Origin of the sequence: Volucribacter psittacicida, assembly GCF_004339025.1 — a bacterium.
GTDB lineage: Bacteria > Pseudomonadota > Gammaproteobacteria > Enterobacterales > Pasteurellaceae > Volucribacter > Volucribacter psittacicida.
Genome location: NZ_SMFT01000007.1, coordinates 1 through 57,671, shown reverse-complemented (window position 1 = coordinate 57,671; position 57,671 = coordinate 1). Strand labels below are relative to the sequence as shown.

Genomic DNA, 57,671 nt, shown 5'->3' with positions numbered 1-57,671 from the left:
AATCTCGCCTCGGCTCACCTCTCGCTGATAGCGTTGGCGAAATTTTTCTTGATCAAAGACTGAAGTAAGATCTTGCAATGACTGATCCAACATATTCACCGCACTAAAAATTTCCACATCTTGGCTATCTGCTTGTGCAAAAAATAATTGTCGCCGCTGGCTATCCTTAACTAAGGAAATTAAAAATTTTTTCATTTTTGACCGCTCTTTTTAAACATTATAGTCGTTTCAATTTAAAATGAGACAAGGCAACACGCCGAAGACAGTACAAATAGTACGGCGAGGCGTGCCAACGCTGTATCATTTTAAAGTGGGACGGCTATATGCTGATTTTTTCCATAATACGGGATATTTATAATAATAAATGATTGAAATAATTAACCTTACCACACTCGCCCCAAGCAACGCATAGGCAACGCCCAATAATTGGTAAGATTGGAAAAGATAAAACAAGCCACAAAATACCAAGATAGATAGCATTTGTCGCAATAACAAGGCAGGTTGCTTACCTAGGATCAACATATTTTGCGACAATAACCAACCTAATCCCGCAATAATGGCATTTAGCATAAACCATAATAATAAAGGGGCAACTTCAAGATAGCTTTCGCCAAAAAAGAATTTAATCACAGGTGCAGCCAATAATGGCACAACCACAATTACCCCTATCGTCAATACTAAGATAACCGCTAATACGGTTTTTAAACGATTGACTTGGTTAAGTAAGCCCGAATAATAATAATCCGCTAAGCTATTGATAAATCTCGTTATTAACGCATCAAAAGCAAGGCATACTGCATAAAGCCCCAGCACATAATGATTCATCAAAAGGGCAATCATAAATTTGTCTAAATTGACTACCGTTGCCCCAAATAATTGGAAAAGATTTTGTTTAACCCAAGTGGTAAGAAAAAATTTCGCTTGGATTTTATCAAGTTGCTGATGCTGTTGCTGAAATTTACGCGCAATATGAGCTAAATAATACAGGCAAAACAGGGCTTGTAACAAAGCAACGAAGGTCAATAACCCCAACACCACGTCCAATGCCTGTTGTCCCCAAATAACATAACAAAGCCCATAACATAACACCGAAAGAAAAGGCTGTTGCAAAACCAACAAGCGATACACCGCCATATTGGCGTCAATTTTACTTTTTTCCAATGTGATATTAAAAATCGCCGTTAGCCCAACATTGAGGATAAATAAAAAGGCAAAGGGCTGAAACTCGGTAAAAGATAAGCCAATATAACTCGCCAACAAGCCATAAAGCAAAAATGCAATAATGTAACCTTGCCAATATTGATATTGTCGCTGCCGCATACTGAGGGTTAAGGCAAAGCCCACGCCCCCTGTGCCTAAAGTGGCGAGATAAGTGGTGCTGGTAACAAAGAGTAATAAAGTTCCTCTGTCCTCAACGGATAATAACCGAGCCAGCAAAAAGGAACTTGCCATAATCAGCAAGCTACTTAATAAGGTGGTACTAATCAGTTGGATAAGAGGACGTTCAATCTTCATAACGCTGACAATACTCTATGCCTTTTGTCCATTGCTGATAATAAGCAATATTCTTACCATAAGAATTATCACAAATTTGATTAGGAATCCCCAATAAGCAAGAAAAAATATGCCCATGCAAACGGCTAGTTATCACTAAATCATATTGGCTAAAAATCCGTTGGCAACGTTGAATAATCCTTTGGCTATAAGCATACCAAAAATGATTAATCTGATTTTTTAGCCAAGCCCATTGCCATTTATTGGCTAACTTCGCCAATTTACTGCATAATTTTTCCAGCTGATGATCACGAGCTAACAAAATATCTTGCCAATCCTTAATATCAGCGTTGTTGCCTAAATGTTGTTGTAAACGCTCCTCTAGCTGGCTTGCCTCAATATCTTTACGCAAAAAATATAAAATTTTTCTATTTTGCACCGCACTTTCCGCTTGCTGAGGCTGAATTGGCAATAAGCCATAAAGTTGATGTGCCAAATCTGGGCAAAGTTGCACCTTGTGGGAAAAGGATTGCATCAGTTGATAAGTGTTAAAATCCCTTGCAAATAAATGACAATCCTGATGTTGCGCAAAAATAGCAGCGGACTGTTCCCTTGCGGTTTGATCGCTAAAATAGGCGGTTTGTGGCAACACAATAATACGATGCTCAGGAAAGGTTTTTACCAATAATTCTCGCATTTGTTGCAAAGCAGGATAAAGATCACCAAAGTTGCCACCGCCATGGCATAAAATGGTGGTGCTAGGTTTAATCTGCCGTTTAACTTCTTCAATATCAAAGGTTTGCCAACAACGTCTAAGACGAATATTAATCTGATAATCTTGGAAAAATTGTTCTGTGCCAGCATAAATTAATAAATCCCCCACATTGAGATGTAAGGGATAATCAAAATAAAAAACCTGCTGTTTATCTTCAATCAAATCAGCAATTTTGCTTAATTGCTGTTTTAATTCAATCAATACGTTATTCATAAATGTTCACATTTAGCCATAAGGTTAAATCGCGTATCATAGCGATTATTTATTAAACTCACAAGAAAATAGTACGGCAAAGTGTATCAACAGATTATTGTTTCAAAGTGTAACGGCGATATTTGCTTTTTGGGCAGAAAATGGAAATAATAAGCAAAAATTTTTGAGTGAATCATACAATGTTTGAGCTAACGAAACTGCTTAGTGCTATTATTCTACCGCCCTTTAGTCTTATCTTAATGGCAATATTTGCTCTCTTATTATACAAATTAAAATATCCCAAATGGGCTTGTGCCTTTGCCAGTACCGCATTGCTAATGTTTTATATATTAAGCCTACCCTATACAGCAGAAAAATTAAGCGATAGCCTTATTAGCGAAGAAATTCCAAGCCAACAAGATTATCAACAAGCCCAAGCCATTGTGGTTTTAGGTGGCGGATTAAGGGATAGCAAAGAATTATTTGCCAGTATTACCTTGCCAGCCCTGAGCTTAGAACGCCTGCGTTATGCTGCCTATTTACACCAAGTTACCCAGTTGCCCATTTTGGTTACTGGCTCTGCCCCTAATGGCAATTCTGAGGCAAAAGTGATGGCACAAGAATTACAAACCTTTTTCCATACCCCAGTAAAATGGCAAGAAAATAAGGCAATGAACACCAAACAAAATGCCTTATTTACCGCTCAGCTTTTATTACCTGAACATATCCATAAGATTATTTTAGTTACCCACGAATGGCATATTCAACGAGCAAAATGGCTATTTGAGAAACAGGGCTTTGAAGTATTACCTGCCCCAGTAGGACACGGCAAAATCCCCGCCAGCTATGGCTTATCCTATATGCACTTTATCCCTCAAGCCAGTGCCTTAAACACCAATACCCAATTATTAAAAGAATGGTTGGGGTATTGGAAAGAGAAATGGGGGAAGTAATTTCCCCCAAATGAGATATTGTAAGTATCACAGAATTAAAATGGAATATCATCCCAATCATAGCAATCATAAGTTATATCTTCTTTTAGATTACTAATATGTAAATCCATTACTTCGCTAACTGACTGAAGTGAAAGTTTAGAAGAGTTAAATATTGAATAAACCTCATTTTTATCTGAAAGCTTCCCCCAATTCCATTTATCTTTAAATTTTTCTATAAGCTCTATTGACCAAGGTAAGGCTTTATTCCTAGAAAGCCACCACCAATTCCATTTATCTTTAAATTTTTCTATAAGCTCTATTGACCAAGGTAAGGCTTCACTCCCAAGAAGCGGCTTCCAATCCCATTTATCTTCAAATGTTTCTATAAGCTCTATTGACCAAGGTAAGGCTTTATTCCCAGCAAGCCCCTGACAATCCCAATTCCATTTATCTTCAAATTTCTCAATGAATTCTATTGACCAAGGTAAGGCTTCATTACCAGAAAGCCTCTTCCAATCCCATTTATCTTGATATTTTTCAATAAACGCTATTGACCAAGGTAAGGCTTCATTACTAGAAAGCCACTCCCAATCCCATTTATCTTGATATTTTTCAAAAAACGCTATTGACCAAGGTAAAGCTTTATTCTCAGAAAGATTCCACCAATCCCATTTATCTTTAAATTTCTCAATTAATTCTATTGACCAAGGTAAGGCTTTATTCTCAGAAAGATTCCACCAATCCCATTTATCTTTAAATTTCTCAATTAATTCTATTGACCAAGGTAAGGATTTATTCCAAGAAAGTCTCTTCCAATCCCATTTATCCTCAAATTTTTCAAAAAACGCTATTGACCAAGGTAAGGCTTCTTTCCTAGAAAACTCATCCCAATCCCATTTATCTTTAAATTTCTCAATTAATTCTATTGACCAAGGTAAAGACTTATTCTTAGAAAGCATTCTATAATTCCATTTATCTTCAAATCTTTCAAAAAATTCTATTGACCAAGGTAAGGCTTTATTCCTAGAAAGCCCCCTAAAATCCCATTTATCTTTAAATTTCTCAATTAATTCTATTGACCAAGGTAAGGCTTTGTTCTCAGAAAGCCCCCTAAAATCCCATTTATCTTTAAATTTCTCAATTAATTCTATTGACCAAGGTAAGGCTTTATTCCAAGAAAGCCACCTCCAACCCCATTGTGCTTGATATTTCTCAATAAGCTCTTCTGTCCAAGGAATATTTTCTAAACAAGAAAGTAACTTAAAAGCCTCTTCTGCTTTTATCGCTTTTAAAATAGCCACCAATCGCCTTTCATTGGTTTCCTCAATAAGATTAAACACAGTGCTGATTTGTTTACTGGCTTTAACAATGGCGGTTTGCTTTGGGTTATATAATATAATATCCTTAGTCATTTTTACCTCTAACCTATCTATTTAGTCTGTTAATACAGAATAATCTTAATCCTCTGATGAACTATTAATCAAATTCTCTAAACGCTGTTGCCATTCAACGAATTGTTTTTCTAAACTTTGCCGATGTTGATTAAGATAACTTTCCCAATCACTTTCTAAATAACCAATGTTATTTAACAATACAACAACGGGTTCAGAATTTAACGCTCTTAACACTTTAAGAGTTTGTTCAATTTTATACCGCAATTCCGAAATGCTTGAACGCAAAATATCAATGGCTTTTAAGGTTGATGATTTGGTTTGGCTGAAATTACCTGATTTTAGCCGTTGATAAATGGTTTTCACTTGTTCAAGATCGTTGCTGTCATAAGCCTCTTTTAATTGAATAAAAATCTCATTTGCCTGTTGTTTTAATTGTTCTGGCACTTTATCAGGGTGGCAAAGATTACAACTTTTACGAAAGATTTGTTTAAGTTCTTTTTCCTGTTGCTCATTGAGATGATTAACCTTTGTTTGTTTTATTTCCTCATAGTCTGAGGTATATTCCTGATAGGTTTGTTCCGCTTGCTCCGCTTCTTGTTCCTTTTGTTCAATCTCTTCTTCTGTTTCTGCTGTTGGTTGGTTATCTTGTTGCTGGCGAGCTTTTTCTGCTTGAAGACGGAAAAATTGTTTTTTAATCGCTAGAATTTGCTCGGTAATATCCCCAAGAATTTCATATTGCTTACGATTAAATAACAAGATATTACGCTCTAAATCCGCTTGTTCATTGGTTAAAGATTCAAGACGAAGCTCAAGGATTTTAAGCTCAAATTGCAATTCGGCACTTTCATAATCTTCACTAACCACAATGGCAGAAAAGCGTTTTAAATATTCACTAATTTGTTCAATGGCTTGTTGATATTTACCTGTCCCAAGAGATTGCAATATGTTATTGAGTTTATAAGGCTCGGCAGCGGGTTTAAGTTTTTGAATTTGTGCAGTAACATCTTCAATTTCATCTAATAAAATAAGATTTTTGATCATTTCTAAACGGCGGCGTACCGCATCAGAAGAAATTTGAATACTATTAGCTGTACTATTAGTCGCTATCAATTTAGCAAAAATATCTAAATAATCGCTGACCACAACAGGGGCATCTTCAATTACTGTGATATTTTCTTCGTTAGATCTCGCTTGGTGTGTCCAATTATATGAACCTGTTATCACGATTTTTTGATCAATAATGCAAAATTTATGGTGCATTTTGCTATATTTTTGTGGCTCAATAAAATGCACATTCGCTTTGAGATTTTTCAAATAGTTAAAATTTAATCTACCTACACCTCGATTAATCTCATCATCAATAAGAACGAGATTAATGGCAATTCCTTGCGATGCTTTTTGGCATACGGCATTAAAAATCTCGTGATCCGTAAACCAAGCCACCGCAACATTGATTTCTTTTTCTGCAAGTTCAATATATTGTAGGATTACTTTATGAATATTTTCAAAATATGCTTTAACTTTCAAGCTAGAACCTCTATATCCTAAATTAAATGGTTATATCGAATAAAATAACGTTATTTTACAAAGTGGATAGAGATTGTACAAGGCTAGCCAATGGCAATTTGATAGGGAAATAATGGTTTTGTATTGATGTTATATTTAAAGTGCGGTCAGTTTTTCAATTATTTTCCAAAATATAGATATTTCCGATCTTTTCCCCTTTAAAAGTCCCTGCGTAAAACTTAGAACCATAGAGGTATTTCTGCTAATTCAGAGGACAGAAAATTGATAACAGAATATAATATTAATCTTCAATATCAATAAATTAGCGTTCCATTATTCTTTTTTTATCCCCTGAATAGCAAAGAAATAGATCTCAACAATGTACGAAATACATTTGTGAAATCGGAGAAAACACAGTGAAAAATAATCCTAAAACTCACCGCACTTTCCCCAAATAAGCCCAATCTAATTATCCCTTGATTTTCTCACCACCATCAAACTGAACAACAGCCCCAATAACAAACCAACCGCCGCTCCTATTGCAATATTTTTTATCATAGTTTGCTTTAAGCTAGAACCTTGCAAACTTGGCGATTGTAAATAGCGGTAGCTAACGAGCTTATCATCAAGGGGTTGTACCGATAGCATAATTTGCAATTTGCCTTTCCAGCTCTCTGCTAAATTATTATCTGCGGCTAATTTTACTTGCTGAAATAATACCTTCCATTTATGCACTAAATCGGCATAAAGTTCTTGTTTCGCCTGTTGGTTGGCTTTTTGCAGCATACCTTGCATTAATTCTATGGCTAAAATGGAATTATTAATGGGGCTGGTAAAAGTAAGTTGCATAGATTGCGATTGCGGACTAAGCCGAAAAGCCTGTGCAAATTGCTCAACCTGTTGGGTGAGTTCAATATCGTTATAATGTGCAAGATTTTGCACTAAGGTTTGTTCTTGCAAATAGCCTTTGAGCAACTCTGGCGAGCTTAGCTGTTTAATAAATTCTTGATAAACCATATCGCTCACTTGTTGATCGGTCATTTTGCTTTCGTCATTGACTAAGCGATAGGTGGTAAACAAGGAAAAATAATTGTTTAAGTCGCTCACACGAGGCGGTTCTAAGGTGGTTGTAAACACCTTATGCTGTGGCTGAATATAAGCCAAATAAGCCCCTACTGCACTTCCTATAAGTAACATAAATATCATACTCAATATTCTTAAATGCCAAACCTTTGGCTTAACTTGTGCTGTCATTGTTTTTCCTTTTTTAAATATTTTGATAATTTTTACGCCGTAATGCACGCCGTTTCAGACGACGTAACCAGCGAGTTACTCGCCAAGCATGCATAATACTGTATGAATAGAGGAAAAATAAACCTATAAAGAGAATAAACATAATCCATTCATTGATGTAATACACTTCCCCTAAAATGCCAAATCCTGCACAAAGTGCGGAAAATAAGGTTATTACTAAAAAGGCTTGTCGATGGGTTAAGCCTGCTCTTACCATTAAATGATGAATATGTAAGCGATCAGGGCGGAATGGGCTTTTGCCCTTGCGTAAACGGCGGAAAATAATGGCAACCATATCAATCAGCGGAATCGCGATAACCCATAATGCGGTAACCGGGTTCATCGGGTGTCCTTGCCCTTGAGTGCTGAGCAATAAAATCCAAATCATGGTAAAGCCAATTAAGGTGCTACCTGAGTCGCCCATAAAGACTTTTTTCGCTTGCCCAAACACATTGAGATTAAACAAGGCATAGGGCAAGATCGCTAAAATCAAGGCAAAACACCAAAATGCCAGATCTTGCTGATTATCTCTTAACATTAAAATCCCAATGGCGGCAAAGGATACGCTGGATAAACCGCTTAATAGTCCGTCAATGCCGTCAATCATATTAAAAGCATTAATCACTGCAATGGTAACAAATATGGTAATCACAATGCCAATAAAGCCAAGTTGTACTTGAAAAGGCCCAATAACCTGTCCAAGATTATTGAGATAAATATCGCCAAAATACACCATTATAATGGCAAGCAAGGCTTGAATGCTGGCTCGCAATAAGGGGCTAATATCAAAGCGATCATCTAACACACCAATGACCAATAACACTAGTACGCAAAATAAATAAAGGTAAGGTAAGCGTGTTTGATCCCAAGCCAAAAGATAAAAACATAAATTGCCCATAAACAATGCTAAGCCACCTATCAGTGGTATTGCCCCCTGATGACGCTTACGATAATTGGGTTTATCTACTAACCCCCATTTAATGGCGAGGGGTCTTACTAACATAATGGTTAAAAATGAACAGAGAAAGGTCAATAATAAATTCAACCACATAAATTCTGCCTTAAGCTCGCTAAAGATTGGCAAAGAATACCATTAAAAGCCTATAAAACTCTAATATTTTTATAAAATTTCCGCAAAATTTACCTGATTTTGCAGTACAATATTGGTTATTTGATTGAATCTAAATTAGGAAAATTTATGAACCATTCTGAACAATTATTTCAACGTGCTCAACAAGTTATTCCCGGCGGTGTTAACTCCCCTGTGCGTGCCTTTACTGGCGTAGGCGGTACGCCTGTTTTTATGCAAAAAGCCAAAGGGGCATATATTACCGATTCTGACGGCAATGATTATATTGATTATGTAGGATCTTGGGGACCAATGGTATTAGGGCATAATCACCCTGCCATTATTCAAGCGGTAAAAAGTGCGGTGGAAAATGGCTTAAGTTTTGGCGCCCCTACTGAATTAGAAATTCAATTAGCGGAATTAGTGTGTGAATTAATCCCATCAATGGAAATGGTAAGAATGGTTAGCTCAGGCACAGAAGCAACCATGTCCGCCATTCGTTTAGCTCGTGGCTATACCCAACGTGATAAAATCATTAAATTTGAAGGCTGTTACCATGGGCATGCCGATTCTCTGCTCGTAAAAGCAGGTTCTGGTGCATTGACCCTAGGGCAACCTAACTCACCTGGTGTCCCAGCGGATTTTGCTAAGCACACCCTCACTTGTAGCTATAATGATTTGGCTTCAGTAAAACAAGCCTTTGAGCAATACCCTGATGAAATCGCTTGCGTGATTGTGGAACCTGTAGCAGGTAATATGAATTGTGTGTTACCACAACCTGACTTTTTACCCGGCTTAAGACAGCTCTGCGATCAATATGGCGCAGTATTTATTATTGATGAAGTGATGACAGGCTTTCGGGTGGCATTAGGTGGGGCACAAGCCCATTACAAGGTTACCCCTGATTTAACCACATTAGGTAAAATCATCGGTGGCGGAATGCCAGTGGGAGCTTTCGGTGGTAAAAAAGAAATTATGTCGCATATTGCCCCATTAGGCGGTGTTTATCAAGCAGGTACATTATCAGGCAACCCCATTGCCATGTCGGCAGGCTTAGCTTGTTTAACAGAACTGAAAAAAGCAGGCAACCAAGAAAAACTCGCCCAACTCACTGAAAAACTCGCTATCGGATTAAAACAGCTTGCAGATAAACATCAAATTCCTTTTAGCGTAAATTATGTAGGGGGTATGTTTGGTCTTTTCTTTACCGATAAAGCCCAAATCACCAGTTATGCTGATGTAATGCGTTGCGACAGCGAACGCTTTAAACAATTTTTCCACGCCATGCTCGCACAAGGCATTTACCTTGCCCCTTCCGCCTTTGAGGCAGGTTTTATGTCCTTAGCTCATACGGAACAAGATATTGAAAAAACACTAGCGGCGGCGGATAAGGTGTTTGCGATATTATAGAATAATAGCTGTTATATAATCCCTCCCATACTGCGTGACACGCCTTACTGTGCTCTTTGTACCGTTTCGGCGTGTCGCCTTGTTTTATTTTGAAACGACTAACAAATCCAGAAACCCCTAATAGAATGATTAATTTATATCCAAAGGGGATTAAGGATGATAAAATGCCTTTGTATTTTATTAGAATAGAACTATAGTTTTTATGTCAAAAAGAATTCAGACTTTTGGTTATACGCTAAGCTAGGAGGAATAAAATGCTATCATTAAAAACAATATTAATTAGTGTTATTATCATGGTTCCTATTATTCTTTGGTATATTAAAAGTTTAGAAAAGACGGAAAAATTTTACATAGAAGCTATCAAAAATGCAAAAGACTTAGAAACAAAAAGAATATTTATGGACGCGCTTAGCAAAATAAGGCGTAATCTAAGAAAAATGAAGGGACAAAACTAACACTCAAACCGCTATAAAAGGCGGTTTTTTATTTGTGATCGTATGGTCGCTTCAAAATAAAGCGACCATAAAAAGCTGAAATACGATAGAGATAATAATGTTAATGACTAATTTGAAGTTATACTTACTATCCATTTAATTTTTACCACTCACAAAAAGTTTTATGAGGAATTAGTAAATACCTGTAAAAATAGTCATTTCAATTTAAAAATACCAACAAATCTCACCGCACTTTTTTATTCGCAAAGGAAAGATTCCAACTAGAACAACTCTTCCATTTGACTCTCTCCCTCTGTGGGCATCAGGCTTTCAATTTGATAACCACGTTCAGGCGTATATGTTTTTGTCGGCTCGGTGCCTGAAATAAAGTATTCAGTGATACCGCCATCAGTGGCAAGCAAACCAGAATGGGGATCAATACGACGTTCAACAATCTTGTTAGGGATTGGTAATTTACGCTCAGGAATATCCTTTAGAGCGGTTTTCATATAAGCAATCCAAGCTGGCATTGCGCTGGTGCCGCCAGATTCTCCTCGTCCCAACACCAATTTATTATCATCAAAGCCGATATATACTGCAGTGGCAAGATTTGCACCAAACCCCGCATACCAAGCCACTTTATTGTTATTGGTCGTACCTGTTTTCCCCCCAATATCACGCCGTTTAAAATCTTTTGCCATACGCGCGCTGGTACCACGCCAACTTTGTCCAGCTTCGCCAAAAACCGCTGAGGTTAATGCACTTCGCATTAAAAAGGCAAGTTCGCCACTGATAACTCTTGGGGCATAAATCACTTGATCATTTTCACTTTTCGCTTGTGCCATAAGGTTTAATACGTTGTCATCTAACACCTTATTATCCTGTGCCAATTCAGGCAAGTCCGGGACAGCTTGTTGTTGATCTTCAGCATATTCATCGGTGACTTGATGATCTTGGGCTAAGGCTTGGCTATTTTGCAATTCCACATTAAAGGCATCAAGTTTTTGCGTTTCGCCATAAATTACGGGGATATTGTCGCAGGTTGGACAAGCAATTTTTGGGTTAGCCACAAAAATGTCATTGCCGTTATTATCCACAATTTTATCAATTAAATAAGGATCAATTAAAAATCCGCCATTATCAAAGACAGCATAAGCTCGTGCCATTTCTAAAGGCGTAAAAGACGCCGCCCCTAAAGCGAGGGCTTCACTGGCATAATATTGATCCCGTTGAAAACCAAAACGTTGTAGATAATCTGCCACATAATCCACGCCAGCCATTTGAATGGCTCGTACCGCAATCATATTTTTTGATAAACCAAGTCCAACCCGCAAACGCAAAGGCCCATCAAAACGATTTGGAGAGTTTTTGGGGCTCCATACCGCTTGCCCGGGTTTATGAATAATAATCGGAGAATCAAGCAAAATTGTCGAAAGGGATAAGCCACGATCTAGAGCGGCTGCATACACAAAAGGTTTGATTGATGATCCCACTTGCACTAAAGACTGTGTTGCTCGGTTAAATTTACTCAATTCAAAACTAAAACCGCCCACAATCGCTTCAATCGCACCATTATCACTGTTAATTGAAACCAAGCCTGAGTTTGCTTCTGGAATTTGTGCGAGCAACCAATCGCCATTATCTGTTTGTCTAATCCAAATTTGTTCGCCTGTCTTAATAGGCATTGTTCGCCCTGTCCAACGCATAGCACTGGCTGGTAATGACATTTTATCGCCATTAGCTAATAATAATTCAGCCTGATTTTTATTCACTGCAAGCACAGCAGCAGGCACTAATGGATTGGCATTAGGTAAGCGTTTTAAAAAGCCAATAATGCGATCATTATCCCAAACGTCTTCCCCTTGTTTCCACAAAGGCGCCCCACCACGATAGCCATGACGCATATCATAATTAATCAGGTTATCTCGCAAGGCTTTTTGTGCGGCTGCCTGATCTTGCGATTGTACAGTGGTATAAACCTTATAACCTTTAGTATAAGCATTTTCTTCGCCATAACGTCTTACCATTTCTTGGCGTACCATTTCGGTAACATAATCGGCTCTAAAATCAAGTTGCGAGCCATGATAAGACGCCACAATCGGCTGTTTAATGGTGTCTTCATATTGTTGTTGGCTTATCATTTTTTGATCTAACATTCGTGCCAACACAATATTACGCCGTTCTTCCGCACGTTTTACTGAATATAAAGGGTTCATTGTTGAAGGGGCTTTTGGCAAGCCTGCAATCATCGCCATTTCAGATAAACTCAGCTGATCCAAATCTTTGCCGAAATAGGTTCTTGCCGCTGCCACCACGCCGTAAGAACGGTAACCTAAGTAAATTTTATTTAAATAAAGCTCTAAAATTTCATCTTTACTCAGGGTATTCTCAATTTCAATGGCTAAAATCGCTTCTTTGACTTTACGCATAAAAGTGCGTTCTGGGGTAAGGAAAAAATTACGTGCAAGTTGCTGAGTTATGGTACTTGCCCCTTGCGATGCCCCTCTATTTTCAAGCGCCACTTTTAACGCCCTTGCAATCCCAATCGGATCTAAGCCATGATGTTCATAAAAACGGCTATCTTCCGTAGCAAGTACAGCATCAATCAAGGGTTGAGGTATATCCGCCAATTTCACAGGAATACGCCGTTGCTCCCCTACTTCACCGATTAATTTATTATCCGCTGTAAATATTTGCATAGGTTGTTGCAATTCAACGGTTTTTAATGATTGCACATCAGGTAAATCTGATTTTACTTGTACATAAAGAATACCAACCGCCACACAACCCAAAATCATCAAGGTTAATAGGGTACTAAATATTAATTTTACGATCCTCATCGCGAAATTCTCTCTCAATTAGTGCATAAAGATAAAAATTGATTAACTATACCATTTAATCGCAATTTTATGAATGTTATCTGTATGGACAACAATCTAACGAAAATGATAAATCAAATTAAACAAAAATTTTGCCTGTTTCCACAATCTCCGCTTCCGCTTAATGTAGGGATATGGCAAGATCAAGCCCTTGAATTGCTATGGTTCGATCAACAACAAATCCCCCGCGTAGAAAGATTACCTCTTCATTCAATGTCATCAGCTCGGCAATATCTTAATAAACAAGCCAGAATGACCAAAATACAATGGGTTACCGCCATATTACCACAGCATACTTGGTCAAAGCGTTTGATTTTACCACATTTACTTAGCTCACAAGAATGTGAACAACAATGCCACTATACTTTACAAAAAGAATTTCCTTTAGCTTATGAACATATTTGGTTTGATTATCGTTACCAGCCAATACAAGCGGAACAAAATCCTCAAGCGAGCCAGCTTGATATTGTGGCAATTCATCAACAGTCCGCCCAACAACATATCCGACAATTTTTACCAATAAAAATCAATGTATTAGATCATCTAGCTTATGTCCTATTGCGTGCTTTTTATTACCTTTGCCCTGAATTACAACATAACAATGAAGTATTATGGTTATACCAAGATCATCAAACCACCATTGCAATCCAAGATAAACCACAGCAATGCCAACTATTGCAAAAAACATCTGAAAATTTGACCGCACTTATTGATCAATACCAACAATATTATGCCCCCAATATCAAGCATTATGTGTTGTACCGTACTGCCAATCTTTCAAGCCCATTAAGCAAGCAATATGATTGGCAATTACTTGATAATCACTTACCGCTTATTCCGCTAGGCTGTGCTTTATGGGGAAATGGTTCCGCAATGAGCACCAAAAAAGGAAATTACCAAAATGTCAATGAAACAAGAAGTTAATCTACTCCCTTGGCGACTTTATGCGCATCGCCAAAAATGTCATCAAATGCTATTCACTTTGCTCGCCATAATGCTTGCTACGGGGATATATCATCAAATCATTAGCACTAAACATAAACAAAACCAGCTTCAGTATCATCAATTACAACGCCAACAACAGCATATTGAACAACAGCTGGCAAAAAGTCAGCAACAGTTACATCAACTTCGGCAACAAGCCAATCCTCAATCATTTAGCGTCATTCCTGTTCAGCAACTTGAACAAATCCTCTCAACCATTCAGCAATTTCCCTTAAGCCAAGGCGAATTGACACGACTTTTATTAGAACATAATGCCCAACAACTGACCTTGATCTTGCAAGGACACACATCTCATCAAGAATTTAATGCCATTGAACAACAATTACATCAACAATTATGGCTACAACATCTGGAATTAACGGATTTTATTACGCACCCCGATCAATCGGTGCAATTTGAACTCTCGCTACAAATAACTCACGAGGAAACGAATGGGAATTAATCTGCGCCATTATTTTGATCAACCCCAAAATCCTTTTGGCAAATGGCTCGCCTTACCATTATGGCAACGCTATCTTCCCTTACTCATTATGTTATTACCCATTATCTATTTGATAACAAAGCCATTTTTGCAATATCAGCATACCTTAATCACACAACAAAACCAGGTAGAACAATTACAACAACAATTTATTTATCAGCAAAAACTGTTACATCACTTACGCCAGCAACAAACGCCCACTATGGGACTAGAAAAAGGTAAAGATCTCAGCTTAGCGAATCAAAAAATTCAACAGCTTAGTCAACAATATCAACTACATATTCAACATCAACGCTGGCTATTCGCTCCCCAAGCCAGCTTACAATTACAACTAACAGGGCATTACTCACAATTAGCCCCCTTTTTGTTTCACTTATTGCAAGATCATGCCATACAACTTATTAGCCTAGAAATTCAACAACAAAGCGAAAAAAGTCCACAAAGTTCAATTATCAGTGAAATCCAATTACGCCTACAAAGGAAATAATATGTTTAAAGCACGCTTTTTACTTCTCATTCTGCCATTAAGCCTATTCGCTCAGGCTTTCTCCGATCCCTTTAATAACACAGGATCAGCCACGCCGCCCCCTCATAATTTGGCACATCTAAATTGTCATAAACAACAAAGGATTATTGCCGAGCATATCCCATTTGTAGATATACGCTTTGTGGGAATGATACAACGTGGAGAAAATAGGCTTATATTATTTAGTGAACCTACACAACAGGTATTTCAAGCCAAACAAGGGGATTTTATTAGTCAACAACGGCTACAAATTCAACAAATTTCAGCTCAACACATTCAGTTATTTGATTGGCAACAAAGCCTAAGCTGTGAACAACCTAAAACACTTTTCATTCATTTTTAGGGGGTAAAAATGCCAGTATGGATTTTCGTTAATCTCAAACCCATAATACAAAAAAGCATCATAAAGTGCGGTCTATTTTTCAGTATTTTTTTGCTGTCCTCTATCGGGCTGGCACAAAATACAAACCATTCCTCGTCTCTCGGTCAACAACCTTTTTCAATTCAACTCAAACAAGCGCCCTTAGTGGCAACATTACAACGCCTTGCCTATGATTACCAAACTAATTTAGTGATTGACGATGAATTAACAGGCACAATTTCCCTACAATTACAACAAACCCATTTCCCTGAATTATTAACGGCTATTGCACAAATTAAAAACCTTTCCTTATGGCAAGAAAATCAGGTTTATTATCTCTCTCGCCAAATAAATTACACACCCTTACCCCAAGATCCTATTATTGCACCAGATTTGATAACGTCCTCTTCTTCGCAACAACAGACCGAAGCCATTAAATTACATTTCGCCAAAGCCTCAGAGGTGGTAAAGTCCCTTACGCCTCAAATTGGCTCCTTGCTTTCACCACAAGGAAGTTTATCCTTTGATCCCCGTAGCAACCTTATCTTATTGCAAGATGAAAAAGCCACCATCAAAAATATCAAAAAGCTGATCCAAGCTATGGACAAGCCCATTGAACAAATCGCCATTGAAGCAAGGATTGTTACCATCAGCGATGAAAGCCTTAAAGAACTCGGTGTACGCTGGGGAATATTTAATCCAACAGAACAAGCTCATCGTTTTACAGGACAATTAGAAGCCAATAATTTTAGCCAATTAACCGATCAATTAAATGTCAATTTCGCCACCCTCAATCCTTCCGCCTCAATGGCATTACAATTAGCAAAAATTAACGGTCGATTATTAGATTTAGAATTAACCGCACTTGAACGAGAAAACAATGTGGAAATTATTGCTAGCCCCCGTTTAATTACCACCAATAAACAAATGGCAAATATCAAGCAAGGGACAGAAATTCCCTATGTAATTTTTGATCACAAAAACAATCATCATTCCATTGAATTTAAAGAAGCCGTATTGGGGCTTGAAGTTACCCCACAAATCAGCCGAGATAATCATATCTTGCTGGATTTAGTGGTTACACAAAACTCAGCAGGTAATCCCATTGTGGCAGGAACAGGTAACGCAGTGAGCATTGATAAACAAGAAATTCGTACTCAAGTCTTTGCCCAAGATGGCGAAACCATCGTATTAGGGGGGATTTTTCATAATAGTATTGCCAAACAAGTGGATAAAGTGCCATTACTCGGTGATCTCCCCTTAATCAAACGCTTATTTTCCAAGGAAATGGAACGGCAACAACGGCGAGAATTAGTGATTTTTGTTACACCCCATATTTTAACCACCGCCCAATAAATCGCATTTTTTGTTGCGCAAAATAAAAAGCGAAAAAAGCCACTATGCGAGGTTGAAAAATAGGGGCATTTATTGAGATAATACGCCCCATCTCAAAATTTGTTAAAATTCGAGGTTTGGCTGATCTTAAATAATATTGCCATAAATTAGCGATATAATGATTTAAGATTAATGAATAATTAGATATTGAATAAAAAGAACATCACAATGGCTGAAAAACGTAATATTTTTCTTATTGGTCCTATGGGTGCAGGTAAAAGCACCATTGGACGTCAACTTGCCCAGCAATTAAATATGGAATTTATCGACTCTGATCAAGAAATTGAGCAACGTGCTGGTGCTGATATTAGCTGGATTTTTGACCTTGAAGGTGAAGAAGGTTTCCGTAAACGTGAAGAACGTGTCATTAATGAACTTACCCAAAAACAAGGCTTAGTGCTTTCTACGGGCGGTGGTGCAGTATTATCAAAGGATACCCGCAACCATCTCTCAGCACGCGGCATTGTTATCTATTTACAAACAACCGTTGAAAAACAATTTCAACGTACTCAGCGTGATAAAAAACGCCCTTTACTGCAAGATGTTGAAGATCCGCGTGCCGTATTGGAAGAATTAGCCAAAATTCGCAATCCATTATACGAAGAAATCGCCGATTTTACCCTGCCAACCGATGAACAAAGTGCAAAAGTAATGGCAAATCAAATCGTGGATTTAATCGAAAATTTCCACCCTTAAGCCATTAATCTCCAATAACAAAAGGAAACTCTTATGTTGTGCGTGAATGTTGAATTAAAAGATCGTGGATACCCTATTCATATTGGGGAAAACTTGTTGTCTGATACACAAGTTTATCCATTAAAAGCAGGGCAAAAAGTCATGATTGTTAGTAATCCGACTGTCGCCGCATATTATCTTGCCAGCGTTACCGCAACATTAGAGAAAATAGGTTGTCACGTTGATCATGTCTTAATCCCTGATGGCGAACAATATAAAAATCTGGACTCGCTCAATATTATTTTTACTGCTTTATTAGCAGGTAATCATGGTAGAGATACCACCTTGATTGCCTTAGGAGGCGGTGTCATTGGCGATGTAGCTGGTTTTGCTGCTGCCAGTTATCAACGTGGCATTCCTTTTATTCAAATTCCTACCACCCTACTTGCACAAGTGGACTCTTCCGTTGGCGGAAAAACCGCTGTCAATCATAAACTCGGTAAAAATATGATTGGCGCGTTCTATCAACCCATTGCTGTAATTATTGATACCCTAACTCTCAATACTCTACCTAAACGGGAAGTGAATGCCGGTCTCGCCGAAGTCATTAAATATGGAGCGATTTTAGATATTGATTTTTTCCAATGGCTAGAACAGCATATTGATCAACTGGTTGCATTACAAAATAATGCCTTGCAACATTGTATTGCTCGTTGTTGCCAAATTAAGGCGGATGTTGTCGCACGTGATGAAACAGAACAAGGGGATCGAGCCTTATTAAATTTAGGACATACCTTTGGACACGCTATTGAAGCCCATTTAGGTTATGGTAACTGGTTACACGGCGAGGCAGTGGCAGCAGGAATGATGATGGCTGCTGTATTCTCCCAAAAATTAGGCGATATTTCATCACAAGATGTGGCTCGCCTTGAAACATTGCTTGCTCGAGCGAATTTGCCAACCCAATCGCCAGATGGTATGGAGGCACAAGACTACCTCCCTCTTATGATGCGTGACAAAAAAGTCCTCGCTGGCAAACTACGCCTTGTGTTACTTAAACAACTTGGTCAGGCTTATGTGGCAAAAGATGCTAATAAAGAATTAGTGCTAGAAACAATCCATTGTTGTAGCCCACAAAACTAAATTATCTTACCTTTCCTATGACCAAAGCTGTATCCCCACCTGCACTAAAATCACGTTCATTCCTCAAATGGGCAGGGGGGAAATATCGCCTTACCGAACAAATTAGCCAATTATTGCCCAAACGAAAAAGCTGTTTAATTGAACCCTTTGTCGGCGCAGGTTCAGTTTTTCTCAATAGCAATTTTAAACAATATATTTTGGCAGATGTTAATCCTGACTTAATTAACTTATTCAACATTGTGAAACAAGATGTTGAGCAATATATTACTGATTGCAAACCAATTTTTTTTCACCCTGAGGCAAATACCGCTAGCTATTATTATTTGAAACGGGACAAATTTAACCAAACACAGGATATTTACCAACGAGCCATTTTATTTTTATACCTTAACCGTTTTGGCTTTAATGGTTTATGCCGATATAACTCACAAAATAAATTTAATGTCCCTTTTGGTGCTTACAAAACTCATTATTTTCCAGAACGAGAGCTACGTTTTTTTGCCCAAAAAGCCCAAAGTGCGGTATTTATTTGCAAAGATTTTCGTGAAACTTTCCAACTTGCAGATAAAGATTCTGTCATTTATTGCGATCCACCTTATGCCCCACTGGAGCAAGCCAGCAATTTTACCCATTATTCAGAAAAAGAATTTACCCTACATAATCAACGCGAATTAGCAGATTTAGCCAAAAAAACCGTTATTCAACATAATATTCCTGTGATTATTTCCAATCACGATACGGCATTCACTCGAGAAATCTATCAAGGCGCAAAAATAAAAAAAATTAAAGTACAACGCTCCATCAGCCATACCGCCCAAAAACGTATAAAAGTCAATGAGCTTATTGCGGTGTTTAAATCGCCTGTGAATTTATCTTCGCAAAAATAAGACAAAAATAAACCGCTCTTGGCGGTTTATTATCGTTATTTCCCCTTTAAAATAGCAGAAAGCAATACAAATACAACGCTTTATCATTTAAAAACGAGATGACTATATTGCTCATTGATGCAAAATTACTCCTTAATTTGCTGTAACCCAAAATGCAAATAAGTTCTTGAGGTGGCAATACGTCCTCTTGGCGTACGTTGTAAAAATCCCTGTTGAATTAAGTAAGGTTCTAACACATCTTCAATGGTATCCCGTTCCTCGCCAATAGCTGCTGCCAGATTATCCAAGCCCACAGGGCCACCACTAAAACGCTCAATTAAGGTTAATAATAATTTGCGATCCATAAAATCAAAACCAGCCTCATCAACTTCAAGCATAGCTAAAGCAGACTGCGCCACTTGTTGAGAAATAACACTATTATTTTTAACATCAGCATAATCTCGCACACGTCTTAATAAACGATTCGCAATTCTTGGCGTACCTCGTGAACGGCGAGCCACTTCCTGCGAGGCATCAGAGGATATTTGCAAATTTAAACATTTTGCACTACGGCTTACAATCGAAGTTAAATCCTCAATGGAATAAAACTCAAGACGTTGAACAATACCAAAACGATCACGCAATGGTGAAGTTAATGAACCCGCTCTTGTGGTTGCCCCAATCAAGGTAAATGGTGGCAAATCTAATTTAATAGAACGTGCTGCTGGACCTTCGCCAATCATAATATCAAGCTGATAATCCTCCATCGCAGGATAAAGCACCTCCTCAATGGCTGGCGATAAGCGATGAATTTCATCAATAAATAACACATCATAAGGCTCAAGATTAGTCAGCATTGCCGCCAAATCCCCCGCCTTTTCCAAAACGGGGCCAGACGTCGTGCGAATATTCACGCTCATTTCATTTGCCACAATATTGGCTAATGTGGTTTTTCCCAATCCCGGCGGGCCAAAAATTAACAAATGATCTAAGGCATCTTGTCTTAACTTTGCCGCCTCAATAAAAATTTTCATTTGCTCACACACCTGCGGTTGCCCAACATAATCTTCTAATAGTTTGGGACGAATCGCACGATCAATATATTCTTCATCAAGTTTTGCCGAAGGACTAATAATTCTATCTGCTTCTATCATAATTTTTATTCTATTTTAAACTTATAAAGCGGTTTTTAAGGCTAGACGAATTAACTGCTCACTATTCAGATCCGGTTTATTCACTTTTTTCACCATTTTTTCGGCTTCGGCAGGTTTATATCCCAAAGCGACTAAAGCTGAAATCGCCTCATCACATGGCTTATCATCAAGGGAAAAATCCATACTCGGGCTTGGTAAATGGCTACTTTGCACAAAAAATTCTGTTTTTTGTTGCTTAAACTTACCTTTTAACTCCACCAACAAACGCTCTGCCGTTTTTTTACCAACACCTGGGATTTTCACTAACTTGGATAGCTCCTCTCGCTCAATGGCATAAATAAATTCATCAACGGACATCGCGGATAATATAGCTAAAGCCAGTTTAGGCCCAACCCCATTGGTTTTGATTAATTCACGAAATAAAGTGCGGTCTGTTTTTTGTGCAAATCCAAATAATAAATGGGCATCTTCACGCACTACTAAATGCGTAAATAATGTGGCTTGCTGCCCCAGTTCGGGTAGGCTATAAAAACTCGTCATCGGCAATAATAATTCATACCCCACCCCTTGTACGTCAAGCAACACCTCAGGCGGCTGTTTTTCTAGCAAAATCCCTTGTAAACGACCTATCATACATTTCCCCAATTTATCGGCATAATGGGCTATATGATAAATAAAAACTGTATAAATAGCCAGATATTTTATTGTCGTTTAAATTTGAAATAAAGTAAGATAATACGCTGAAAATAATATACAAATAACACTACAAGGTGTGTACCAATGAAGTATTATCCCAAAACAGAATTGAGATAATTTTTGTAATTAAAGCAAAGTGGATTTTAATAAAGTTTTTTATCTAAAGTAAAAATCCTGTCAAGCTGACAGGATTTTGCCAAGAAAAGCGTAAATTAAGTTTACTTAATTTTACCAAAAATACATAAAATTACTTATTATAATACCAATTCACCCATAAAAATAACAGGATACCAATACTGGCAGTGATGCCCCCCACCATACCAATTTGCCCTAAGCCGAGATGTTGCATAACCTGATTACCCACTAATGCTCCAGCTCCTATGCCGATATTGTAAATCCCTGAATAAATGGACATTGCCACATCAGTGGCATCGGGGGCAAGTTGTAACACTCTGACTTGTAAACTTAAGCCTATACCAGAAATGCCAATCCCCCACAGAAAAATGAGAATAAACATCGCAAAACTATGATGACTTAATGGCAATAACAGCAATAATGAAACAACTAATAAGCCTAATAACAACAATAAAAATTTATTGGGGCTAAAACGATAGCAACGGTTAAAAATAAGGCTAGCGGTAATGCCTGATAAACCAAACACCAGTAATAAAGAGGTTGCCATTGTGCCTGACATTTGGCTAATGTTCAGCACAAAGGGTTCAATATAGCTATAGGCAGTGAAATGTGCCGTCACGATAATCATCGTTAATAAATATAATCCCACTAATAATGGACGTTTAAACAATACAGGAATACTGCTGACTGAACCTACATTTTTGCTCGGTAAACTAGGTAATAAGCGGATCATAACAAGCATAATCAGCAAGGCAAAAGCTCCAATAAGGGCAAAGGTTATTCGCCAGCCAAATAATTGCCCAACAATACGCCCAAGAGGTAAACCTAACACTAAGGCTAATGCGGTGCCGAGGGCTAATAAGGCGAGTGCTTGTGTTTTTTTATCTTTTGGCGCCACTCGCACTACCAATGACGCCGTTATCGCCCAAAATAAGGCATGAGCCAATGCAACGCCTATACGTCCTAGTAATAATATCCAAAAATTCCAAGCAAACACCGTCAGAATATGCCCAGCGATAAATAATAAGAAGATTTTGATTAATAAACGCCGCCGCTCTAGTTTAGCGGTTACTAACATAAAGGGTAAGGACATTAAAGACACAATCCAGGCATAAACCGTTATCATTAAACCTGTTTGTGATACGGGCATCGCAAAGCCTTGTGCAATATCCGACAATAATGCCACTGGGATAAATTCTGTGGTATTAAAAATAAATGCCGCACAAGCAAATGCAATCACACGATAATAGCCTATACGTTGTGCTTGTTGTTTTGATAACATAGTTTGCTCCGAGAATGAATAAAACTGATAATTATACACTTTTTATTTTAAAGTGTCTGTAACAAAACAAACAAATATGCAACACCATCTATCTTACAAAACCAAGTGCGGTATATTTTCCGTTTATAATAGTCATTTCAATTTAAAATAAAACAAGGCGGTACGCTAAAGAAAAACAAATAATACGGCGAAAATTCCCACGCCGTATTATTTTTAAAGTGGAAGGCTATTTAACGCGTAGACAACTGAAAAATCATACTTTCAGCTTGGCAGGAAAAGAGAAAATGCGCGGTTAATTGATAACCGTTTTCCACTTTCGTAATTTCACTATGAATTTCACAAGGATCCGTTTCTGCTTGTCTTGCTTTTTCTGTTAAATAAGTTAATGCTTGTTCGGCTTGTTGTTGAGTATCATATATTTGACTAAAATCAACGCCACAATCCTCATTATCAATCACTGTACCAACATCGACACAACAGCAGGCTTTTGCTTCTTCTGCTTTACATCTTAAATCACTCATAAGGCTCCCTTAATAGCTGAAAAATGGTTTTTAGTGTAGCAAAAGTTAATAATATTTTGCTATTTTTTATGCTTGGCTTTTGATCCATATCAAAGCAATGTGAAGATGAAAACATTTTCTTGTGGCGTATTCACTGGTCGGAACAGCATAAAAATCAATAAAATAAATTTGCACCAAGCTAACAGCTTATTTACAATCCGAGCCTTTAATAACACATATTAATAAAATTAGAAAAAGTTACATTAATTATTTTAAGGTCAAAAATATGAATAAGACTCGCATATTTAGTAAAACATTATTTGCCACTGCATTGTTAACCAGTTCAAGTGGTGCTTTTTCTGCTGCTTTCCAACTCGCCGAAGTCTCAACGGAGGGATTAGGGCGAGCTTATGCTGGGGAGGCTGCCATTGCCGAAAGTGCGAGCGTTGTTGCCACTAATCCTGCTTTAATGACTAAATTTAAACAAAATGCTTTTTCAGTGGGGGGCGTTTATATTGATTCAAGTATTCATTTAGATGGTCAAATTAATGCCCAAGCAAACCTTGCTGGAAACTCAATTACCCTAGCTAATGCTAATGCTAGCCAGAAAAATGTTGTTCCCGGAGCCTTTGTTCCTAACCTGTATTTTGTTACCCCTATCAATGATCGTTTTAGTGTTGGTGGTGGTATGAATGTAAATTTTGGATTAAAAAGTGAATATGCTGATGATTATGATGCAGGGATTTTTGGTGGAACTACGGATTTAACTGCCATTAATCTTAATTTAAGTGGGGCTTATAAAATTTCTCAAGGTTGGAGTGCAGGTTTAGGGCTAAATGTCATTTATGCAAAAGCAAAAATTGAACGTAATGCGGGGATTATTGATACAGCTTTAAATAATGCAATGGGCATTGCAGCTCAAAATCCAACATTGGTACAAAATATTAGTAGAGAACGACTCGCTATACTAAATTCTCTTAATTCTCAAGTAACTCCTGAATCCTCATTGGTTAGTTTACAAGGCGATGCTTGGGGAGCAAGTTGGAATGCGGGGCTATTATATGAATTTAACGAAAATAACCGCATTGGCTTTGCTTATCATTCCGCTTATGATCTTAATTTTAAAGATAACTCAGCCCAGAGTGTACAACTAACTAGCACAGGTATCGATATCAATTACACTGGAATAGGTCGTTTAAAACTCAAACTACCGGCTTATTGGGAAATTTCGGGTTACCATAAGTTAACGGATAAATTTGCGGTGCATTATAGTTGGAAATATACGGAATGGAGCCGTTTTAATCAATTAAGAGGGGTCTATAATGATGGTAAGCAAGCTTTTCAAAAAACCGAAAATTACCAAGATAATACACGTATAGCTTTAGGGGCAAGTTACGATATTAATGAAAAATTAACAGTTCGAGCAGGGATTGCTTATGATGAAGCTGCAGCACCTCGCTCTCATGCAAGTGCTTCTATCCCAGATACAGATAGAACTTGGTATAGTGCTGGCTTTACCTATCGTTTTACTCCAACACTTTCAATAGACTTTGGCTATGCTCATTTACGGGGTAAAAAAGTTCAATTTATTGAACAAACCACTATTGCTGATACCCTTACAGTACAAGCCAACTATACCTCAAAAGCAAGTGCTAATTTATATGGCTTAAATTTAAATTATCTTTTCTAATTGCTCATCAATATAAGATAATAAGCGTATTTCCTAGAAATACGCTTTTTCTATTTATTTAAAGTGAGATCATTATGATTTATTACAGTTATTATCCTTCTCCCGTTGGTAAATTATTAATGTTGGCACAGCATAATCAGCTAACCAATTTAGATTTTCAGCTTGAACAAAGCGACCTAAATCCCAAATGGCAAGAAAATAATCAATTACCTGTTTTTATTCAAACAAAATTATGTCTTGACCGCTATTTTGCTGGAGAAAAAGTTAATTTTAATGCGCTTCCTCTTTCTCCACAAGGTACACCTTTTCAACAGCAAGTGTGGCAAGTATTACAACAAATTCCTTATGGTGAAACCACGAGTTATGCCAGTATTGCTGAAAAAATTAATAATCCTAAAGCCATTCGAGCCGTGGGAGGTGCGGTAGGAAGTAATCCAATTAGTATTATTATTCCTTGCCATCGTGTTTTGGGAAAACATCGTACTTTAACGGGATTTGGAGGCGGACTTCCTGTTAAACGTCAATTACTCGCTCTTGAGCATATTGATTATATTGATAAAGGTGTGGAGTTTGTCAAACCAAAATTGTTGAAGAAGTATTATGTATAATGAAATAAACTACAAAGCCCTTTTTCAAGGGACTTGGTAGAAAAAATTAATTTAAAACTCACCGCCCTTTTGAATCAAAGGAATAAAAATCTTTACTCCCCAATAATCCCCTTAGCACAAGCATAAGCTGAGCTCCATGCCCATTGGAAATTGTAGCCGCCGAGCCAGCCTGTGACGTCTAGCACTTCGCCGATAAAATAAAGCCCTTTTACATTGTTGGCTTGCATGGTTTTTGAGGAGATGTCGTGGGTATCCACGCCGCCGAGGGTGACTTCTGCGGTGCGGTAGCCTTCTGTGCCATTTGGGGTAACTTGCCAATGATGAATAAGATTAACCAGATTTTTTAATTGTATGTTGCTTAAATTAGCGAGGCTTTGATCTTGAATGTGTCCTTGTTGTAACCATAATTCCACCAGTTTTTTGGGGAATAATCGGTTTAAGGCGGTTTTTAATTGTAATTTTGCCGATTGTTGGCGTAATTGGCTTAAATACTGGTCAATAGGCTGTTGTGGGAGTAAATCAATTTCAATGCTTTCATTTGGTTGCCAGTAGTTGGAAATTTGTAAAATGGCGGGGCCTGATAGCCCTCGATGGGTAAATAGCAGTTGGTTATTGAAAGATTGTCCTACTTGGCTTTTTACGCTGACAGGTAAGGATATGCCAGAAAGTGCGGTGTAATATTGATCTTTTTCTCGCCAAGTAAAGGGAACAAGGCTTGCCCTTGGGGTAATGACGTTTAAGCCGAATTGTTCGGCAATTTGATAGCCAAAGGCACTTGCTCCTAGGGCTGGCATAGATAACCCGCCTGTGGCGATGATGAGATGTGGCGTTTGCCATCGTTGTCCATTGGCTTGTAATTGGAAACCTTGAGCGGTGGCGGTAACTTGTTCTACTTTTTGACGTAAACAAATACTTACACCTGCCTTTTGACATTCTTGTTGTAACATAGCGACAATGTGTTCCGCCCCTTGATCGGTAAATAATTGTCCTTGTTCTTTTTCATGATAGGCTATGCCATATTCGGCGACTAAGGCGAGAAAATCCCATTGGTTAAACCCCGCTAAGGCGGATTTTACAAAATGGGGATTTTGGCTCAGATAATGTTGTGGGCTTATTTCAAGATTGGTGAAATTACAATAGCCGCCTCCTGACATTAAAATTTTACGTCCAATTTTTTTGCCATTATCTAAAATGGTAACCTGTTTACCTGCTTTTGCCAGTTGGCTAGCACAAAATAAACCTGCGGCACCTGCGCCAATAATGATAATTTCGCTGTTCATGGTTGTCTTGCTCGTTGTAATCCTTCTGCCATTTGCATACTTTGGATTATACTACGCCGTTCCACTGTACTGCGTCCACTATCTAAAATTTGTTGCCAAATGGTTAAGGCTTGTGCATAGTCGGCATTTAAAAAGGCTTCTGAGGCGAGTAAAGATAAGCTAGCGGTATCTAGCGGATCTTGGGCAAGGGCTTGTTGAAGCACTTGCTCCGTTTGTTCGGTCATTTTTTGCCCTGCTTGATAATATAAAACCGTTGCGATTGCGCCTAATATGTAGGGTTTGTCGCCCAGTAAGCGTTTTGCTCGCTGAAAGGATTCTAAGGCATTAGCAAATTCATTGTTAAATAAATAAAGTTGCCCTAATTGATACCAATTTTCGCCATCGTTGGGGTTTTGTCTTAGCCGATTTTGTACGTTAATGAGGTGTCTATCATTTTTTTGTTGGCTATTGCTTTGCATTAATTCGGCTTGTTGTGCTTTATTGGCTTGTAATCCTTGTTGTACCTGTTGATAGCGAGGGAGGCTAAAGTAATAAGTCAAGGCGGTAGCTAATACTAATAAGGCTAAGCAAAATGAAAAAATTGGGCGAAAACGCACCGCACTTAGGGGGCGATGGGTCGCATTATATTGTTCATCTTGCAGTAAACGTTGTGCCATTTCTTGACTGAGTTCAGTATCAGCGGATTGTTGGGCTTGATAAAGGGCAATGTTAGTTTGTTGGCGATGATTTTTTTGCCAATCAATAAACTTGGTCATTGGCACACAGAGCAAAACAAAAGTGCATAAACTAAATAAAATAAGCACAAACCAAAATAGCATTATTGTTTATCCTTTTGGGCAAGTAATTGAGCGAGGGCTTGTTGTTGCTGCGGCGTTAATGATGTTTGCGTTATGTTGGATTTACGGCGAATATGGTAAATCATCATCATTAGACCACAGGCTAATAGCAATAAGGGCAAGCCCCATAATAATAGGGTATTCCATTGTAAGGGCGGTTTGTATAGCACAAAAAGCCCAAATCTGTCAGTCATCAGTTGGATAATTTGCTGATTAGATTTGCCCTCTTCAATCATACGATACACTTCTAAACGTAAATCATAAGCAATAGGCGAATTTGACTCGACCAAGTTTTGATTTTGGCATTGGGGGCAACGTAAGGATTTGGCTAAGGCGACCGCTCTTGTGCGTTGTTCTGGGCTAGAAAATTGGAAAGTGTCCACCATTTCAGCTTGAACAGCGATACTGAGTAATAACCCGAGTATAATCAGTAATTTATTCTTCATTTTTTGTCCATTTTGCAATAATAGGTACAAAATGTTGTTGCCAACTTTGTTGATCCAGTAAACCTGAATGGCGATAGCGAATAATGCCATATTGATCCACTAAATAGGTTTCAGGGGCACCGTCCACGCCGAGATTTAAGGCGAATAGACCTTGTGGGTCAAATAAATTTAGCGTAAAGGGATTGCCCATTTTGGCTAACATTTCTAAGGCATTTTGTCGTTTATCTCGGTAATTTAACCCCACAATGGCGATATTTTGTTGTGATAAGTGGGTTAAAAAAGGGTGTTCTATTTTGCAAGCGGTACACCAACTCGCCCAAACATTGAGAATATACCATTGTTGGGGCAAATGTTGGTGAGTGAGTTGTTGTTGTGACTCAATTAAATCCGCTAAATAAAACTCGGGAACGGCTTTATCTATTAATGCCGAACTGATTTTTCGGGGATCTTGTTGTAAGCCTGCCAATAATAAGCCACAAATGGCGATAACCAAGATAAGTGGCAGAAATAAAAGTTTTCTATTCATTAGGTTGTTTCCATAAAGCCAATAGGGCAAGTAATGCCCCTATTGCCATTAATAATCCACCAAACCATAGCCAAGGCACAAAGGGTTTATAATGTAAGCGAAAGGCAAATTCATTGGGGGCAAGTTTATCGCCCATCACAATATAAAGGTCGCCAAACCAGCCTCGTTGTAAACCTACTTCGCTCATATTCATCGTTCTTACATCATAATGGCGGCGTTCGGGATAAAGTGCGGTCAGTTTTTGGTTATTTTTATAAATATGAAAAATGGCTTTTTCACTGGTAAAATTCTTGCCCAATTCATTGCGAAAGCCGAGGTAACGAAATTCATAACCATTTAACACCGCACTTTGTTGAGGCTTTAATCTTACGCCAATTTCGCTACCATAGTAACTATTCATAACGGCACCGATAACAGCAACCGCCACGCCTAGATGTGCCACCAACATCGCTTTACGTTGTAAAGGCAACTTAAACCAATTTTGCCATAAACAAGCCAGCAATAACCAAAAGGCTAGACTGACGAAAATAAAGGCGGAGAAATGAAATCTTAAGCTCGCTTCTTGGCATAATTGCAGCATAATAATGGTGGTGCTTAATCCTAATGCTGGCAATAATAGCAGGCTTAATTTGATGAAACGGCGTTGTGCAAATTTTTTCCAATGTGCCAATAATGCCAATAACATACCCAATAAAGCGAGAAAAATAAGGGGCGTAAATAGGCTATTAAAATAAGGTGCTCCTACGGAGATTGAGCCTAAGCCTAGGATGCTAAATAGCATAGGGTAGAATGTGCCAAGGAAAACGCAAAGGGTGGAGATACTCAATAAAATATTGACAAAGAGAAGTAGGCTTTCTTTGCTGAGTAAGGGAAAACGAGCAGAGCTTTTGACGAGTCTGACTTTAAAAGCAAATAAGCTGAGAGCAATGACTAACAATAAGAAAAACAGTAATAATAACGCACCGCCTCTGGCACTATCAATGGCAAAGGCGTGTACTGAGGTTAATGCCCCTGAACGCACGATAAATGTGCCTAATACACTTAAAGCAAAGGCAAAAATGGATAATAAAATTGTCCAATAACTAAAAATCCCGCGTTGTTGGGTGGCAATCAGAGAATGTAATAAGCCTAATCCTACTAACCAAGGCATTAATGAAGCATTTTCCACAGGATCCCAGAACCACCAACCGCCCCAGCCGAGTTCGTAATAAGCCCACCAAGATCCTAAGGCGATACCTAAGGTTAAAAATAGCCAAGATGCCAGTACCCAAGGGCGTATCCAACGTGCTAAGGCGGCATCAAGATGTCCGCTGAGTAAGCCCGCCAAGGTCAAGGCAAAATTAACGGCAAAGCCCACATAGCCAAAATAGAGTAATGGCGGATGAAAGATTAACCCTATATCCTGCAACATTGGATTGAGATCACGCCCTTCTAAAGGGGAAGGGAATAATCTGATAAAGGGATTGGATAATAATAAGATAAATAGGCAAAAAGCGAGGCAAATTAGCCCAAGAATCGCCAGAGAACGGGCGGCAATAAGGGGATCATAACGGCGACTTTGCCAAGCAAAGGCGGTTAGCCATAAGCTCAGAGAAAATAGCCAAAAAAGCATTGAACCTTCATGCCCGCCCCAAGTTGCGCCGATTTTGAATAACAGGGGGAGTTGAGAATTTGAATGGGCGGCAACATATTCTAAGGAAAAATCATTAACCACAAAGCCATAAACTAAACAGGCAATGGCAATAATGCTAAATAAAGCCACTAAATAGCTTAAATTCCACGCACTACTGATAAGTTGAGCATTATGTTTATAAATGCCGATATGGGGCAAAATGGATAACAATAATGCAAACAGAGTGGTAAAAATTAATGCAATAAAACCTAATTCTGCAATCATTTCGTTATCCATTGATTAAGTGGTTATGCGATGGTGAGTTGTCCCGCATAAAGAATAAAGTAACGCAAACATAATACGCCAATTAAATCACAAATGGAGACAAAAATAATAAAATGGCGATTATATTTTAATTTATCGCTGACAGCGAGATTTCCCAGCAAAGGAATTAAAATCCCGATAAACATAATGCCTATCCAGAAAATACCGCCCCAAAATCCGCTCAAGGCATTGTACATGGCAACGGTTTTTTGTCCGCCACCAAAATGCAAGCCAGCAAAAAAGCACACAATTAGGAATAGCTCCGCCAGCATAATTGGCACTTCAAATTTATGCATAAAATGGACTTCGTCAGAATGTCCTTTCAATTTGCCTAGGGTTAAAATCAGGATAAACACCATAGCAATACCTGATGACGAACCTGAGGCAAGGAATAAAGCAGGCAATACAGGGTTATTTAACATTGGATAGCTAATTAAGGCGGACAATAAAAAGCCCGTATAAGCCCCTAACAATACTGCCAAAACCAATAATAATGACTCTAACCAACGCTCAAACCGCTGTAAAACATTAAGCCAATTTACCACAAAGGATAATTTAGGTATAAAGCGTTGCAACAGCGCACCAATTTCTTGCCGAAAAATAATGCCGATCCAAACAAATACCGATGCCATATAAATTTGGAATAGCATTACCCCCATAGACATTACAGAATTGAATTGGTAATTAAACATTAAATACCAAAACGTCCAAGGCTTGGTTAAATGGAAAATTAACAACAATAATCCAATAATCACTGTACTTGGGGCTAAAATCGCTGCACTACGAATAATCCAATTTTCGCTAGGTTTGGCTAATTGACGATGACGTTTATATAAAACCGCCAATAATAATGACCCTGAGGAAATGCCTAATAAAAACAAATAAATGGCAATGGTTGAATCCCAAACTAAATTAGGGGTATGAAAAGGAACAGGATAATCTAAGGTCATCGTCTTGGCTCCCCATATTGGAATGGAATATGATATAAATTAGGTTGTGTACCAAGCTCCACTTTGGTGCGATAAACAGGATTGCTTTTTACTTTTTTTGCCACCGCACTTTGTGGATCATTCATATCGCCAAAGGTCAGCGCCTTGGTTGGACAAGCCTCCACACAAGCAGGTTGTTTACCTTGGGCTAAATTGGTATCTCGGCAGAAATTACATTTATCCGCACTTTTATGCACAGGGTGAATAAAACGGACACGATAAGGGCATACTGCAATGCAATATTGACAACCCACACACAGATCCTTATGCACATCAACAATACCTGTACTTTTATCAATAAAAGACGCCCCTGTAGGACAAACGGACACACAAGGGGCATTGGTACAATGCTGACAAGATTGGCGGAAAAATTGATATTTCTGATTAGGAAACTCGCCATAGGGTTCACTGCGTAAAATTTCTAGTCGAGATACCCCTTCAGGTACATTATTGACATCACGACAAGCGTCCATACAAGCGGTGCAACCAATACAAGCGGTTTCATCATGCACCATGGCATAGCGTATCTTTTGACTGGATTGATTTTCCTTTGCAGAGGATTTCCCCGCAATACCTGACACAACAGCTAAGGCTCCCATGCCAGCAATAAAGTTTCGGCGTGAGCAAGTCATTGATTATCCTTTTGTTGTTCCAGTTTTTGTTCTAAACGCTGTTGCTGTTTGCCATGACAATCCACACAAAGTTTCACTTGATCACGATGAGGAATATCAGACATCGCATCTTTTTTCGGGTGTAAGGTATGGCAACTTGCACAAGGTAATTTCATCGCGTGTACATCATGTGCCCATAGGGTTTCGCGTAATTTATCAGGTTGATGACAAGCAAAGCACACTTGATTTTGCTGTTCCGCACTATACATCGGCAATTTCTCGCCGAAAATATCGCCCTCAAATCGCATCACATCTTTTGCACCGCGGCGATGATTTTCACTAATATTGCCATGACAACTTACACAAGTAATCGGCTCACCAGTATTTGGGCTTTGTTTGCTTAAATGAATACCATGAAATTTACCTGCGTGAAAAACACCACCAGATTGCCCCTCCTCGCCTTCAAATTTATGGCATTTAGCACAATATTGATTAGGATCACGCTGATGTTCTAAGGAAGGCTCATAGCTTAATCCATCATTTGCTTGGCTATTCATAGATAACAATGCCATGAATACTAAGCCCAAGGCATACCAAACCTGCTTAATAGAATGAATCATCTTATTTCTACACATTGTTTTTACCTCAAAAATAGGGGGAAAACAGACCGCACTTTATACAACCTAAAAGAGCGGTCGCTTTTTAAATTATTTTTTATCCTCTGGAAGTAAGCCTTTCGCTTTTGCTTCCTTATCCCATTGAGGTACCACTGTTTTTAAGAATTCATCTTTTGCTTTACGTTCAGCATCAATATCAATACCTGTGGCTGCCCAGGCTTTTTCCGCCGTAGAAATATCAGGGATTTTCACTGGCTCTGTTACCCCATGTTTGGCTAAAACACGAGCGAGTTTCACACGAGCATCCGCCGCTTTATCCAAGCCAGTGCCTAACACATGTAAAATTACCTCAGGTGCGTGCATATGCCCACCATGCCCAGCGGCAGAATAATCCCAACGCCATTGTGCATGACGAATATCCACTAAAGCAGGTTCCATTTCTTGCTTTGTCGCCCCAGCATTCCAAGCGGCTTGTGCTTCAAAATGTGCGTGAACCAACTGATCTTCTAAACGTACCATCACGTCTTTAATTTCTTTTTTACGAGATTTCACAATATTTTGTAGGGTTTCTTTACTCTGATCGTGGCAATTTGCACAGGTGTTCTCAAATGAATCAAACGGATTACCAATTTTATGATCGGTAAAGACTTTACCGTCCGCCCCTTTAACTTTTGGCATATGGCAATCAATACAGGTTACCCCATTTTTCCCATGCATCCCCAACATCCAAGTTTCATAATCTGGGTGCTGCGCTTTTAACATTTGGGCTTTAGAAATCTTATGCGTCCAGTCAGTAAAGCCAATTTCATCATAATGTTGCTCAATGGCATCAGCCGTTACCCCTTTCTCCCAAGGGAAGGTCACTTGTTTTAAATCGCCCGCAAAATAATACTCCACATGGCAATTAGCACAAATTGCCGCACGTTGATCCGTACGATCTAAACCATTAAAAGACATATCTAATTTATCTAAGGCTCTTAATACATGAGGACGAGCTATTCTTAAAGCAGGTTTACCTTGAGCAAACTCCTCTGAACCTGTATCGTGACAGTCAGCACAACCAATGGCATTTACCACTTCAGCCCCACCTTTTGACCATTTACCACTAAAATAGCCCTCTTCGCCCCATTCTGCAATTAAACGAGCCACATCAGGGCCTTTACAAGTCCAACAAGCCATAGGCTGCGCATCGCCTGTTACACCAGGTGCACCTGTCCGCAAAATATTACGCACATCAATCACAGAATAGAAATGCCCACGCGGTTTATTATATTCTTTAGCGAAAGCATATCCTGCCCATAAAATCACCGTACGAGGATCTTCCACATTTACCGAATCAATGGCATCAGATTGCGCAGTATCTGCCCAAGTTTGATATTGTTTTGGATATTTTTCCGCAAATTGATGATTTGCAGACTCCACAACCAACTCAGGATTAGCAGGCTTAACTTCTTGTTCAATCGGGGTATATTTAAACTCTGCAATAGCTTGTGATGGCAACATATAAGCTAACAAAGCTGTTGTTATAGCAAGGCTCTTAGTTAGGACGTTCACGATAATTACTCCATAAATTTTAACCATGGTTAATGGATAAGATGTCATTTAGAAATGAGAATATTTATCATTAAAAACAATAAGATAAATAATTAATTTAAATTTATGCAAAGCTAAAATACCAAAAACCCCTATAGCTTGCTCAATTATGTGAACTTTCCTTGTTTTTGATCAATTTTTTTAAGCTAAGTGTTTAATTTATAATAGGTTTATACCTATAAAGAGGTATGCACTTATCATTAAGTGCGGTAAGTTTTACATTTATTTTATTTAAGGTTTTATAAACTGTAGTCGTTTCAATTTAAAATTAGGCAAGAGGAGATGTCTAAAATGGCACAAAGTCTACGATGTGGTAGGTATTTTAAAGCAAATCGCACTATAAAAATGCGACGAGATTTCGCATTACTATTTAATAACTACTATATCTAGTTAGTAAGCCAATCTATAACACTATATACTGATAAAAAATAATAAAAATTTTTCTTTAAAAATCAAGCACTCTCAGTTCAATACTTAATCTAATATTTTTGTCAAGAATTGCACTGCAAAAAAATATGAATACAATATAGAGTTTCATCAACTATCAATCTATTAAACAAAAACTATGGCTCGCAATCTCTTTGAAAAACGTATTCAAATTAAACCCTATGAATACCCAGAACTCCTTGAATTTAAAGATGCTATCCGCCATTCTTACTGGCTACATACTGAATTTAACTTCACTGGAGATATACAAGATTATCACACCAACATTGATGATCACGAACGTCAAGTATTAACCCGCACCATGCTCGCGATTTCACAAATTGAAGTAAATGTGAAACGTTTCTGGGGCGATCTTTACCGTTATTTTCCTAAGCCTGAAATTGATGATGTCGGCGGCACCTTTGCGGAAAGTGAAGTACGCCATAAAGATGCTTATTCTTTCTTATTAGAAAAGCTCGGCTTAAATCAAATGTTTTCACAAATTACTGAAATTGAACCTTTAATGAATCGTATTCGTTATATGGAAGACTTTATGCGTGATAAAGATGCAGGCAAGGATCGCTTTGTGCTTTCTTTGGTGCTTTTCTCGCTGTTTGTGGAACATATTTCCTTATTTGGACAATTTTTAATTATGATGTCTTTTAATAAACATAAAAATTTATTTAAGGGCATTTCTAATGCGGTAGAAGCCACTTCAAAAGAAGAAGAAATTCATGGGCGTTTTGGTATTGCCCTTTATGATATTCTGGCTAAAGAGCATAGCGATCTCTTTACCGCTGAATTTTATGCTGAATTAAAAACACTTGCTAATCAAGCACTTGAGGCAGAGCGTAGTATTCTGGCTTGGATTTTTGAGCAAGGAGATTTAAGTTTTATTAAGCGTAGTACGGTAGAAAATTATATTACCAATCGCTATAACGCCTCTTTAGTGGCTTTAGGTTTGGAGCCGATTTATTCTGTAAATGAGCAGGAATTAAAACAAACTGAGTGGTTTGATATAGAAATTCTTTCAACTAAAGAAACAGATTTCTTTAACAAACGTAGTACTGATTATAGTAAAAAAATGAAACAAATTACTGCCGATGACTTATTCTAATACTGAACGCCCAGACTTCCACTGGCTTAATGATGATAGCCGTTTGTTTTTGCAACGTGGCTATTTATTGGAAGGTACCACTGCCATTGATCGTATTCGCTTTATTGCGGATTATGCTGAAAAAAAATTAGGTATCGAGGGCTATGCCGATAAATTTTACTATTATATGGCGAGAGGTTATTTTTCCTTATCTTCGCCAATTTGGTCAAACTTCGGTCTAGATCGTGGCTTACCGATTTCTTGTTTTGGTAGCTATATTGGCGACTCCATTCATGAAATTATGCTTACCACCGCCGAAGTGGGTATGATGAGTAAAATTGGTGGTGGCACATCAGCCTATTTTGGCGATATTCGTCCACGTGGAAGCACCATTAAAAACAATGGTAAATCCGATGGTTCATTCAATTTCAGCAAATTATTTGATACCGTTATTGATGTAATTTCACAAGGCACATCACGCAAAGGGCAATTTGCGGGCTACATTGATATTGAGCATGGCGATATTAATGAATGGTTAGATATTCATACTGAGGGCAACCCTATTCAATTAATGTATTATGGGGTTTGTGTTGGGCATGAATGGCTAGAATCAATGAAAGCCGGTGATCCTTATAAACGCCAGCTTTGGGCAAAATTATTGCAGCGTAAAACCGAAACAGGGATTCCTTATATCTTCTTTAAGGACAACGCTAACGCAGGGCGTCCTGATGTCTATAAAGATAAAAATATGGTGGTACACGCCTCTAATTTATGTACCGAAATTATGCTACCTGCCAGCAATGATGAAAGTTTCGTTTGCTGCTTATCTTCAATGAACCTACTTTATTTTGATGAGTGGAAAGATACGGATGCACCAGAAGTCTTGACCTATTTCTTAGATGTGGTGATGTCAGAGTTTATTGAGAAAAGTGCTGAAATTCCATTCTTAGATCGGGCTAACCGTTTTGCACGCCGTCATCGCGCCTTAGGATTAGGGGTATTAGGTTGGCATAGTTATTTGCAAGCCAATAATATTGCTTTTGATAGCTTTGAAGCAATGCAAAAAAATAATTTGATTTTTAAAACCTTGCAACAAAAAACCTTAAAAGCCTCACAAGAGTTAGCGAAACGCTTTGGTGAACCTGAGTTATTAAAAGGCTATGGACGCCGTAATACCACCTTAATGAGTATTGCACCAACCAAATCCAGTAGTTTTATTTTGGGTAGTGTATCGCCATCAGTGGAGCCTTTTAAATCTAACTATTATGTAAAAGATTTAGCCAAAATTAAAACCGTTTATAAAAACCCATTCTTACAAAAATTATTGCAAGAAAAAGGCTTGGATAATGAACAAATTTGGGAAAGTATCCTACTTAATGATGGCTCAGTTCAACATCTTGAGGAGTTATCTCAACAAGAAAAAGAAGTCTTCAAAACTTTCTCTGAAATTAGCCAATTAAGCGTGATTCAACAAGCGGCACAACGACAAAAATACATTGACCAAGGGCAAAGTATTAACATTATGATCCACCCAGCAACACCAGCAAGGGATCTAAATAAACTTTACCTTACCGCAGAAGAATTAGGACTGAAATCCATTTATTATCAATACTCTATGAGTGCGGCACAGGTGTTTAATCGTAATTTGTTGAGTTGTAGTAGCTGTGAAGGGTAATAAAAATACGGTATATTTTTGAAGTTTCTTAAATATACCGTATTTCTTTTTATTAACGATTAAAAAAACTAACGCATCGTTACAAACTCTTCAGAGCCCGTCGGATGAATTGCCACCGTATTATCAAAATCTGCCTTCGTCGCCCCCATTTTAATGGCAACAGCAAAACCTTGAATCATTTCATCAACGCCAAAACCAATACCATGTAATCCCACAATTTTTTCGTCTTTACCTACACAAACTAATTTCATACGGCAAGGCTGACGATGCTGAGTAACTGCGGTATACATCGCAGTAAAGCTAGATTTATAGACTTTAACATTTTCTTCGCCATATTGTGCAATAGCCTCAGGCTCAGTTAAGCCAATGGTACCAATAGGAGGATGGCTAAAGACCACCGTTGGCACTAAATGATAATCTAAATGTTCATTCGGTTTATTATTGAATAAACGCTCGGATAAACGGCGTCCTGCGGCTACTGCCACTGGAGTAAGCTCAATACCACCTTCAATAATATCCCCTACCGCATAAATACCCGGCACATTGGTATTTTGAAACTTATCTACCTTAATAAAGCCACGCTCATTGGTTTCAACGCCCGTTACATCAAGGTTAATCACATCTGTAGCAGGCTCACGTCCTATCGCCCACACTAAACAATCTACCTCAGTGCGACGCCCATCTTCTAAAATTAAGGTTAATGAACCATCGTCATTTTTCACTACACGCTGAGGAATTGCTTGAGTATGTAATTGAATACCCTCTTGTTCAAAAACTTCTATTAAGGTTTCATATAGCATCGGATCCATTGAACGTAAAGGAGCATGCTTACGCACAAATAAATGGCTTTCCACGCCAAAACTATGGAATACCCCAGCAAGCTCTACAGCAATATAACCTGCCCCCACAATAGCAACACGTTTTGGTAATTCTTGCAAAGCAAAGACACCATCAGAATCAATACCATACTCCGCGCCTTCAATATTTGGACGAGATGGACGACCACCTGTTGCAATCAAAATATGATCAGCCGTAATTTTTTCGCCATTGACTTCAACGGTTTTGCTATCCACAAATTTGGCAAAACCTTGAATAACATCAACATTATTCTTGCTTAAAACATTATTATAAGAATTATGAATACGCCCAATATAAGCCTCACGACTTTCCACTAACTTAGCGTAATTAAAGGATTTCAATTCAAGATCAAAACCATAATCTGGCGCATAAAGTTTCACCGCCTCAGCAATTTGAGCCCCATGCCACATTACTTTCTTAGGCACACAACCAACATTGACACAAGTTCCACCTAAATGCTTAGCTTCAATAATGGCACATTTCTTACCATAACTTGCTGCACGATTAATAGAGGCAATACCGCCACTACCACCACCAATAGCAATATAATCATAATGTTTTGTCATTTTCTTATCCTTTTTTAATATTAAAAAAATTTTGCCTTATTGTGCTAGAAATTAGCTTATAAGGCAAACGGATTGAATAGATTAGTTTGATTGGTATTATCAATAATTATAATACATATTATTGAATCATACCTACTTCAAAAGTGCGGTATATTTTTAAAAAATTTTATCATTCAATAAAATTCAATTTAAAAGAAGCTACTCACTCCCCCACAATCCAATCCACCGTCCAACTGCCTGTACCTGTAGGAGCTAGACAATTAACTAAATAAGGCAAAATTTGTTTCATTTGAGATTCTAATTGCCAAGGTGGATTAATCACGATCATACCGCTTGCTGTCATTCCACGTTGCTGGTTATCAGGTAAAACCGCAAGCTCAATTTGTAAGATTTTTTTGATACCTGTTTGTTTTAGCCCATTTATCATACGCTTTATTTGCTGACGTAAAACCACTGGATACCAAATCGCATAAGTTCCTGTAGCAAAACGCTTATAGCCTTCTTCAACGGCTTTAACGACCAACTCATAATCCTCTTTTAGTTCATAAGGCGGATCAATTAAGATCAATCCTCGACGCTCTTTAGGTGGTAATGTGGATTTTAATTGTTGAAAGCCGTTTTCTCGCTTAACCTTCACATTAGTAAACTGACTAAAATTATGACGTAATAAAGGAAAATCGGTGGGATGTAATTCCGTCAATAAAGCACGATCTTGTGGGCGTAACAACGTTGCTGCGATTAAGGATGAGCCCGCATAATAACGTAGCGTTTTGCTACCATTTAAACGCTGAATTAAGTTAACATACCTTGCTAATTCAGGCGGCAAATCTGTTTTATCCCATAAACGTGCAATCCCCTCTTTATATTCCCCTGTTTTTTCCGCTTGTGCTCCCGTTAATTGATAACGCCCTGTACCTGCGTGGGTATCTAAATAATAAAAGCCTTTATCTTTTTGTTGTAAACTTTCAATAATCAACATTAAAACAAAATGTTTTAGTACATCAGCGTGATTGCCTGCATGAAAACTATGACGATAACTTAGCATAATCCCCCTTTAATCAGTAAAAATTTTAGCAAAGTGTACCGCACTTTGCGAGAAATAAGAATAGATGGGGAGGGGCTATTTTTATTTAAAGATGTATTATTTTATTTTACAAAATACGAAGGGCTTATCCCCTCTCAGGAAATAACAACATTATTACGCTAAATGATCCGCCAAAAACAATGGGCCTAAGGTTTTTTGTGGTAATGCAAATTCACTTGGGTAACTCACATGGACTAAATATAACCCAGCGGCTTTTGCTGTTGGTGCCGCTAAAGTGCGGTCTTTTTTCGCCAAAATTTCCCCAATCCATTCCACAGGGCGATAACCACTGCCCACTTCCAGCAAACTTCCTACGATATTACGCACCATATGATGTACAAACGCATTAGCTTTAATATCCACAATAATATAATGCCCTTGCCGAATGACTTGAAGATGATGCACATTACGCCATGGTGTTTTAGACTGACATTGTGCGGCACGAAAAGTAGAAAAATCCTGTTCCCCTAATAAAAATTGTCCAGCCTGGTGCATTTTCTGATGATCCAGAGGAAGATGATAATGGCTCACCCCTTGCGGTAAAATTGCCGAACGTAACCTATGATTATAAATCACATAACGATAACGGCGTGCAGTGGCACTAAAGCGAGCATGAAAATCCTCACTGACCGTTTTACTCCAAACGACCGCAATATCATCAGGTAAATGCGCATTAACCCCAAAACACCAAGCCTTCTCAGGGCGATTAGCTGAGGTTTCAAAATGTACCACCTGCCCCGTAGCATGCACTCCCGAATCTGTTCTCCCTGCACAAAAAACCTGAATATCTTCATTTGCCACAAAAGACAAGGCTTGCTCCAATCGTGCTTGTACAGAATCCACATTCTGTTGACGTTGCCAGCCAAAATATTGTTGTCCGCTATACTCAATACCTAGGGCAATTTTTGTGGTCATCATTTACTCTTTCAATATTAATATGCTAATAAAAAAACACCAATCACAAGGATTGGTGTAGGAGGTTTATTTAGATAAAATCTTATACACGTTTGAAGTCAATATGCACTAATTTTGGTTTGAATGGGTGACGTTGCATTGCTTGAACTTTAACAGCAACATCTTTTCCATCGATCACTAAAGTAATCACTTCAGAATAGAAAGAATCATGAACTTGTGCATTATTTAAATCATCGTGATTTAAAATAATAGATACTGGTGCTTCACTACCACCATACACGATAGCAGGAATTTGACCATTATGACGCAGGCGGCGGCTCGCACCCTTACCTTGCGCAGAACGAACTTCAGCGTTAAATTTAAATGACATGTTAATTTTCTCTTAACTATTGAGCATAAGCTCTTTTTCATAAAAAACCGCAGGCGACCCAGCGATTTCCCCTAAATACTCTCAATTCATATTGATTGAGGGCGTGGATTATACGCAATATACATAGAAAAATCAATGCAAAATGGCTTATGCTCAGCATAAAATCAACGCAGTTTTTGTGAACTGATGCAAATATTTTTAATATTGTACAAGACAAAAACAGGATTTCTCTATATGATTAATAAACAATACAAACAATCCCATTTAACAATCATTAAGGAGTGAATTTATGCAAAGCTGGACATCAGAAATGTGGCAAAGCGCACTAATTGGTTTCGTTATTGGTGCAATTCTTGGTTATATTATCCTACGTTTTACTAAAGGTTCTGTGAAAAAACAGGTACAAACAGAAACCGAATTAAAACAATTAAAAAACCAAGTTGCTACCCAACAGCAAGAATTAGAAAAACATTTTGCTGAAAGTGCGGAGTTATTAAAAATGCTGGCTCAAGACTATCAAAAGCTATACCAACATTTTGCGACAACTTCCGCAACCTTACTTCCTGAAACAGAAAATAAAGCCTTATTTACCCCAACACTACTTCCTGATAATAATCCAACTACTGAGCTAGACGCTATTAAAACAGAAGAATCTATTGAGGCAAAAAACAATGATAATCCACCTAAAGATTATTCAGACAAGGCTTCGGGGATTTTTAAAGCGGAGAAGTGATTAAAAGTTTTAGCCGTTTCAATTTAAAATAAGACAAAGTGGCATACCGAAAGCAGTACACATAGTAAAGCTAGGCGTGCCAAAATTGTGTTTTAAAGTGAAACGACTATATTTATCTACTCCACCATAAAACAGGCAATTTTACTGCCGTCAGCGGCTGTGCGTAACGGTGGTTGCTGTTGTTTACAATAGTCATTGGCTAAATGACAACGTGCGTGGAAGGCACAGCCTTGGGGTGGGTTGAGTGGGCTTGGTAATTCGCCAGTGAGTTTAATGCGTTCACGCCGTAAATGTGGCGAGAGTCTTGGGGTGGCGGATAATAAGGCTTGGGTATAGGGGTGGCGTGGCTGGCTAAAGATTTGTTGTACGCTGCCTTGTTCAACACAACGCCCTAAATACATAACCATTACCTCATCGGCAATATGTTCTACCACAGAAAGATCGTGGGAAATGAAAACATAAGAAAGTCCTAATTCCGCCTGTAAATCCATCATAAGATTAAGCACTTGCGCTCTCACTGACACATCTAAAGCGGATACGGGTTCGTCCGCTACGACAATATCAGGTTTGAGCATTAAGCCTCTTGCTATGGCAATACGTTGCCGTTGTCCACCTGAAAACATATGGGGATAACGATGATAAAACTCAGCCTTTAAACCCACTTTTTCCATCATAGCTAACACTTGTTGCTTACGTTGTTGGGCGGAAAGATTGGTGTTAATAATTAAAGGTTCTTCCAGAATTGTGCCTATTTTTTTGCGTGGGTTGAGTGAGGCATAAGGGTTTTGAAAAATAATTTGGATTTTTTGACGGCGTAATTTTTGCGTGGCTTTGTCGTTTACCAAAAAATTTTGTCCATTGTAGTAAAGTTCACCATCGGTAGGTGTTTCGATCATTGTTAATAATCGCCCTAATGTGGATTTACCACAGCCTGATTCGCCCACTACCGCTAAGGTTTTGCCTTTTTCTAAGCGAAAAGAAACCCCATCTAGGGCTTTAACCTGTTTTTCTTTTGCTAAAAATCCAGTTTTAACAGGGTAATATTTTTTCAAGTTATTGGCATCAAGTAAGGGGGCTTGTGAATTAAGCATTGCTTGGTACTCCTTGATCATTTAATGGGGTATGGCATTTCACACGGCGTTCGCCAATCTGTTGTAAGTGCGGTTCAATTTGGCGACATTTTTCTGTGGCATAAGGGCAACGAGGATTTAATAAACAACCTTGTGGGCGATCATATTTACCCGGCACAACGCCTGATAAGGACTGTAATCGTGATTTTCCTTCGGCAAACTCAGGCAAGGCTTGTAATAAGGCTTGAGTATAAGGATGACGAGGCAAGGTAAAAATTTCTTCGGCTTTTCCTTCTTCAACGATTTGTCCTGCATACATTACCATAATGCGTTGTGCCGCTTCGGCAACAAGGGCTAAATCGTGGGTAATGAGAATAAGCGCCATTTTTTCTTTTTGTTGTAACTTTAACAATAAATCCATAATTTGCGCTTGAATAGTAACATCAAGGGCTGTCGTGGGTTCATCGGCAATCAATAATTTCGGTTTACAAGCAATCGCCATGGCAATCATTACCCGTTGGCTCATTCCGCCTGAAAGCTGGTGCGGGTAAACATTTAAGCGAGATTCTGGATCAGGAATACCTACAATCTCCAACAATTCTAATGCACGCATTTTGCGTTGTTTACGACTACCGCCTTGGTGGACTTTGAGGGCTTCCATAATTTGAAAACCAACGGTATAGCAAGGGTTTAAACTGGTCATAGGATCTTGGAAGATCATGGCAATTTCCGAGCCGATTAACTTGCGCCTTTTGTTTTTATCAATGGCGAGTAAATCATTTTGTAAAAAATACAGAGCCTGTGCATTAACACGCCCGGGGGCATCAATCAGCCCCATAATCGCAAGCGAGCTAACCGATTTTCCTGACCCCGATTCGCCCACAATACCTAAAACTTCTCCTTCTTTTACTTGGTAGCTAATACGATCGACTGCTTTAAAAGGTGTTTTTTCATCGCCAAAATGTACGGATAATTGTTGAACATCTAATAATGCCATTTGTTTCTCCTTACTGCTTTAATTTTGGATCAAGGGCATCACGCAGACCATCACCCATAAGATTAAAGGCTAGCACTAAGGATAGAATGGCTAAGCCTGGAATCGTGACTAACCAATTTGCTGATTGCATAAAACCTCGAGATTCTGCCAACATTGTGCCTAATTCTGGTGTAGGTGGTTGAGCCCCAATACCGAGAAAGCCTAAGGCGGCAAGCTCTAAAATGGCGTTAGAAATCCCCATAGTCATTTGCACAATTAAAGGGGCAAGGCAATTAGGTAAAATCACAATAAACATTAAGCGAAAAACATTTGCACCTGCCACACGAGATGCTACCACATAATCACGATTAATTTCACTTAACACCGAAGCTCGTGTTAAGCGGACGTAACTGGGAATAGACACAATGGCAATAGCGATGGCGGCATTGGTTAAGGAAGGGCCTAAAATGGTTACCACGCCAATGGTCAGCAATAAACTAGGAATGGCTAACATAATATCCACTAAGCGCATAATGAGGGTATCCAAAATTCCGCCATAATATCCTGCAAGCAAGCCTAATATAACGCCTCCGATACAAGATAAGGCAACAATAATCAAGCCAATAAATAAGGACAAACGTGCCCCATAAATAATTCGCGATAAAATATCGCGTCCAATATCATCGGTACCAAGGAAATAGGTGCTTACGCCGCCTTCAAACCAAGCAGGCGGTAATAATAAGTCCGCACGATGTTGTGCTATAGGGCTAAATGGCGCGATATAATCAGCAAAAATACAGACTATAGCCACAAAACTAATAAAAATAAGCCCAATAACCGCCCCTTTATTTTGGCAAAAATAAAACCAAAATTCTTGCCAAGGGGTTTTAGGGATAGGTTCAAGCAAGGTTTGCTTTTCTATGTTTGTTGACATCGACACTCCAAGGATTATTTATGATGAATACGTGGATTAATCACACCATAAATAATATCTACAGTTAAATTAACCAAAATAATAATGGTAGCAATAATCAGCACAGAGCCTTGTAAAACAGGATAATCTCTCGCATTAATGGCATCAATAATCCATTTACCAATACCCGGCCAAGAAAAAATATTTTCAGTGAGTACCGCACCTGATAAAAGCTGTCCCACAATTAAACCGACAACTGTTACTACGGGGATTAAAGCATTGCGTAAAGCGTGAACAATCACAATTCTCGTTACACTAAGTCCTTTGGCTTTGGCGGTACGAATATAATCCTCGCCAAGCACTTCTAGCATTGAGGATCTTGTCATTCTTGTTACCACCGCAAGGGGAATGGTGCCTAAGACAATAGCGGGTAAAATCAAGGATTTTACTGCCGCCACAAAAGCACCCGGTTCATCGGAATGCCAAGTATCCCAAAGCATAAATCCTGTCTTCGCATCAATCCAATATTCAGCGGGTAAGCGTCCCCCCACAGGTAACCCCAAAGGCGTGGAAAAATACAAAATTAAGATTAAACCCCACCAAAAAATCGGCATAGAATAGCCTGTTAAAGAAAGCGAAGTAACTAAATGAGAAATCCAGCTATCTTTTTTAACCGCAGCAATCACGCCTAATATCACTCCAAGAATTAATGACCATAATAAGGCAAAAAACGCCAATTCTACGGTGGCAGGGAATAAGGTGAAAAACTCTTTTAGCACAGGTTCATTATTGCGAAAAGATTGCCCAAAATCCCCTTGTAGCACATTGCCCACATAGCTAAGATATTGTTGATACAAAGGTTTATCTAAACCTAATTGTTGGATCATTTGTGCGTGTACTTCTGGACTTACCCCACGTTCTCCCATACGAATCTCAATAGGATCGCCAGGAATTAAATGCACCAAGGCAAAAGTGATCAAGGTTATCGCCAAAAAGGTGGGAATAACCATGAATATTCGCTTAAAAATAAAGAAAAACATAAGTCTAGTTTACCCTTAGTCCGCTAAGTCCACGCCATAGAAAGGGTGCAAACCAAAGGGATTTAATTGATAATTTAATACTTTTTTGGAAACAGGTTCATAAATCGTAGAATGCGCAATGGTAATCCAAGGTGCTTGTTCTTTGAAAATGACCTGTGCCTGTTCATATAATTTTGCACGTTCCGCTTGATCGCTAATTTGAGCAGCTTTTACCACTAATTTATCAAAGGGCTGATAACAGAATTTTGCATAGTTCGAGCCTTGTTGAACAGAAGCACAACTTAACAAAATATTTAAGAAATTATCAGGATCACCATTGTCACCAATCCAGCCCATCATACCGACAGAATGTTCGCCATCACGCATACGTTTTAAATATTCGCCCCATTCATAACTGACAATTTTGGTTTTCACACCAATTTGCTCCCAATCATTTTGGATTAATTCTGCCATACGGCGAGCATTAGGGTTGTAAGGGCGAGAAACAGGCATTGCCCAAAGTTCAGTTTCAAATCCCTCGGCAAATCCTGCTTCTTGTAATAATTGTTTGGCTTTTTCTGGATTATATTCATAATCCACCACATCGTCGTTATAGCTCCAAATAGTTGGTGGCATTGGATTTTTAGCGATTTGTGCCGTATTTTGATAAACCGAAGTAATAATTGCTTGTTTATTTACCGCATAATTTAAGGCTTGGCGTACTTTAAGGTTATCAAAAGGCGGTTTTTGCACATTAAAATTCACATAACCAATATTTAAACCTGCTTGGCTTAATAAAGTGATTTTTTCATTGGCACGAATTTTGTCTAAATCCATCGGATTTGGCGACACCATAACATGGCATTCGCCACGTTCTAATTTGGCATAACGCACTGAAGGATCAGGCGTAATACTAAATACAAGGCGATCTACAGGCGTTCTACCTTGCCAATATTGCTCAAAGGCTTTAAAACGAATAAGGGAATCTTTTTGATAATTAACAAATTCAAAAGGGCCTGTTCCAATGGGAAAATTATCCACTTTTTCTTTTGTGCCTGCTTGTGCCATTTTATCGGCATATTCCGCCGATAAAATAGAAGCAAAATCCATAGCTAAATTAGATAAAAAAACCGCATTAGGCACTTTTAACTGAAATTGCACCCGATAATCGTCCAGTTTTTCAACCTTATCAATAATATTTTGCATATCCATACCCACAAAATATTGATAAGACCCGCCTGAAACTTGATGATAAGGGTGATTTGGATCAAGCTGACGATAAAAAGAAAATAACACATCATCGGCATTAAAATTACGGCTTGGACGAAAATCTTTATTACTATGGAATTTTACCCCTTGGCGTAAATAAAAAGTATAGGTTTTGCCGTCCTCCGACACTTCCCAACGTTCAGCCAAAGAGGGAACTAGCTCCGTTGAGCCCTGTTTAAAATCCACTAAACGATTAAACACTTGTTGCCCTGAGGCATCAATACTTACCATATCGCTTGCGAGTTGTGGATTAAAATAAGAAGGCGAGGCTTCTGTACAATAAACAAGGGTTTTAGGGGCAGCTAATGCCCCTGCTGAACAGCATAATGCCAATAAAGAAAAAGAATATTTATAGACCCACATAATTAAAGACCTCTACATTATTTGGTTAAACAAAACATTAAGTGCAAAGTTACCTTAGTTTTACAAGATATTTAAACGAAAACAATCACTTCAAAAATAACAAGAGTAAAAACGCACAAAAATTAAATTTTATTTAACCAAAAATCATTATTTTAAAAATTTTCAAAAAAATAACCGCACTTTATCTTTAGCGAATAATCATATCATCACGATGAATTGCCACAGGTCCATACTCATAACCTAAAATTTGTTCAATTTGTTGCGATTTTTTACCCTTAATTAATGACAACGCATCGCTATTATAACGACACATTCCCAATGCAATATCCTTGCCCGTTTGAGTACGAATACGCAATACTTCACCCCGTGAAAAATTCCCCTCTACCTGCACAATCCCAGCGGGCAATAACGATTTTCCTTGAGATAAAATTGCCTGTTCAGCCCCCTGATCCACCACAATAACCCCAGCAGAAGGCGCGGCAAATAGCCATTGTTTACGGCTTTCCAAGGGATCAGTTTGTGCCATAAATTTTGTGCCATGGGCAATATTCTGGGCAAGTTCAACAATGACATTCGGTTTATTGCCTTGCACAATAATGGTTTCAATCCCAGAGCGTGTTGCCACATCGGCGGCATTCACTTTGGTACTCATTCCCCCAGTACCTAAGGTGGTGCCACTCCCCCCCGCAATCGCACGAATATGCGCATCAATTTTTTCCACTTGTGAAATCAAAGTAGCATTGGCACTTTTACGCGGATCTTCATTAAATAAGCCCTGTTGATCTGTTAATAAATATAACTGATCTGCTTGCACCAAAATTGCCACCAATGCCGATAAATTATCATTATCGCCCACCTTAATCTCGCTGGTAGCAACCGCATCATTTTCATTAATCACAGGAATAATATGATTATCTAATAAAGCGTGCAAAGTATCTCTCGCATTTAAAAAACGCTCACGATCTTCAATATCCGCCCTAGTCAACAATAATTGCCCAATATGAATACCATAAATGGCAAATAATTTTTCCCAAGCCTGAATAAGCTGGCTTTGCCCCACCGCAGCTAATAATTGTTTTGAAGCGATAGTTGGTGGCAAATCAGGCTGCCCAAGATAATCACGCCCTGCGGCGATAGCACCTGAAGTAACAATAACAATACGCATACCTTGCTGGTGCAACTGGGCAAATTGACGGACAAAATCAAGCATTTGAGGTAAATTCAAATGCGTTGAACCTTGGGTTAAGGTGCTTGTACCAAATTTCACCACAATGGTTTTTTGGATTGAATGAGTTGACATAAAAATTATCCTTATCCAGTAAAAGGACAAAATCAAATAAAAATGAAAGATAAATTAGCATAAAAAAATAAAAAATTTAACCGCACTTTTATGCTTTAGTGTTTTTTCTTGTGAAAGTCGCTATAATTTTGACTTTTAAATGATTATAGTCGCGACAATTTAAAATAAGATAAGGCGACGACTCTAATATCACAAACAAGGATAGGATTATGACCCTAAGTATGATTGTAGCAATGACCCAAAATCGAGTTATCGGCAAAGATAATCAAATGCCTTGGCATTTACCTGCGGATCTTGCTTGGTTTAAACAACATACCCTTGGCAAGCCAGTGATTATGGGACGCAAAACCTTTGAATCCATTGGGCGAGCCTTACCCAAACGCCCAAATATCATATTATCTCGCTCAGCCTTTCATCATCAAGATATACAAGTGGTGCAGGATATGGAAACCGCTCTCGCTTTAAGCAAAGATTACCCTGAAGCTATGTTAATCGGCGGTGGGCAATTATTTGAACAATATATAGATAAGGTTGATCGTCTTTATCTCACAATAATACAAACCGAGTTAGCAGGCGATACCTTCTTCCCTGAACTTGATTGGACGCAATGGCATATTCAATCAGAACTATATCGCCCAGCAGATGAGCAAAATGCTTATGATTTACGCTTTTTTGTGCTTGAGCGTTGTGGGTAGGGATTGTACGAAAATAATCCAAAACCCACCGCACTTTTAGATATAAATCTTACAGTTATATCCCATTCGCTTTGATTGCATTCCCCACTATGGTATATAATCACTTCCACTTATTTCATTGTTAATTAAAGGTATGAATTATGCAAAATCCAAAAGATGATGTTCTTTATGCACCTGTGGAATGGGTGGATCATAGCGAGGGCTATACGGATATTCGTTATCATAAATCTAGCGATGGGATTGCTAAGATTACGATTAATCGCCCTGAGGTGCGTAATGCGTTTCGTCCGCAAACAGTAAAAGAGATGATCCAAGCCTTTTCTGATGCTCGTTTTGATGAAAAAATTGGTGTGATTGTTTTAACTGGTGAGGGGGAGAAAGCCTTTTGTTCTGGTGGCGATCAGAAAGTGCGTGGCGATTATGGTGGCTATAAAGATGAGGCTGGGGTACATCATTTAAATGTATTAGATTTTCAACGTGATATTCGTACTTGTCCTAAACCTGTGGTGGCGATGGTGGCTGGTTATGCGATTGGTGGTGGGCATGTGTTACATATGTTATGTGATATTACCATTTCCGCCGATAATGCCATTTATGGACAGACAGGCCCGAAAGTCGGATCCTTTGACGGCGGTTGGGGGGCTTCTTATATGGCTCGCTTAGTGGGGCAGAAGAAAGCCCGTGAGATTTGGTTCTTGTGCCGTCAATATAATGCTCAAGAGGCATTAGAGATGGGGTTAGTGAATACTGTTGTGCCTTATGCCGAGTTAGAACGTGAGACGGTACGTTGGTGTCGTGAGATGTTGCGTAATAGTCCAATTGCGTTACGTTGTTTAAAAGCGGCGTTAAATGCGGACTGCGATGGGCAAGCGGGGTTACAGGAGTTAGCAGGTAATGCGACGATGTTATTCTATATGACAGAAGAAGGGCAAGAAGGTCGTAATGCCTTTAATGAGAAGCGCACCCCTGATTTTAGTAAGTTTAAGCGTAATCCTTAATATAGTCGTTCCACTTTAAATTAAAACGACTATAAGATTAAAAAGTGCGGTAATTTTTACCGCACTTTTTTTACGATTAAACAATGCTAAATAAAAAAATAGCCGATAAGAATATCGGCTATTGATTTAGATTGACGAATTAAGAAATCGTAATACCTTCTTGGATATAGATGGTTTGTGTACCATATATTAAACTTGAGCTGGTATAGACATTATAAGTATAACCATCTACGGTGGTAGTACCACTGTTTGTCCAGCTAATAAGACCTGAGAAATCTACGGTTGTTGTAGAATCTCCTCGAACATACATACTTTCTCCATCAGTGGATGAGCTGTAAGTCGCTGCGGTTACCGTTAATGTACTGTTTGAACCAAGATCTAAAATATCAATGCTAGATAAGTTGCTCATTGATAATGTTGATCCTGAAGTGGTAATTACCGTATCCGTTACGCCAGAAGTACCATTAATTGTACCACCAGTAATGCTATTAATTGTAACAGTGGTGTTGCTACCTGTTAGGTTGATCGTACCGCCTGATAAGCTCGTGATAGCTAAAACATCATCTGCACCAATGCTGACTGTTCCTGATGACATTGTACCTATGGTAATGGTATCTACAGCACTATCATCATCTGAGGCATTAATCGTTGCCCCTGATACGGTACTAATGGTAATGGTGTCAGCACCTGTACCTGCATTAATTGTACCGCCACTTGCAGTGGTAATTGTGATGGTGTCGTCACCCGCACCTGCGTTAATGGTTCCACCGCTTACTGTGCCAATAGTAATAATGTCGTTACCAGAGCCTGCATTGATGGTTCCGCTACTCATAGTGCCAGTAATGGTTAATTCATCATTACCATCGCCAAGATTAATGGTTGGCGAGCCTAATAAGCCATTATTGGTGACATTGCCACCGATGGTAATAATATCATTACCTGATCCCATTTCTACAGTAACTGGCCCATAAACATTACCTGTTACACTTAAGGTGTCATCGTCATCACCGAGATCAACGGTTCTTGATAAACCACTATAGAGGTTTCCGCCAATGGTTAAGCTATCTTCACCTGCCCCCATTGAAATATTTGTTCTAAATACATCTTGAGTAACAATGATTTGATCGTCGCCCTCACCAGTAGTTACCGTAGAAGCTGAAAGATGACGACCAACACGAAGAATATCATCTCCATCTCCTAATGTTAAGGTTGAATCTTCAATATCCTGACCAACGATAATCGTATCATCTCCTGTACCTGCAGTTAATGTTGAGCTATCCAAATTAACACCGATATTCACAGTATCATCACCAGCCCCCATTGAGATGGTTGTACTATCTTCAACGGAGCCTCCAATGGTTAGAGTATCGTTACCATTGCCCATATCAATGCTAGAAGCTGCCGCAGTAAGTGCATTCACATCTTCTAAAGACGTTGGTTTTCTAACATCGCCACCAATCACGATCACATCGTCATTAGCCCCTGTTGAAATTGTGGTTGAACGAGCATCTCCTGTAATAGTAATGTTATCTTGACCATAACCTGCCACAATGGTTGCCCCATCTGTGTAGCCATAAATAGTCGCATTATTCACATCCTCTTCGGAGTCAATATTGTCATCATTACCTAGGCTTAAACCGCTACCATCTTGATACTCTGCTAAGTATTCCTCAGGCATATTGCTGCCATTTTCAGTACCACTACCCAGATCTAAATAGCCTGAGAAGGAAATATTGTTATAGGTATCCGCATCGCCTTGGATAAAGGTATCACTACCTGAGCCTAAGTAAATTTGCCCTGCATTAGTAATACCACTTTTCGCAATAATTACCGTATCATCTCCTGATTCACCAAAGACAAAGGAATCAGCATACATTGCACGCATAGCGGTATTTTCTACATCAAGTTCATAGGTATCATTACCCTCGCCTAAATATACTCTAGTCCAAGTATATTGGTTACCACGCACTTTCAATACATCATCACCTGCGGCTAAGTCGATTGTTGTTAAACTCTCTGAGCCATCAGCTTTAGCTGCATCTGGGCCATTTTCATTTAATACCGATAATCTTCCTGCAATATTACCGTAGGTACTGGTTGCTGTACCATTCTGATAATACCCCACATATACCGTATCATCATAGTTAGTGGTAACAAGTGGATCATAAGGCGATGACTCATAACTGACGACATAAGCATTACCACCTGCAGCCGAGCTTTTACTGGTTGAATAAGATGCAGATATTGCATACTTCAAGGTTAAATCACCATCTAATGAACTTAATGAAATAGCATTACCATCATAAATAACCCCTGTTGCCGATGCGCCAGAATTATTTGTGGTTGTGGTTTCAGCCTCAGCATTACCCCCTGATACAGCGGTAATAGTTGCCACTACCATTTCAGCCCCTTCAGAATAGAAGGCTTCTTCATTTTGTTCTAGTGTTGGATCCAATAAGATCGAAACACTGGTTTCGCCCGCTGGGATCACGACAGTAATCGTATTGCTTTCGCTATCATAGGTTACAGTGCCTTTTTCACTATATAAGCTCACTGAACCATCATATTGAGAACCTGATACCGTAGAATAGTCATCCGCATTGGTATAAGAACCTAAATTAATAGTGACCTCAATATCTTCATCAGAGGCTTCCGTTAAACTTACAGTATAAACTAAACCCGTTGATGAATCGCTATCTTCCATTGTTGCTGGTACTTCTGTGGTTTCTCCATCAACTGTGGCATAAGCTGTCATCGCATTACCTCTTGTATCTGTTGATGTTGTGGCAACACTGATACTCACAATAATAGGTATATCTGTTGTATCACTATCTGTGGCAGTTTCGCCTGCTGTATTTTCAACAGAAGCCGTTATGGTATAAGAGGTTGTATTAGAGTAATTACTAATTGCATTACTTGTTACTGTTGCTGTCCAAGAACCATCTTCCTCAACCAATGCCGTTGTTGTATAAAGTACGCTGTCTCCATCACTGATCGTGATTGTCACAGTTTGTCCTGCTTCAACATTTTCAGTTACCCCCGCAATACTATAACCCGAGCTATTTAATGCTTCAGTAATAGTTGCATAGTCATCACTATCAATATAGTTACCACTTTCATCAACGCTTTCTGAACTACCAGCAATCGTTGTGATGTCGATGGTTGGGGTTCCCATAGATAACACATTATCTTCGGTATTTTCATCGGTTGCAGTAATAGTGTTACCGTTGTTATCGGTAGTCTCCGCAGTAATGGTTAAGGTACCATCCGTTAAGCTGCTAACATCAATATCATCTAGGCTGTAAGTACCATCTTCATTGACTGTTGTGGTCGCAGTAACCGTATTCTTATCACTGTCTGTAATAGTCACTGTCACTACGGTGTCTGCTGAAACATCATCTGTTTCGCCTGTCACACTTACAGTACCATTTTCATTATTTACCGTACCATCTACGCTAATGCTACTTTCTACTGCGTCTAACACTTGGCTATCATCAGTTTCACTGATGGTATTGCCGTTATTATCGGTGGTTTCCACTTTAATGGTTAACTCGCCATCCGTTAAGCTGCTGACATCAATATCATCTAGGCTGTAAGTACCGTCTTCATTGACTGTTGTGGTCGCTGTTACAGTACCGCCATCTTTATCCGTGATCGTGATTGTCACGGTTTCACCTTTTTCCACATCGGTGGTGCTACCGCTTACATCAACTGTTGCATTGTCATTATCTACGCTACTTTCAACCGTGATACTGCTTTCTACCGCATCTAACACTTCGCTGTCATCAGTTTCACTGATGGTATTGCCATTATTATCGGTCGTTTCCACTTTAATGGTTAACTCGCCATCCGTTAAGCTGCTAACATCAATATCATCTAAGCTATAAGTACCATCTTCATTGACTGTTGTAGTCGCTGTTACAGTATCGCCATCTTTATCAGTGATCGTGATTGTTACGGTTTCACCTTTCTCCACATCGGTGGTGCTACCGCTTACATCAACTGTTGCATTGTCATTATCTACGCTAACCTCAACACTGATATTGCTTTCTGTTAGCTCTAACACATTATCCGCAGTATTTTCATCGGTTGCAGTAATAGTGTTGCCGTTGTTATCTGTGGTCTCCGCAGTAATGGTTAAAGTACCATCCGTTAAGCTGCTAACATCGATATCTTCTAGGCTATAAGTACCATCTTCGTTAACCGTAGTGGTCGCAGTAACCGTATTCTTATCACTGTCTGTAATAGTCACTGTCACTACGGTGTCTGCTGAAACATCATCTGTTTCGCCTGTCACACTTACGGTGCCGTTTTCATTATTTACTGTACCATCAACACTAATGCGACTTTCTACTGCGTCTAACACTTGGCTATCATCAGTTTCACTAATGGTATTACCGTTATTATCGGTGGTTTCCACTTTAATGGTTAACTCACCATCCGTTAAGCTGCTAACATCAATATCATCTAGGTTATAAGTACCGTCTTCATTGACTGTTGTGGTCGCTGTTACAGTATCGCCATCTTTATCCGTGATGGTCACTGTCACGGTTTCACCTTTCTCCACATCAGTGGTGCTACCGTTTACATCTACTGTTGCATTGTCATTATCTACGCTAACCTCAACACTGATATTGCTTTCTGTTAGGTCTAACACATTATCCGCAGTATTTTCATCGGTTGCAGTAATAGTGTTGCCGTTGTTATCTGTGGTCTCCGCAGTAATGGTTAAAGTACCATCCGTTAAGCTGCTAACATCGATATCTTCTAGGCTATAAGTACCATCTTCGTTAACCGTAGTGGTCGCAGTAACCGTATTCTTATCACTGTCTGTAATAGTCACTGTCACTACGGTGTCTGCTGAAACATCATCTGTTTCGCCTGTCACACTTACGGTGCCGTTTTCATTATTTACTGTACCATCAACACTAATGCGACTTTCTACTGCGTCTAACACTTGGCTATCATCAGTTTCACTAATGGTATTACCGTTATTATCGGTGGTTTCCACTTTAATGGTTAACTCACCATCCGTTAAGCTGCTAACATCAACATCTTCTAAGCTATAAGTACCATCTTCGTTAACTGTAGTGGTCGCAGTAACCGTATTCTTATCACTGTCTGTAATCGTCACTGTCACTACGGTGTCTGCTGAAACATCATCTGTTTCGCCTGCCACACTTACAGTACCGTTTTCATTATTTACCGTACCATCAACGCTAATGCGACTTTCTACCGCGTCTAATACTTGGCTATCATCAGTTTCACTAATGGTATTACCGTTATTATCGGTCGTTTCCACTTTAATGGTTAACTCGCCATCCGTTAAGCTGCTAACATCAATATCATCTAGGCTGTAAGTACCGTCATCGCCCACAGTCGTTGTAGCTGTTACTGTATTACCATCTTTATCCGTAATGGTCACTGTCACAGTTTCACCAGTTGCCACATCGGTGGTGCTACCGTTTACATCAACTGTTGCATTGTCATTATCTACGCTAACCTCAACACTGATATTGCTTTCTGTTAGCTCTAACACATTATCCGCAGTATTTTCATCCGTTGCAGTAATAGTGTTACCGTTGTTATCGGTAGTCTCCGCAGTAATGGTTAAAGTACCATCTGTTAAGCTGCTAACATCAATATCCTCTAAGCTATAAGTGCCATCTTCGTTAACCGTAGTGGTCGCAGTAACCGTATTCTTATCACTGTCTGTAATCGTCACTGTCACTACGGTGTCTGCTGAAACATCATCTGTTTCGCCTGCCACACTTACAGTACCGTTTTCATTATTTACCGTACCATCAACGCTAATGCGACTTTCTACCGCATCTAATACTTGGCTATCATCAGTTTCACTAATGGTATTACCGTTATTATCGGTCGTTTCCACTTTAATGGTTAACTCGCCATCCGTTAAGCTGCTAACATCAATATCATCTAGGCTGTAAGTACCGTCATCGCCCACAGTCGTTGTAGCTGTTACTGTATTACCATCTTTATCCGTAATGGTCACTGTCACAGTTTCACCAGTTGCCACATCGGTGGTGCTACCGTTTACATCAACTGTTGCATTGTCATTATCTACGCTAACCTCAACACTGATATTGCTTTCTGTTAGCTCTAACACATTATCCGCAGTATTTTCATCGGTTGCAGTAATAGTGTTACCGTTGTTATCGGTAGTCTCCGCAGTAATGGTTAAAGTACCATCCGTTAAGCTGCTAACATCAACATCTTCTAAGCTATAAGTACCATCTTCGTTAACTGTAGTGGTCGCAGTAACCGTATTCTTATCACTGTCTGTAATAGTCACTGTCACTACGGTGTCTGCTGAAACATCATCTGTTTCACCTGTCACACTTACAGTACCGTTTTCATTATTTACCGTACCATCAACACTAATGCTGCTTTCTACCGCATCTAATACTTGGCTATCATCAGTTTCACTGATGGTATTGCCGTTATTATCGGTGGTTTCCACTTTAATGGTTAATTCGCCATCCGTTAAGCTGCTGACATCAATATCCTCTAGGCTGTAAGTACCATCTTCATTGACTGTTGTAGTCGCTGTTACAGTATCGCCATCTTTATCCGTGATCGTGATTGTTAC

General features: G+C 38.8%; 50 protein-coding genes (1 of these 50 running past the window's edge). 18 read left to right on the top strand and 32 right to left on the bottom strand.

Annotation, left to right across the window (positions count from 1 at the left end; all coding sequences use genetic code 11):
* The 3 genes from EV694_RS10450 to EV694_RS10440 form a co-directional block, all read right to left on the bottom strand.
* Positions 1–195: the beginning of a glycosyltransferase family 25 protein gene (locus EV694_RS10450; protein WP_132692271.1), read on the bottom strand. The gene continues 582 nt to the left of window position 1, outside the view; only the first 195 of its 777 coding nucleotides appear in the window; its start codon is at positions 193–195; its stop codon lies off the left edge, out of view.
* Between the two features lie 105 nt (positions 196–300).
* A complete protein-coding gene (locus EV694_RS10445; protein WP_132692269.1) occupies positions 301–1,515 on the bottom strand; it encodes a lipopolysaccharide biosynthesis protein in 1,215 nt (404 codons plus the stop codon).
* Complete coding sequence (locus EV694_RS10440; RefSeq protein ID WP_132692267.1) at positions 1,505–2,482, bottom strand: polysaccharide pyruvyl transferase family protein; 978 nt, start codon at positions 2,480–2,482, stop codon at positions 1,505–1,507. Before EV694_RS10440 ends, EV694_RS10445 begins: the two co-directional genes overlap by 11 nt.
* A gap of 179 nt (positions 2,483–2,661) precedes the next feature.
* Here EV694_RS10440 and EV694_RS10435 point away from each other — a divergent pair, with 179 nt between their 5' ends.
* Entirely contained in the window at positions 2,662–3,414 is a 753-nt protein-coding gene (locus tag EV694_RS10435; protein ID WP_132692265.1) for a YdcF family protein, read from the top strand.
* A gap of 35 nt (positions 3,415–3,449) precedes the next feature.
* Here EV694_RS10435 and EV694_RS10430 read toward each other — a convergent pair whose 3' ends face one another.
* The 4 genes from EV694_RS10430 to wecA all read right to left on the bottom strand — a co-directional run bounded on the left by EV694_RS10430 (position 3,450) and on the right by wecA (position 8,640).
* Positions 3,450–4,697, bottom strand: coding sequence for a hypothetical protein (locus EV694_RS10430; RefSeq protein ID WP_132692262.1), 1,248 nt, complete (start codon positions 4,695–4,697; stop codon positions 3,450–3,452).
* Between the two features lie 156 nt (positions 4,698–4,853).
* On the bottom strand, positions 4,854–6,317 hold the full coding sequence (locus EV694_RS10425) for a phospholipase D-like domain-containing protein (RefSeq protein ID WP_132692260.1): 1,464 nt from the start codon (positions 6,315–6,317) through the stop codon (positions 4,854–4,856).
* Between the two features lie 444 nt (positions 6,318–6,761).
* Positions 6,762–7,550, bottom strand: a complete 789-nt coding sequence (locus EV694_RS10420) for a hypothetical protein (RefSeq protein WP_132692258.1) — start codon at positions 7,548–7,550, stop codon at positions 6,762–6,764.
* Between the two features lie 13 nt (positions 7,551–7,563).
* Complete coding sequence (wecA, locus tag EV694_RS10415; RefSeq protein WP_132692256.1) at positions 7,564–8,640, bottom strand: UDP-N-acetylglucosamine--undecaprenyl-phosphate N-acetylglucosaminephosphotransferase; 1,077 nt, start codon at positions 8,638–8,640, stop codon at positions 7,564–7,566.
* Between the two features lie 147 nt (positions 8,641–8,787).
* Here wecA and hemL point away from each other — a divergent pair, with 147 nt between their 5' ends.
* Both hemL and EV694_RS10405 read left to right on the top strand, forming a co-directional pair.
* The gene (gene hemL / locus EV694_RS10410; protein ID WP_132692254.1) at positions 8,788–10,068 is read left to right on the top strand and encodes a glutamate-1-semialdehyde 2,1-aminomutase; all 1,281 of its coding nucleotides are present in this window, start codon (positions 8,788–8,790) and stop codon (positions 10,066–10,068) included.
* 254 nt (positions 10,069–10,322) lie between these two features.
* Positions 10,323–10,523, top strand: a complete 201-nt coding sequence (locus EV694_RS10405) for a hypothetical protein (RefSeq protein ID WP_132692252.1) — start codon at positions 10,323–10,325, stop codon at positions 10,521–10,523.
* A gap of 260 nt (positions 10,524–10,783) precedes the next feature.
* Here EV694_RS10405 and EV694_RS10400 read toward each other — a convergent pair whose 3' ends face one another.
* On the bottom strand, positions 10,784–13,342 hold the full coding sequence (locus tag EV694_RS10400) for a penicillin-binding protein 1A (protein ID WP_132692250.1): 2,559 nt from the start codon (positions 13,340–13,342) through the stop codon (positions 10,784–10,786).
* An 84-nt stretch (positions 13,343–13,426) separates the two neighbouring features.
* Between EV694_RS10400 and EV694_RS10395 the strand changes: the two genes are divergently transcribed.
* The 8 genes from EV694_RS10395 (at position 13,427) to EV694_RS10360 (ending at position 19,854) form a co-directional block, all read left to right on the top strand.
* Positions 13,427–14,305: a pilus assembly protein PilM gene (locus EV694_RS10395; RefSeq protein ID WP_165865520.1), complete on the top strand. Its 879-nt coding sequence runs from the start codon at positions 13,427–13,429 to the stop codon at positions 14,303–14,305.
* Positions 14,283–14,828, top strand: a complete 546-nt coding sequence (locus tag EV694_RS10390; protein ID WP_132692246.1) for a hypothetical protein — start codon at positions 14,283–14,285, stop codon at positions 14,826–14,828. Before EV694_RS10395 ends, EV694_RS10390 begins: the two co-directional genes overlap by 23 nt.
* A complete protein-coding gene (locus EV694_RS10385) occupies positions 14,818–15,354 on the top strand; it encodes a hypothetical protein (RefSeq protein ID WP_132692244.1) in 537 nt (178 codons plus the stop codon). Before EV694_RS10390 ends, EV694_RS10385 begins: the two co-directional genes overlap by 11 nt.
* Position 15,355: 1 nt before the next feature.
* On the top strand, positions 15,356–15,736 hold the full coding sequence (locus tag EV694_RS10380; RefSeq protein ID WP_132692242.1) for a pilus assembly protein PilP: 381 nt from the start codon (positions 15,356–15,358) through the stop codon (positions 15,734–15,736).
* Positions 15,737–15,745: 9 nt separating this feature from the next.
* On the top strand, positions 15,746–17,110 hold the full coding sequence (pilQ, locus tag EV694_RS10375; RefSeq protein WP_132692240.1) for a type IV pilus secretin PilQ: 1,365 nt from the start codon (positions 15,746–15,748) through the stop codon (positions 17,108–17,110).
* A gap of 207 nt (positions 17,111–17,317) precedes the next feature.
* A complete protein-coding gene (aroK, locus tag EV694_RS10370) occupies positions 17,318–17,845 on the top strand; it encodes a shikimate kinase AroK (protein ID WP_132692238.1) in 528 nt (175 codons plus the stop codon).
* Between the two features lie 33 nt (positions 17,846–17,878).
* Entirely contained in the window at positions 17,879–18,967 is a 1,089-nt protein-coding gene (gene aroB, locus EV694_RS10365) for a 3-dehydroquinate synthase (protein ID WP_132692236.1), read from the top strand.
* A gap of 17 nt (positions 18,968–18,984) precedes the next feature.
* Complete coding sequence (locus EV694_RS10360) at positions 18,985–19,854, top strand: Dam family site-specific DNA-(adenine-N6)-methyltransferase (protein WP_132692234.1); 870 nt, start codon at positions 18,985–18,987, stop codon at positions 19,852–19,854.
* A gap of 125 nt (positions 19,855–19,979) precedes the next feature.
* Here EV694_RS10360 and ruvB read toward each other — a convergent pair whose 3' ends face one another.
* From ruvB to EV694_RS10340, 4 genes are all read right to left on the bottom strand, one after another.
* A complete protein-coding gene (gene ruvB / locus EV694_RS10355) occupies positions 19,980–20,987 on the bottom strand; it encodes a Holliday junction branch migration DNA helicase RuvB (RefSeq protein ID WP_132692232.1) in 1,008 nt (335 codons plus the stop codon).
* Between the two features lie 21 nt (positions 20,988–21,008).
* Complete coding sequence (ruvA, locus tag EV694_RS10350; protein WP_132692231.1) at positions 21,009–21,620, bottom strand: Holliday junction branch migration protein RuvA; 612 nt, start codon at positions 21,618–21,620, stop codon at positions 21,009–21,011.
* 310 nt (positions 21,621–21,930) lie between these two features.
* Positions 21,931–23,100: a sugar transporter gene (locus tag EV694_RS10345; protein WP_132692229.1), complete on the bottom strand. Its 1,170-nt coding sequence runs from the start codon at positions 23,098–23,100 to the stop codon at positions 21,931–21,933.
* A 230-nt stretch (positions 23,101–23,330) separates the two neighbouring features.
* Positions 23,331–23,621, bottom strand: a complete 291-nt coding sequence (locus EV694_RS10340; protein WP_132692227.1) for a YfcZ/YiiS family protein — start codon at positions 23,619–23,621, stop codon at positions 23,331–23,333.
* A 265-nt stretch (positions 23,622–23,886) separates the two neighbouring features.
* On the opposite strand from EV694_RS10340, the gene EV694_RS10335 reads away from it, so the two are divergent.
* Together EV694_RS10335 and EV694_RS10330 are read left to right on the top strand one after the other, a co-directional pair.
* Positions 23,887–25,290, top strand: coding sequence for an outer membrane protein transport protein (locus EV694_RS10335; protein WP_132692225.1), 1,404 nt, complete (start codon positions 23,887–23,889; stop codon positions 25,288–25,290).
* Between the two features lie 74 nt (positions 25,291–25,364).
* Positions 25,365–25,898: a methylated-DNA--[protein]-cysteine S-methyltransferase gene (locus EV694_RS10330; protein ID WP_424580066.1), complete on the top strand. Its 534-nt coding sequence runs from the start codon at positions 25,365–25,367 to the stop codon at positions 25,896–25,898.
* A 92-nt stretch (positions 25,899–25,990) separates the two neighbouring features.
* On the opposite strand, the gene EV694_RS10325 is transcribed toward EV694_RS10330, so the two are convergent.
* The 9 genes from EV694_RS10325 to nrfA all read right to left on the bottom strand — a co-directional run bounded on the left by EV694_RS10325 (position 25,991) and on the right by nrfA (position 34,720).
* Positions 25,991–27,178, bottom strand: coding sequence for a BaiN/RdsA family NAD(P)/FAD-dependent oxidoreductase (locus EV694_RS10325; protein ID WP_132692221.1), 1,188 nt, complete (start codon positions 27,176–27,178; stop codon positions 25,991–25,993).
* Positions 27,175–27,996, bottom strand: a complete 822-nt coding sequence (locus EV694_RS10320) for a tetratricopeptide repeat protein (protein ID WP_132692219.1) — start codon at positions 27,994–27,996, stop codon at positions 27,175–27,177. The genes EV694_RS10325 and EV694_RS10320 overlap by 4 nt, the downstream gene beginning before the upstream one ends.
* Entirely contained in the window at positions 27,996–28,460 is a 465-nt protein-coding gene (nrfF, locus tag EV694_RS10315) for a heme lyase NrfEFG subunit NrfF (protein WP_132692217.1), read from the bottom strand. The genes EV694_RS10320 and nrfF overlap by 1 nt, the downstream gene beginning before the upstream one ends.
* On the bottom strand, positions 28,450–28,986 hold the full coding sequence (locus EV694_RS10310) for a DsbE family thiol:disulfide interchange protein (RefSeq protein WP_132692215.1): 537 nt from the start codon (positions 28,984–28,986) through the stop codon (positions 28,450–28,452). Before EV694_RS10310 ends, nrfF begins: the two co-directional genes overlap by 11 nt.
* Positions 28,979–30,883, bottom strand: coding sequence for a heme lyase NrfEFG subunit NrfE (nrfE, locus tag EV694_RS10305; protein WP_132692213.1), 1,905 nt, complete (start codon positions 30,881–30,883; stop codon positions 28,979–28,981). The genes EV694_RS10310 and nrfE overlap by 8 nt, the downstream gene beginning before the upstream one ends.
* Positions 30,884–30,906: 23 nt before the next feature.
* Positions 30,907–31,872 carry a cytochrome c nitrite reductase subunit NrfD gene (gene nrfD / locus EV694_RS10300; RefSeq protein ID WP_132692211.1) on the bottom strand — a complete coding sequence of 322 codons (966 nt, stop codon included), beginning with the start codon at positions 31,870–31,872 and terminating at the stop codon, positions 30,907–30,909.
* Positions 31,869–32,543, bottom strand: coding sequence for a cytochrome c nitrite reductase Fe-S protein (nrfC, locus tag EV694_RS10295; protein WP_132692209.1), 675 nt, complete (start codon positions 32,541–32,543; stop codon positions 31,869–31,871). The genes nrfD and nrfC overlap by 4 nt, the downstream gene beginning before the upstream one ends.
* On the bottom strand, positions 32,540–33,142 hold the full coding sequence (nrfB, locus tag EV694_RS10290) for a cytochrome c nitrite reductase pentaheme subunit (protein ID WP_424580067.1): 603 nt from the start codon (positions 33,140–33,142) through the stop codon (positions 32,540–32,542). The genes nrfC and nrfB overlap by 4 nt, the downstream gene beginning before the upstream one ends.
* An 87-nt stretch (positions 33,143–33,229) precedes the next feature.
* Complete coding sequence (gene nrfA / locus EV694_RS10285; RefSeq protein ID WP_132692283.1) at positions 33,230–34,720, bottom strand: ammonia-forming nitrite reductase cytochrome c552 subunit; 1,491 nt, start codon at positions 34,718–34,720, stop codon at positions 33,230–33,232.
* 577 nt (positions 34,721–35,297) lie between these two features.
* Between nrfA and EV694_RS10280 the strand changes: the two genes are divergently transcribed.
* A complete protein-coding gene (locus tag EV694_RS10280; protein ID WP_132692205.1) occupies positions 35,298–36,275 on the top strand; it encodes a ribonucleotide-diphosphate reductase subunit beta in 978 nt (325 codons plus the stop codon).
* A complete protein-coding gene (locus tag EV694_RS10275) occupies positions 36,262–37,929 on the top strand; it encodes a ribonucleoside-diphosphate reductase subunit alpha (protein WP_132692203.1) in 1,668 nt (555 codons plus the stop codon). The genes EV694_RS10280 and EV694_RS10275 overlap by 14 nt, the downstream gene beginning before the upstream one ends.
* A 68-nt stretch (positions 37,930–37,997) precedes the next feature.
* Here EV694_RS10275 and gorA read toward each other — a convergent pair whose 3' ends face one another.
* The 4 genes from gorA to rplY all read right to left on the bottom strand — a co-directional run bounded on the left by gorA (position 37,998) and on the right by rplY (position 41,722).
* Positions 37,998–39,353: a glutathione-disulfide reductase gene (gene gorA, locus EV694_RS10270; protein WP_132692201.1), complete on the bottom strand. Its 1,356-nt coding sequence runs from the start codon at positions 39,351–39,353 to the stop codon at positions 37,998–38,000.
* A gap of 202 nt (positions 39,354–39,555) precedes the next feature.
* On the bottom strand, positions 39,556–40,398 hold the full coding sequence (locus EV694_RS10265) for a 23S rRNA (adenine(2030)-N(6))-methyltransferase RlmJ (protein ID WP_132692199.1): 843 nt from the start codon (positions 40,396–40,398) through the stop codon (positions 39,556–39,558).
* Positions 40,399–40,551: 153 nt separating this feature from the next.
* On the bottom strand, positions 40,552–41,352 hold the full coding sequence (gene truA / locus EV694_RS10260; protein WP_132692281.1) for a tRNA pseudouridine(38-40) synthase TruA: 801 nt from the start codon (positions 41,350–41,352) through the stop codon (positions 40,552–40,554).
* 82 nt (positions 41,353–41,434) lie between these two features.
* Positions 41,435–41,722 (bottom strand): 50S ribosomal protein L25, encoded by a 288-nt coding sequence (gene rplY, locus EV694_RS10255; protein WP_132692197.1) that lies wholly within the window; start codon positions 41,720–41,722, stop codon positions 41,435–41,437.
* Between the two features lie 289 nt (positions 41,723–42,011).
* On the opposite strand from rplY, the gene EV694_RS10250 reads away from it, so the two are divergent.
* Entirely contained in the window at positions 42,012–42,455 is a 444-nt protein-coding gene (locus EV694_RS10250; protein ID WP_132692195.1) for a Z-ring associated ZapG family protein, read from the top strand.
* Between the two features lie 116 nt (positions 42,456–42,571).
* Here EV694_RS10250 and EV694_RS10245 read toward each other — a convergent pair whose 3' ends face one another.
* The 6 genes from EV694_RS10245 to proB form a co-directional block, all read right to left on the bottom strand.
* Positions 42,572–43,546, bottom strand: coding sequence for a peptide ABC transporter ATP-binding protein (locus EV694_RS10245; protein WP_132692193.1), 975 nt, complete (start codon positions 43,544–43,546; stop codon positions 42,572–42,574).
* Positions 43,539–44,522 (bottom strand): dipeptide ABC transporter ATP-binding protein, encoded by a 984-nt coding sequence (dppD, locus tag EV694_RS10240; RefSeq protein ID WP_132692191.1) that lies wholly within the window; start codon positions 44,520–44,522, stop codon positions 43,539–43,541. The genes EV694_RS10245 and dppD overlap by 8 nt, the downstream gene beginning before the upstream one ends.
* 10 nt (positions 44,523–44,532) lie before the next feature.
* Complete coding sequence (locus tag EV694_RS10235) at positions 44,533–45,435, bottom strand: ABC transporter permease subunit (protein WP_207859833.1); 903 nt, start codon at positions 45,433–45,435, stop codon at positions 44,533–44,535.
* Positions 45,436–45,449: 14 nt separating this feature from the next.
* The gene (locus EV694_RS10230; RefSeq protein ID WP_132692189.1) at positions 45,450–46,454 is read right to left on the bottom strand and encodes an ABC transporter permease subunit; all 1,005 of its coding nucleotides are present in this window, start codon (positions 46,452–46,454) and stop codon (positions 45,450–45,452) included.
* Positions 46,455–46,469: 15 nt separating this feature from the next.
* The gene (locus EV694_RS10225) at positions 46,470–48,065 is read right to left on the bottom strand and encodes an ABC transporter substrate-binding protein (protein WP_132692187.1); all 1,596 of its coding nucleotides are present in this window, start codon (positions 48,063–48,065) and stop codon (positions 46,470–46,472) included.
* Between the two features lie 187 nt (positions 48,066–48,252).
* A complete protein-coding gene (proB, locus tag EV694_RS10220; RefSeq protein WP_132692185.1) occupies positions 48,253–49,365 on the bottom strand; it encodes a glutamate 5-kinase in 1,113 nt (370 codons plus the stop codon).
* Positions 49,366–49,574: 209 nt separating this feature from the next.
* On the opposite strand from proB, the gene folA reads away from it, so the two are divergent.
* On the top strand, positions 49,575–50,060 hold the full coding sequence (gene folA, locus EV694_RS10215) for a type 3 dihydrofolate reductase (RefSeq protein ID WP_132692183.1): 486 nt from the start codon (positions 49,575–49,577) through the stop codon (positions 50,058–50,060).
* A gap of 140 nt (positions 50,061–50,200) precedes the next feature.
* The gene (gene menB, locus EV694_RS10210; RefSeq protein ID WP_132692181.1) at positions 50,201–51,058 is read left to right on the top strand and encodes a 1,4-dihydroxy-2-naphthoyl-CoA synthase; all 858 of its coding nucleotides are present in this window, start codon (positions 50,201–50,203) and stop codon (positions 51,056–51,058) included.
* Positions 51,059–51,197: 139 nt separating this feature from the next.
* Here the strand turns inward: menB and EV694_RS10205 are convergent.
* Positions 51,198–57,671 (bottom strand): hypothetical protein (locus tag EV694_RS10205; RefSeq protein WP_132692179.1); only part of this gene is annotated, 6,474 nt, incomplete at its 5' end.

Bases quoted from the DNA above. Each gene is read 5' to 3' on its own strand.
- EV694_RS10400 (WP_132692250.1), bottom strand. From the start codon at position 13,342: ATGAGGATCGTAAAATTAATATTTAGTACCCTATTAACCTTGATGATT.
- gorA (WP_132692201.1), bottom strand. From the start codon at position 39,353: ATGACAAAACATTATGATTATATTGCTATTGGTGGTGGTAGTGGCGGT.
- dppD (WP_132692191.1), bottom strand. From the start codon at position 44,522: ATGGCATTATTAGATGTTCAACAATTATCCGTACATTTTGGCGATGAA.
- EV694_RS10330 (WP_424580066.1), top strand. From the start codon at position 25,365: ATGATTTATTACAGTTATTATCCTTCTCCCGTTGGTAAATTATTAATG.
- nrfA (WP_132692283.1), bottom strand. From the start codon at position 34,720: ATGGTTAAAATTTATGGAGTAATTATCGTGAACGTCCTAACTAAGAGC.
- aroK (WP_132692238.1), top strand. From the start codon at position 17,318: ATGGCTGAAAAACGTAATATTTTTCTTATTGGTCCTATGGGTGCAGGT.
- EV694_RS10395 (WP_165865520.1), top strand. From the start codon at position 13,427: ATGGACAACAATCTAACGAAAATGATAAATCAAATTAAACAAAAATTT.
- nrfE (WP_132692213.1), bottom strand. From the start codon at position 30,883: ATGATTGCAGAATTAGGTTTTATTGCATTAATTTTTACCACTCTGTTT.
- proB (WP_132692185.1), bottom strand. From the start codon at position 49,365: ATGTCAACTCATTCAATCCAAAAAACCATTGTGGTGAAATTTGGTACA.
- truA (WP_132692281.1), bottom strand. From the start codon at position 41,352: ATGACCACAAAAATTGCCCTAGGTATTGAGTATAGCGGACAACAATAT.
- EV694_RS10340 (WP_132692227.1), bottom strand. From the start codon at position 23,621: ATGAGTGATTTAAGATGTAAAGCAGAAGAAGCAAAAGCCTGCTGTTGT.
- EV694_RS10245 (WP_132692193.1), bottom strand. From the start codon at position 43,546: ATGCTTAATTCACAAGCCCCCTTACTTGATGCCAATAACTTGAAAAAA.
- EV694_RS10435 (WP_132692265.1), top strand. From the start codon at position 2,662: ATGTTTGAGCTAACGAAACTGCTTAGTGCTATTATTCTACCGCCCTTT.
- EV694_RS10250 (WP_132692195.1), top strand. From the start codon at position 42,012: ATGCAAAGCTGGACATCAGAAATGTGGCAAAGCGCACTAATTGGTTTC.
- aroB (WP_132692236.1), top strand. From the start codon at position 17,879: ATGTTGTGCGTGAATGTTGAATTAAAAGATCGTGGATACCCTATTCAT.
- pilQ (WP_132692240.1), top strand. From the start codon at position 15,746: ATGCCAGTATGGATTTTCGTTAATCTCAAACCCATAATACAAAAAAGC.
- EV694_RS10235 (WP_207859833.1), bottom strand. From the start codon at position 45,435: ATGTCAACAAACATAGAAAAGCAAACCTTGCTTGAACCTATCCCTAAA.
- nrfC (WP_132692209.1), bottom strand. From the start codon at position 32,543: ATGACTTGCTCACGCCGAAACTTTATTGCTGGCATGGGAGCCTTAGCT.
- nrfD (WP_132692211.1), bottom strand. From the start codon at position 31,872: ATGACCTTAGATTATCCTGTTCCTTTTCATACCCCTAATTTAGTTTGG.
- EV694_RS10345 (WP_132692229.1), bottom strand. From the start codon at position 23,100: ATGTTATCAAAACAACAAGCACAACGTATAGGCTATTATCGTGTGATT.
- EV694_RS10390 (WP_132692246.1), top strand. From the start codon at position 14,283: ATGTCAATGAAACAAGAAGTTAATCTACTCCCTTGGCGACTTTATGCG.
- EV694_RS10310 (WP_132692215.1), bottom strand. From the start codon at position 28,986: ATGAATAGAAAACTTTTATTTCTGCCACTTATCTTGGTTATCGCCATT.
- EV694_RS10320 (WP_132692219.1), bottom strand. From the start codon at position 27,996: ATGCTATTTTGGTTTGTGCTTATTTTATTTAGTTTATGCACTTTTGTT.
- EV694_RS10420 (WP_132692258.1), bottom strand. From the start codon at position 7,550: ATGACAGCACAAGTTAAGCCAAAGGTTTGGCATTTAAGAATATTGAGT.
- EV694_RS10265 (WP_132692199.1), bottom strand. From the start codon at position 40,398: ATGCTAAGTTATCGTCATAGTTTTCATGCAGGCAATCACGCTGATGTA.
- EV694_RS10335 (WP_132692225.1), top strand. From the start codon at position 23,887: ATGAATAAGACTCGCATATTTAGTAAAACATTATTTGCCACTGCATTG.
- EV694_RS10360 (WP_132692234.1), top strand. From the start codon at position 18,985: ATGACCAAAGCTGTATCCCCACCTGCACTAAAATCACGTTCATTCCTC.
- EV694_RS10275 (WP_132692203.1), top strand. From the start codon at position 36,262: ATGACTTATTCTAATACTGAACGCCCAGACTTCCACTGGCTTAATGAT.
- nrfF (WP_132692217.1), bottom strand. From the start codon at position 28,460: ATGAAGAATAAATTACTGATTATACTCGGGTTATTACTCAGTATCGCT.
- EV694_RS10325 (WP_132692221.1), bottom strand. From the start codon at position 27,178: ATGAACAGCGAAATTATCATTATTGGCGCAGGTGCCGCAGGTTTATTT.
- EV694_RS10440 (WP_132692267.1), bottom strand. From the start codon at position 2,482: ATGAATAACGTATTGATTGAATTAAAACAGCAATTAAGCAAAATTGCT.
- EV694_RS10385 (WP_132692244.1), top strand. From the start codon at position 14,818: ATGGGAATTAATCTGCGCCATTATTTTGATCAACCCCAAAATCCTTTT.
- EV694_RS10405 (WP_132692252.1), top strand. From the start codon at position 10,323: ATGCTATCATTAAAAACAATATTAATTAGTGTTATTATCATGGTTCCT.
- menB (WP_132692181.1), top strand. From the start codon at position 50,201: ATGCAAAATCCAAAAGATGATGTTCTTTATGCACCTGTGGAATGGGTG.
- nrfB (WP_424580067.1), bottom strand. From the start codon at position 33,142: ATGATTCATTCTATTAAGCAGGTTTGGTATGCCTTGGGCTTAGTATTC.
- hemL (WP_132692254.1), top strand. From the start codon at position 8,788: ATGAACCATTCTGAACAATTATTTCAACGTGCTCAACAAGTTATTCCC.
- folA (WP_132692183.1), top strand. From the start codon at position 49,575: ATGACCCTAAGTATGATTGTAGCAATGACCCAAAATCGAGTTATCGGC.
- EV694_RS10280 (WP_132692205.1), top strand. From the start codon at position 35,298: ATGGCTCGCAATCTCTTTGAAAAACGTATTCAAATTAAACCCTATGAA.
- EV694_RS10230 (WP_132692189.1), bottom strand. From the start codon at position 46,454: ATGTTTTTCTTTATTTTTAAGCGAATATTCATGGTTATTCCCACCTTT.
- EV694_RS10445 (WP_132692269.1), bottom strand. From the start codon at position 1,515: ATGAAGATTGAACGTCCTCTTATCCAACTGATTAGTACCACCTTATTA.
- rplY (WP_132692197.1), bottom strand. From the start codon at position 41,722: ATGTCATTTAAATTTAACGCTGAAGTTCGTTCTGCGCAAGGTAAGGGT.
- ruvB (WP_132692232.1), bottom strand. From the start codon at position 20,987: ATGATAGAAGCAGATAGAATTATTAGTCCTTCGGCAAAACTTGATGAA.
- EV694_RS10225 (WP_132692187.1), bottom strand. From the start codon at position 48,065: ATGTGGGTCTATAAATATTCTTTTTCTTTATTGGCATTATGCTGTTCA.
- ruvA (WP_132692231.1), bottom strand. From the start codon at position 21,620: ATGATAGGTCGTTTACAAGGGATTTTGCTAGAAAAACAGCCGCCTGAG.
- wecA (WP_132692256.1), bottom strand. From the start codon at position 8,640: ATGTGGTTGAATTTATTATTGACCTTTCTCTGTTCATTTTTAACCATT.
- EV694_RS10380 (WP_132692242.1), top strand. From the start codon at position 15,356: ATGTTTAAAGCACGCTTTTTACTTCTCATTCTGCCATTAAGCCTATTC.